Origin of the sequence: Hydrogenophaga sp. A37 (genome assembly GCF_002001205.1) — a bacterium.
Taxonomy (GTDB): Bacteria; Pseudomonadota; Gammaproteobacteria; order Burkholderiales; family Burkholderiaceae_C; genus Hydrogenophaga.
The window spans coordinates 1-57,671 of record NZ_MUNZ01000067.1 but is presented as its reverse complement, the minus strand read 5'-3'; the positions used below and the strand labels follow the sequence as shown (position 1 = coordinate 57,671).

Sequence of the window (57,671 nt, the reverse complement as noted above, 5' to 3'; positions counted from 1 at the left end):
CGGCGGAAAAGCTCGCCATTGACACCGCGAACCCGAACGATTCGACCCTGCCCAAGAGCCCGTACGTGGGTGTGCAGTTCGCCGCCATCCCGGAGTTCCAGGCGATCGGCATCGCCGTGGGCCAGCAGATGAGCGCCGCCCTCGCCGGCAAGACCACGGTGGACGCGGCGCTCAAGGCCGGCCAGGTGGCGGCTGAGCGGGAGATGAAGAAGGCGGGCTACTACAAGTAAGCCTGGCCGCGCGAAGGCTGTTCACTCCCTCTCCCGCATGCGGGAGAGGGTTGGGGTGAGGGTCTTCGCGCCACCAGCCCTCACCCCGGCCCTCTCCCGCACGCGGGAGAGGGAGTTTGATTCCCTTGCTTCCGTCGCCTCCAGGGTCTCCCATGAACCGCCTCATCCCCCGACTGCTGCTCACGCCCGCCGTCGCCACGCTCTTCCTCTGGATGATCGTGCCGCTGGTGATGACGATCTACTTCAGCGTCATCCGCTACAACCTGATGCAGCCCGACCAGACCGGCTTCATCGGTCTGGAGAACTTCGAGTACTTCGTCACCGACCCGTCCTTCGGCACAGCGGTGCTCAACACCTTGCTGCTGCTCGGCAGCGTGATCCTGATCACCGTGATCCTTGGCATCGCCATTGCGTTGCTGATCAACGAGCCCTTTGCCGGCCGCGGCCTGGTGCGCGTGCTGCTCATCTCCCCCTTCTTCGTCATGCCCACGGTCAACGCGCTGATGTGGAAGAACATGATGATGAACCCCATCTACGGCGTGCTGGCCCAGGTCTGGGCCTTCTTTGGCGCCACCCCGGTGGACTGGCTGACCGACCACCCGCTGTTCTCCATCATCGTGATGGTCTCCTGGCAGTGGCTGCCCTTTGCCACGCTGATCTTCATGACCGCGCTGCAGAGCATGAACCGCGAGCAGCTCGAAGCCGCGCGCATGGACGGCGCCACCTACGGCCAGCAACTGCGCTACCTCTACATCCCGCACCTCGGCCGCTCGGTGGCGGTGGTGGTGATGATCGAAATGATCTTTTTGCTCAGCGTGTTCGCCGAGATCTACACCACCACCGGTGGCGGCCCGGGTGACGCCAGCACCAACGTGGCCTTCCTGATCTTCAAGCAGGCGCTGCTGAACTTTGACGCGGGCGTGGCCTCGGCCGGTGCGCTGTTCGCCGTGCTGCTGGCCAACATCGCCGCGATTTTCCTGATCCGCATGGTCGGAAAAAACCTGGACAAGTGAGATCAACCCATGGCACGCCAATCCACTTTCACCCCCGCGTACGCGGTGCGCACCGTCGCCGCCTGGGCCGTGGCCCTGCTGCTGTTCTTCCCGCTCGGCTGGCTGCTGCTGACCGCGTTCAAGACCGAACTGCAGGCCATCGCCATCCCGCCGGAGCTGTTCTTCACGCCCACGCTGGAGAACTTCCACGAGGTGCAGGAACGCAGCGACTACCTGCACTACGCCTGGAACTCAGTGGTCACCAGCGTGGTGTCCACCCTGCTCGGCCTGGCCATCGCCGCGCCCGCGGCCTACGCCATGGCCTTCTTCAAGGGCCGACACGACAAGGACATCCTGATGTGGATGCTGTCGACCAAGATGATGCCGGCCGTGGGTGCGCTGGTGCCCATCTACGTGCTGGCGCAGAAGAGCCACCTGCTCGACACGCAGCTCGCGCTGATCATCGTGTTCACGCTGTCCAACCTGCCCATCATGGTGTGGATGCTGTATTCGGCCTTCAAGGAAATTCCCAACGAAATTCTGGAAGCCGCGCGCATGGACGGCGCCACGCTGTGGCAGGAGGCCACCAAGGTGCTGCTGCCGCTGTCGCTCGGCGGCTTCGCCTCCACCGGTCTGCTGTGCCTGGTGCTCTCGTGGAACGAAGCCTTCTGGAGCCTGAACCTCAGCTCGGCCCAGGCCGGCACGCTCGCCACGCTGATCGCCAGCTACTCCAGCCCCGAAGGCCTGTTCTGGGCCAAGCTCTCTGCCGCCTCGCTGATGGCCATCGCGCCCATCGTGATCTTCGGCTGGTTCAGTCAAAAGCAGTTGGTCCAAGGCTTGACCTTCGGCGCAGTCAAGTAACCCTCCTTCGAGAAACACACCATGGCTTACCTGCAACTCAAAGGCATCGAAAAATTCTTCGGTGAACACCGTGCCATCAAGGGCATCGATCTGGACATCCAGCCGGGCGAGTTCGTCGTCTTCGTCGGGCCTTCGGGCTGTGGCAAGTCCACGTTGCTGCGGCTGATTGCCGGGCTGGAGCACATCGACGGGGGCACGCTCAGCCTGGAGGGCCGCGACATCACGCACCTGCCGTCGAGCAAGCGCGACCTCGCCATGGTGTTCCAGAGCTACGCGCTGTACCCGCACATGAGCGTGTTCGAAAACATGTGCTTCGCGCTCAAGCTCGCCAAGGTGGACCCGAAGATCATCGAAGACAAGGTGCAGAACGCCGCGCGCATCCTGAACCTCACGCCTTACCTGCAGCGCACGCCCAAGGAGCTGTCGGGCGGCCAGCGCCAGCGCGTCGCCATCGGCCGCGCCATCGTGCGCGCGCCCAAGGTGTTCCTGTTCGACGAACCGCTCTCCAATCTCGACGCGGCGCTGCGCGGCCAGACCCGCGTGGAGATCGCCAAGTTGCACCGAGACCTCGGCGCCACCACCATCTACGTGACGCACGACCAGGTGGAGGCCATGACCCTGGCCGACCGCGTGGTGGTGCTGCGCGACGGCCTGATCGAACAGGTGGGCACACCGCTGGAGTTGTACGACCAACCAGCCAACCAATTCGTGGCGCAGTTCATCGGCACGCCGCAGATGAACGTGTCACCGTTGCAGCAGATGCCCGCGCTGATCCAGCAGCAGGCACCCGCCGGCGCGGTGGGCGGCTCCATCGGCCTGCGCCCGGAAAACGTGGCGGTGCGCGCCGCCGAGCAGGGCGCCGTGCGCGGGCAGGTGGAACTGGTGGAGGCGCTGGGCGCCGAAACCCTGATTTACCTGAGCACCGGCGATGGCGCGCAACTCGTGGCGCGCCAGAGTGAACGCACCGCCCTGAGCGCGGGCGACCAGGTCACGCTCGACATCGACACGCGCCAGGCCCACTGGTTCGACAACAGCGGTCGCGTGGTCAGCCACGCCGCCTGAGCCCATGGCTTCCACACACCCTTTGAGCGGCCAGGTGGCCGCCGTCACGGGCGCGGCATCGGGCATCGGCTTCGCCAGCGCCCAGGCCCTGGCCGCGGCCGGCGCGCGGGTCGTTCTGATCGACCGCGACGCCCCTGCGTTGGCGAAAGCCTGTGAAGCGCTGGGCGATGCCGCCCTGCCGTTGGTGCTGGACCTGCTGGACCCCGCACAATGCGCGGCCATGCCCGAGCGTGTCCTCGACCTCGGCGGGCGGCTCGACGTGTTCCACGCCAACGCCGGGCTCTACGTGGGCGGCGACCTGGTGGACGCCAGCGACGACGCCATCGACCGCATGCTCCACCTGAACATCAACGTGGTCATGAAGAACGTGCGCGGCGTGCTGCCGCACATGATCGCGCGCGGCTCGGGCGACATCATCGTCACCAGCTCGCTGGCCGCCCATTTCCCCACGCCGTGGGAACCGGTCTACGCCTCCAGCAAGTGGGCCATCAACTGCTTCGTGCAGACCGTGCGCCGCCAGGTGTTCAAGCACGGCATCCGTGTGGGCGCCATCTCGCCCGGGCCGGTGATCACCTCGCTGCTGGCCGACTGGCCCGCCGAGAAGCTGGCCGAAGCCAAGGCCAGCGGCAGCCTGATCGAGGCCTCGGAAGTGGCCGAGGTCGTGCTGTTCATGCTGACCCGCCCCCGTGGCATGACGATCCGCGACGTGGTGATGATGCCCACGAATTTCGATCTCTGATCCCGTCTTTCATCACACACCATGAACACCATCCTGCACCTGGGCCTGGGCTCGTTCCACCGCGCGCACCAGGCCGTCTATGTGCACCAGTTGCGCGAACTCGGCGACACCCGCTGGGCCATTGCCGGCGGCAACCTGCGCCCCGACATGCAGGACACCATCGCCGCGCTGCAAGCGCAAGGCGGTGCCTACACGCTGGAAACCGTGACGCCACAAGGCGAGCGCCGCTACACGCGCATCACGTCCATCCAGCGCGTCCTTTCTTACCAGGACGACCTGGCCCCGCTGGTGGCCGTGGCCGCCGACCCGGCCACCCGCATCATCAGCTTCACCGTCACCGAAGCCGGTTACTACCTCGATGCCCAGAACCGCCTGGACTGGGCCAGCTTCCCCGACCTGCGCGCCGATCTGGCCGCGGTGCAAAGCGGCCGGGCCGGCCACACGATCTACGGCGGCCTCGTCACTCTGCTGCGCGCGCGCATGGGCGCCAACGCCGGCCCGGTGACGCTGATGAACTGCGACAACCTGCGCCACAACGGCGACCGCTCACGCGGCGGACTGCTGCAGTTCATCGAGGCGCTCGGCGACACCGCCCTGCTCACCTGGATGAACGTCTACACGAGCAGCCCCAACGCCATGGTGGACCGCATCACGCCCCGCCCCACGCCCGATGTCGCCGAACGCGTCAAAGCCGCCACCGGCCAGGACGACCCCGCCGCCCTCATGGGCGAGAGCTTCATCCAGTGGGTGATCGAAGACCACTTCATCAACGGCCGCCCCGAGTGGGAAAAAGTCGGCGTGGAGATGGTGCAGTCGGTGCAGGCCCATGAGGAGGCCAAGATCCGCCTGCTCAACGCCACCCACAGCTGCATCGCCTGGGCCGGCACGCTGGCGGGCTTCCAGTACATCCACGAAGGCACGCACGACGCCGCCATCCGGAAGATGGCCCACGACTACGTGACCGACGACGCGATCCCCGTCTTGCTGCCCTGCCCGATCGATCTTGAAAGCTACCGCGACGTGGTGCTCGACCGCTTCGGCAACCCCGCCATTGCCGACACCAACCAGCGCGTGGCCATGGACGGTTTCGCCAAGATCCCCGGCATGATCGCGCCCACCATCCGCGACAAGCTGGCGCGCGGCGGGACGATTGACAGCGTCGCCATGCTGCCCGCGCTGTTCCTCGCTTACCTGCAGCGCTGGCACGCCGGCCAGCTGCCCTACACCTACCAGGACCAGGCCATGGACCCTGCCGCGGCCCACGCCATCTGCGAGGCCGCCGATCCGGTGGCCGCCTTCGCGGCCGACACCACGCTCTGGGGCGAACTCGCCAGCGACCCGCGGCTGGTGAACGCCCTGCGCAACGCCCATGGCCGTGTGCAGGCCTTTGTGAAGGCCCATGGCGCTTGACGCTGGGCACCGTCGGTGCCAAGGTTGCGCAACCCGCCCGTCGCTCCACCCACCATGCACGCCAAGCTCAACACCGCCCCACGCCAGCTCAAACCCGAGCTGGAGCGCGACTTCAGCCGCTCGCCCGATCTGGGCTACGAGTCGCCGGCCGACGTGGGCTTCGTGCGCTGTCTGGAACACGGCTACCCCACCCCGCTGGCGCGCTGGCATTGCCACGACGAGTACGAGCTGCACCTGATCACCGCCACCAGCGGCAAGGTGTTCGTGGGCGACTGGATCGGCCCCTTCCAGCCCGGGCACCTGGTGCTCACCGGCCCGCGCCTGCCCCACAACTGGGTCACCATGGACCTGCCCGAAGGCGGCGTGGCGCAGCGCGATCTGGTGATCCAGTTTTCGCACGAGCCGCTGGTGCGCGCCAGCGACACGATTCCCGAACTGGCCGAGGTGTTGCCGCTGCTGGAGCGCGCCAAACACGGCATCGAGTTCTTCGGCCTGTCCGATGCCGCCGACGCCCACTGGCACAAGGTCAAGGGCGCCCGAGGCCTCAAGCGCTTCACCGCCTTCTGCGACTTCATGAGCGACCTCGCCGCCTGCACCGACTACCGGCTGCTCTCGGCCGTGCAGCTGCAGAGCACCGACGACGACGCCTCGCTCGACCAGATCGACGCCCTGGTCAGCCGCATCACCGAGCACCTGGCCGACGAACACTCGGCCGCGGCGCTCGCCGCCGAGCTGGGCATGAGCGAGAGCAAATTCAGCCGCTTCTTCCGCAAGGCCACCGGCAACACCTTCACCGATTTCGTCAACCGCGTGCGCATCAGCCGCGCCAGCCAGCTGCTGATGGACAGCGACCAGCAGGTGACGCACATCTGCTACGAGGTGGGCTTCAACAACGTCGCCAACTTCAACCGCCGCTTCCTTGAAATCAAGGGTATGACGCCCACCGAATTCCGCAGGCAGAGCCTCACCCGCTTCAAGGGATCAGCCTGAGCGGTCTGCCCCGCTCGACTACGGCGAACAGGTCTGGCCTTGGGCACGGTCCAGATACGGCATCAGGGTCGGCCCCAACGAGGTCAGGATCTGCACCGGCAGGCCGGAGGTGAAGCGGAACTTCGAGGCGTCCGGCCCCACCACATAGGCGGTGACGCTGCCGAAATAGCGCGGTCCCAGGTGGAACACAAAGGTGGCGGTGCGGTTGAGCGCCAGCGTGGCGCGCCCGCGCACCACCACGCGGTTGTCGCCGGTGCCTGTCTTGCCGCCCGGTGACAGGTCTTCACCGCCCTGGGTCTTGAAACTGCCGGACAGGCGGCGCGCGGTGCCGCGCTCCACCACCTCGGACAAGGCCTTGCGCAGCGCCCGCGCGACCTCCGGACCCATGACACGCTCCCCCTGAACCGCTGTGGGGCCCAGCGCTGTGGACCAGGGCGTGCCGTCGGCGAGGTGCACGCCGTTGATGAGCCGGCTGGGCAGGCGCACGCCGTCGTTGATGATGATGCCCATGAGTTCGGCCAGCGCCGCAGGGCGGTCGCCCGAGCTCCCCAGCGCCGTCGCCAGCGAGGGCACGAGGTGGCCGAAGGGGTAGCCCAGCCGGACCCAGCGGCTGTGGATGTCGAGAAAAGCCTCGACCTCCAGCAGGGTGTGGATGCGGTCGTCCTGCGCGCTCTTGACGCGGGTGCGGAACAGCCAGCCGTAGACGGCCTGCCGCTCGCTCTGGCTGGCGCCAATGGCCTCGGCCAGGGTCGCTTTCGGGTGCTGCAGGCGGTAGGCGACCAGCCAGAGTTCGAGCGGGTGCACCCCGGCCACATACCCCCGGTCGGGCAGGTCGAGCGCGCCGGGTGCGAAGCGGCTGTGCAACCGCTCCACACGCGGCGCGTCGGGCGCCTTCTCGCCCAGGCGCTCGCGCAGGAAAGCCCCCAGCGCGTCGGCGCCGGCATCAGGTTCGAGGTAGCGGAACACCGCGGCCAGCCGTTCGGGTGTGGGACGCAGCCCGTCGAGCAGCAGCTCACGCAGTTCCGCGGGCTGGCGCAGGTCGGTCTTGCGCCAGAACCGGCGCAGGAAGGTTTGGCCCTCGCGGTCGGCAAAGCGGGCCAGGTAGGCGCCACGGCGGGGGTCCTTGTCGTCTTCGAGCAGGCGCGCGGAGCTGCCGGGCACCTGGTACATGGTGTGGCGAACGACTTCGCGCATCACGCGCACGAACGGCAGGTTGATCGAAGCCTGCATGGCCTCGCGCACGGTCGGCGTCCGCTGGTTGTCGTCGGCGTTGAAGTTGCTGAAGGTGTGCAGCCCTCCGCCGGTGAAGAAGCGCTCGCCCGGGGCGGCGGAGAAGCGGCGTTCCAGGGCCGCGTCGAGCATGGCCTCCAGGCTGCGGTCCGGGCTGCTGCTCAGGTGCTGCACGGCCCAGTGGGTGAGCGTGTCCTGCCGGTCGAAGGTGATGGTCCGCAGGGTCTTGGGGTCCTGCGGCGCCAGACGCGCGTGCAGCTCGGCGACCAGTTCCAGGTAGGTGGCCAGCACGCGCAGCTTGGCGGTGGAGCCGAGCTCGAGCTTGCTGCCTTCGTTGATGTCCAGCGGCTGGGCGGTGGTGTCGGTCTGCACGCGCACCAGGTTGCCATCGGGCGTGCGTTCCAGCAGGGTGAAGCTGTAGCGCACCGCGCCCAGCGAGGCGGGTTGCAGCAGGCGCTCGCCCATGAGGCCCTGCGTGCGCGCGAACGCGGGGTCGCCGAGGCGCCCGAGGTAGCGGCTGACGGCGTCCTGAAGGCCGCCATGCAGGGTGGTGTCGACACGGGCATCGAGCCGGTCGAGGCTGTAAAGCGAGGTGCCGAGCCACCCGGCCAGGCGGCCACGCGCGGCCGCGGTGCCTTTGCCCAGGTTGGCAGGCTGCTTTGGCGGCTGGTGGACCATGTCGCGAAACACCAGCCGCTGTCGCAGCGCCGCGTCGCGCAAAGCCGCATCAATGAAGCCCTCGGCGGCGAGCAGGCGCAGGTAGGCGTCGGTCGTCTGGTTGAGGTCTTCACGGCCCTGCGCGAGGTACCAGGATGGGCGCCGGTGGGCCACCATCAGGGCGACAACCTGGCGCAGCACCTGGGCCCGTTCGGTGGAGTCGGCGGTCAGGTCTGCACCGGGCGTCAGCAGCGCGCGGGCGCGTTCGAACTCGGTCCCGAACCACACCCACAGGCCGTCCCCCAGCCCGTGCACCTCGCCATGGCGTGGCGCGGCCGCGAGCGGCACGGTGTTCAGGTAGTCCAGCAAGATCTGGCGGCGCACCGGCAGCGTGTCGGCGCCCTGGCGGTAGGCCCGCACCGAGGCCGAGACCATCTGGCGCAGCTTCTCGCGGGCGCTGTGCGTGATGCCGTCGGGGGAGTGACGGTATTTTTCGATCTGTGTGGCCAGGGTGCTGCCGCCGGGCGTGTCGAGATCCGGGTCGATGCGGCTGCCGAGCTGGCCCAGCACGGCCCGGGTGAAGCGCACCCAGTCGACCGCGGGGTTCATCTGCGGCCGGTCGGCGTCGAGCAGCTCGCGGTTCTCGATGAACAGCAAGGCCAGCGTGACCAGCGGCGGCACCTGCTCGAAGCGTTCGAAGGCCCGGTGGGGGTAGCGGAAGGTGTAGACCGGCACCCGGCGGCAGTCGAGCACGTCCAACCCGGCCTGGCTTTTTTCGGCGTAGGGGGCGTACAGCCCGCGCTCCAGGTGGGCCAGCAGCTCGGGGCTCTGGCGCACCTGCTCGGTGATGGCAAAACCGCGAGGTTCCAGACGGTCCACGAAACCCGGAATGCCGGTGTAGCCGAGGCGCTGGTCGAACGGGCCGTGCGCCGGAAAGCGCACACGGTCACTGGGCCCCGTCTGGGTCAGAAACTTCAGCTCTGCGGCGTAACCGGTCAGGGCCCGAGCCTGCAGCCGGGAGGTGTGTGCCTCGCGCACCATCAGCCAGACGACTGCCACGAAAAGCAGGGCCAGCACCACCAGACCGCCCGCCACCCAGCGCTGGCGCAGGGGCCATCCACGCCCCGGCTCGGGGATGGGGGGACTGGAGACCGGTTGATTGCTTTCCGTGGAGGATTCTTCTGACATGGAGGGATCCCTGTGCTGCATTGCAGCATGTGTGCCATTAGAAGCGAAACCGGCTGACCCCAAACCCTGTTGGCACATTCGGTTACGCCCCATTCACATGCAGCGCACCTGTCAACCGGATAATTCGCGTCCATGTCCTTGCGTCTATCGCGCCGCCTGCTCGTCAGCCTGGTGTTTGTTGCCCCCGCCCCGCTGCTGCTGATCGCACCAGCGGTTCATGCGTCCACGTTCGAACTGCCGCCCATCGACAGGATCGTCCACTACCAGCCCAAGCTGCCGCTGCAGGTGTTCACGGCCGACCACGTGGAGATTGCGCAGTTCGGTGCCGAGCGGCGCGAGTATGTGCCGCTCACACGCACTCCCAAACTGCTGCAGGACGCGGTGCTGGCGATTGAGGACACCCGTTTTCGCGAGCACTCGGGCGTGGACCCCAAGGGCATGGCCCGCGCCGCGCTGGCACTGATCACCGGCGGAAGCAAGCAGGGCGCCAGCACCATCACGCAGCAGTTGGTGCGCACCATGCTGCTCACGCGCGAACTGTCGGTGGAGCGCAAGGCCAAGGAAATCCTGCTGGCCTTCAAGGTGGAAGATGCACTCTCGAAAGACCGCATCCTTGAGATCTACCTCAACGAAATCTTTCTGGGCCAGCGTGCCTACGGGTTCGCCGCCGCAGCGCAGACCTATTTCGGTAAACCGATGGACAAGCTCTCGATTGCCGAGACAGCCATGCTTGCCGGCCTGCCGAAAAACCCCTACTACGCCAACCCGGTGGCCAACTTCGAGCGGGCCACCCAGCGCCAGCGCGTGGTGCTGCAGCGCATGCACGTGGTCGGCGTGATCAACGACGCCCAACTGGCCGCCGCCCGGGCCGAAAAGATCACCCTGCGCACGCCGGGGCGGGCCAGCGTGGACGCGGCCCACGTGGCCGAGATGGCGCGCCAGGCCGTGGTGGACCGCTTTGGCACCGAGGCCTACTCCAGCGGCATCAAGGTCTACACCTCGCTGCGCGCGGCCGAACAGCGCGCCGCCCACGCGGCGGTGCAACGCGGCGTGCTCGCACAAGACCGCCGCAACCCATGGCGCGGGCCGGAGGCACAGGAAGACCTGCCCAACGGCGACGGGCCGGAGGCCGAACGTGCCGCCGCTGAAATACTGAAAGACCACCGCGACGACGACACCTTGCGTTCGGCCGTGGTGCTCTCGGCCAGCGCCAAGGCCGTCGATGCCCAGTTGGCCACCGGCGAGCGCGTGCGCATCACGGGCGAAGGTCTGCGCTGGGCGCAGGCGGGGCTGGGCCCCAAAGCCAAGGCAGCGCTCAAGGTGCAGCGTGGCGCCGTGCTGCGACTCGTGAAGAACGACAAGACCTGGGCCATCTCGCAGTGGCCCGAAGCCGAGGCCGCGCTGGTGGCACTCGATGCGCGCAGCGGGCGCGTGCGCGCGCTGGTGGGTGGTTTTGACTTCACCCGCCAACCCTTCAACCACGTCACCCAGAGCTGGCGCCAGCCCGGCTCGGCCTTCAAACCACTGCTCTACTCAGCAGCGCTGGAAGAGCGCGTGATGCCCGCCACGCTGGTGGATGAGTCGCCCTTCACAGCGCCCAACGGCTGGAGCCCTGGCAACGCGAACGGCCAGAGCGGCGGCCCCATCACCGTGAGAGAGGCGCTGGCGCGGTCGAGCAACCTGGTGAGCGTGCGCGTCTTGCAACACACAGGCACCCAGCGCACCCGCGAGTGGGCCGCACGCTTCGGACTCGACGCTGCCAAACAACCCGACAACCTCACCATGGCGCTGGGCACGGGGCAGGTCACGCCCATGCAGATGGCCCGCGCCTATGCCACGCTGGCCAACGGCGGCTGGGGCGTGGAGCCGCTGCTGGTGGAACGCATCACGGACGCCCAGGGCAAGGTGCTGTTCGAGGCACCGCCGCCGCCCCAGTTGACCGAAGACAACCGCGCCATCCCCGCACGCAACGCTTACGTGATGGGCAGCCTGCTGAACGACGTGACGCGCGTGGGCACCGCCGCGCGCGCGCAGGCGCGGCTCAAGCGCGCCGACATCTACGGCAAGACCGGCACCACCAACGACGTGGTCGACGCCTGGTTCACCGGCTACCACCCCAGCGTGGCGGCCGTGGTCTGGCTCGGTCACGACAAGCCGCGCAGCTTGGGCGACCACGAATCGGGCGGCCGCCTGGCGCTGCCGATCTGGTCCGACTACATGGCCACCGCGCTCAAAGGTGTGCCGATCACCCCGCAGGGCGAACCGCCGCCAGGCCTGGTGCGTGTGAACGACGACTGGCTTTACAGCGAGTGGGCCAACGGCGGCGCCGTGACCGCGATCACCGACAACGGCGCCACCGAATACGCCGGCCCGCCCACGCTGATCGACGCCATCCGCGATTTTTTCAAGCCATGAAACGGAACACCCCCGCAGCGCTTCGCGCTACCCCCTGAAGGGGGCGGCACTGGCCGTCCGGCAAAGCCGGCCCGACGGTGCCCTGGGCTGAGCTGCTTCATGCGTCGCGGTTCGCGCTCCGGTGCCATGGAAGACCGGCACTGACGGGCTCTTTCAGCGATCCATAAAAAAAACCGGCCATCAAGGCCGGCTTTTTTTCGCGTCGAAAGCTCAGCCGGCGCAGATGCGGGCCTTGGCCTCGGCGTATTCGCGCTTGAAGCGCGCCACCATGTCGGCCGCCGGCATCACCTCGCGGATCGCGCCGATGCCCTGGCCGCAACCCCAGATGTCTTTCCAGGCCTTGGCCGCGTTGGCGCCTTCGCCGGTGGAAAAGTTCATCTTGCTCGGGTCGCTCTCGGGCAGGTGGTCCGGGTCCATGCCGGCGTTCTTGATGCTGCCCTTCAAGTAATTGCCGTGGATACCGGTGTAGAAGTTGCTGTAGACGATGTCGTCCGAGTTGCTCTCGGTGATCATCTGCTTGTAGCCGTCCACCGCGCGTGCCTCTTCGGTCGCGATGAAGGCCGAGCCGATGTAGGCGAAGTCGGCGCCCATGGCCTGCGCGGCCAGGATGGCGCCGCCGGAGGCGATGGAGCCCGAGAGCGCCACCGGGCCGTCGAACCACTCGCGAATTTCCTGCACCATCGCAAACGGGCTCTTCACGCTGGCGTGGCCGCCGGCACCGGCCGCCACGGGAATCAGGCCGTCGGCGCCCTTCTCAATCGCCTTGTGGGCGAACACGTTGTTGATCACGTCGTGCAGCACCACGCCGCCCCAGCTGTGCACGGCCTGGTTCACGTCTTCGCGCGCGCCCAGGCTGGTGATGATGATCGGCACCTTGTACTTGGCGCACAAGCCCATGTCGTGCTCCAGCCGGTCGTTGCTCTTGTGCACGATCTGGTTGATGGCGAAGGGCGCGGCCTTGTTGTCCGGATTCGCAGCGTCGTGCGCGGCCAGCGCCTCGGTGATCTCGGCCAGCCAGTCTTCCAGCTGCGCGGCCGGGCGCGCGTTGAGCGCGGGCATGGCGCCCACCACGCCGGCCTTGCACTGGGCAATGACGAGCTGGGGGTTGCTGATGATGAACAGCGGCGAGCCGATCACCGGGAATTGGATGTTCTTCAGCACCGGGGGCAGGTAGCGTTCGCGGGTCATGTTGTCTCCGTTGAGGGATTCAGAAAGCTGACCGGATTCTGGGTCAGCCGTTCGGCGTTCCCTGTCGCCGCAGCAACAGGGCGCAGGGTGTTCAGAACGCGTCGACCGCCATGGCCGTGACCGCGTCGGCACCTTCGCAGATGCTGTCGCGCACACCCGCGGCACGGCTCAGGATGTGGTCCGCATAGAAGCGCGCGGTGGTGATCTTGGCCTGCATGAAGGCCGCGTCGGTGCCCGCGGCCAGTTGGTCTTCGGCCACCAGCAGCGCACGCGCCAGTTGCCAGCCCGCCACCACATTGCCCGCGAGCATGAGGTAGGGCACGCTGCCGGCGAAGGCCGCGTTGGGATTGCTGCGGGTGTTGGCGGCAATGAACTCGACCACCTCCACAAAAGCCTGGCGCGCGGCCGTGAGGCGCTTGGCCACGGCCAGCGCGTTCGCGCTGCCGCGTGCAAGCAGCTCGGCTTCGGTCTTTTCAATTTGCGCCGCGATGGCCTTGGCGTTGGTGCCACCGTCGCGCGAGGTCTTGCGGCCCACGAGGTCGTTGGCCTGGATCGCGGTCGTGCCTTCGTAGATGGTCAGGATCTTGGCGTCGCGGTAGTACTGCGCGGCGCCGGTTTCTTCGATGAAGCCCATGCCGCCATGCACCTGCACGCCCAGCGAGGTCACTTCCAGGCTCATCTCGGTGCTGTAGCCCTTGACCAGCGGCACCAGGTATTCGTAGAAGGCCGCGTTGTCCTTGCGGGTGTCGGCATCCAGGTGGTGGTGCGCCGCGTCGTAAGCGGCGGCGGCCACGGCGGCCATGGCGCGGCAGCCCTCGGTGCTGGCGCGCATGGTCATGAGCATGCGCTTCACATCGGGGTGGTGGATGATGGGCGCTGCAGCGCTCAGCGAGCCATCGACCGGGCGGCTCTGCACGCGGTCTTTCGCGAAGCCCACGGCCTTCTGGTAGGCGCGCTCGGCGATCGCGATGCCCTGCACGCCCACGGCGTAGCGCGCGGCGTTCATCATGATGAACATGTATTCGAGGCCACGGTTTTCCTGGCCCACCAGATAGCCGTTGGCGCCGCCGTGGTCGCCGTACTGCAGCACAGCAGTGGGCGAGGCCTTGATGCCCATCTTGTGTTCGATGCTCACGCAGTGCACGTCGTTGCGCGCACCGAGCGAGCCGTCCTGGTTCACCATGAATTTCGGCACCACGAAGAGGCTGATGCCCTTCACGCCTTCGGGCGCGCCGGTCACGCGGGCCAGCACCAGGTGGACGATGTTGTCGGCCATGTCGTGCTCACCATAGGTGATGAAGATCTTGGTGCCGAACACCTTGTAGCTGCCATCGGGCTGGGGCTCGGCTCGGCTGCGCACGGCGGCCAGATCGCTGCCGGCCTGCGGCTCGGTCAGGTTCATGGTGCCGGTCCATTCGCCGCTCACCAGTTTTTCCAGGTAGACGGCTTTCAGCTCGTCGCTGCCTGCGGTGATCAGCGCCTCGATGGCGCCGTCGGTCAGCAGCGGGCAGAGCGCAAAGCTCATGTTGGCGCTGTTCAGGATTTCGCCGCAGGCCGCACCGATGGTCTTGGGCAGACCCTGACCGCCGAAGTCCACCGGGTGCTGCAGGCCCTGCCAGCCGCCTTCGGCGTACTGTTTGAAGGCCTCTTTGAAACCGGGCGTGGTGGTGACCGTACCGTCCTTGAAGAACGACGGGTTCTTGTCCCCTTCCCAGTTCAGCGGCGCGATCACACCTTCGTTGAGCTTGGCACACTCCTCCAGCACGGCCTGCGCGGTGTCGAGGCCAGCGTCTTCAAAACCGGGCAGCGCGGACACCTGGTCGATGCGCGCCAGGTGCTCCATGTTGAACAGCATGTCTTTGAGGGGTGCGATGTAGCTCATGTTTTGTCTCCAGGGGACTCACGGGATTCAGATACAACAAGGGCATCGCGAACGATGCCCTTGTCGAGGGTGCGGTGCTTACAGCGCCTTTGTCAGTTCCGGCACGGCGGTGAACAGATCGGCCTCCAGCCCGTAGTCGGCCACCGAGAAGATCGGGGCCTCGGGGTCCTTGTTGATCGCCACGATCACCTTGCTGTCTTTCATGCCGGCCAGGTGCTGGATGGCCCCCGAGATGCCGCAGGCCACGTACAGCTGTGGCGCCACGATCTTGCCGGTCTGGCCCACCTGCCAGTCGTTCGGTGCGTAGCCCGCGTCCACCGCGGCGCGGCTCGCGCCGAGTGCCGCGCCCAGCTTGTCGGCCAGCGGGGTCATGACTTCGTTGAACTTCTCGGCGCTGCCCAGCGCCCGGCCACCGCTGACGATGATCTTGGCGGCGGTGAGTTCGGGGCGGTCGCTCTTGGCGATCTCGCTGCCGAGGAACGTGCTCTTGCCGCTGTCGGCCTGCACGGCCTGGGTTTCCACGGCGGCACTGCCGCCGGTGGCGGCGGCCGGATCAAAGCCCGTGGTGCGCACGGTGATCACCTTGGTGGCGTCCATGCTCTGCACGGTGGCAATCGCGTTGCCGGCGTAGATGGGGCGCTCGAAGGTGTCGGCGGCGATCACCTTGGTGATGTCGCTGATCTGGCCCACGTCGAGCTGGGCGGCCACGCGCGGGGCGATGTTCTTGCCGCTGGCCGTGGCCGGGAACAGGATGTGGCTGTAGTTCGATGCGATGGCCAGCACCTGCGCGGCCATGTTCTCGGCCAGGCCGTGCGCCAGATACTCGGCGTCGGCGTGGATGACTTTGGACACGCCAGCGATCTGGGCAGCTGCGGCGGCGGCCGGTCCGGCGTTGTGGCCGGCGATGAGCACGTGCACCTCACCACCGCACTGGGCGGCGGCGGTGACGGTGTTGAGCGTGGCGCCCTTGACGGTGGCGTTGTCGTGTTCGGCAATGACGAGTGCGGTCATGTTCTGTGTTCCTGTGTTCTGGTGGGCTTGGGGCTCAGATGACTTTCGCCTCGTTCTTCAACTTGTCCACCAGGGCAGCCACATCGGCCACCTTGATGCCCGCACCGCGCTTGGGCGGCTCGCTGACCTTGAGCGTCTTCAGGCGCGGGCTCACGTCCACACCGAGGTCTTCGGGCTTGACGATGTCCATCTGCTTCTTCTTGGCCTTCATGATGTTGGGCAGCGTCACGTAACGCGGCTCGTTCAGGCGCAGGTCGGTGGTGACGATGGCCGGCAGGCTGAGGCTCAGGGTTTCCAGGCCGCCGTCGACTTCGCGGGTCACGTTCACTTTGCCGTCCACCACCTCGACCTTGTTGGCGAAGGTGCCTTGCGGCAGACCCGCCAGCGCGGCGAGCATCTGACCGGTCTGGTTGCAGTCGTCGTCGATCGCCTGTTTGCCCAGGATCACCAGGCCGGGCTGTTCCTTGTCCATCAGGGCCTTGAGCAACTTGGCCACGGCCAGGGGTTGCAGCTCTTCGGTGGTCTCGACCAGGATGGCGCGGTCGGCGCCGATGGCCATGGCGGTGCGCAGGGTTTCCTGGCACTGCGTGACGCCGCAGGACACGGCGATCACTTCGGTGACGACACCCTTTTCTTTCAAGCGCACGGCTTCTTCGACCGCGATCTCGTCAAACGGGTTCATGCTCATCTTGACGTTGGCCAGGTCCATGCCGGACTGGTCGGCCTTGACGCGCACCTTGACGTTGTAGTCCACCACGCGTTTGACGGGGACGATGACCTTCATATTCAGTTGCTCCTGATGATGGGGGGGACGAATGAAAAACGGGTGCACCAATTGACGTGCACGTCAATTTGGATTGTATGCCGGGCCTCCGCCGGACAACGATTCCTTCGGGTCCATCGAAGACCTTGAAAAATCGAACGACCGTGCTTTTTCTAATTATAGATGCAAGCCTTGGGATCATCCGATATCCCTCTCCCGCCGTCTGCCGTCGGAACGACAAAGCAAGGGATTTCCCTATTTCCAAACCGGTCGGTCGGCTAATTCGGGTAAGTCTGTAGGGTGGAACCACAGGTATTCACCTATAGTGAAACCAAGCGTTGTGCTTATATTTTGTAACCATATTCATCCCTCCCGGAGACTCTGCATGACATTCCGCCTCGCCGCTTCGGCAGCCCTTACGGCCACCCTGCTCATGGGTTCACCAGCATCGGCCCAGACCGTGTTCTCCGCCTCCAGCTGGGTGCCCCCGACCCACACGCTGAGCATGGCTCAAAAGGAGTGGTGCGATGCGCTGGAGAAGGAAAGCGCGGGCCGCATGAAATGCAACATCCTGCCCAAGGCCGTTTCGGCGCCACCAGGAACCTTTGACGCGGTGCGCGACGGTCTGGCCGACATTTCATTCACAGTGGACGGCTACACGCCCGGCCGCTTCGTGAACACCAAGGTGGCCGAATTTCCCTTCCTGGGCGACGATTCGCGAGCCACTTCGATCGCGTACCAACGCGTCTACACCAAACACTTTGCACCGCTGGGCGAACACCGTGGGGTGAAGGTGCTGGGCGTCTTCACGCACGGCCCGGGCGTGATCTTCAACACCAAAAAACCGGTGCTGTCCTCGGCCGACGCGGCCTCGCTCAAGTGGCGCATCGGTGGCGGCAACATCAACGACCTGACCAAGCTCATGGGTTGGAACACCACGCTCAAACCCGCCTCGGAGTCGTTTGAAATGTTGTCCACCGGCGTGATGGATGGCACCCTCTTTCCCGACGAGTCCATCGCTTCGTTCAAGCTCAGCATGATCAAGCACGCCACCACCTTCCCTGGTGGCCTGTACAACACCAGCTTCGTTTTCATGATGAACCCGGCCAAATACGACGCCCTCTCGGCCCAGGACAAGGCGGTGGTGGACAAGCTCTCCGGCGAGTACGTGGCCAGCCGCTTCGGCGCCGGCTGGGACAAGGTGGACGATGCCTCCCGCGACGGCGCGCAGAAGGCCCAGGGCGTGCAGCGCGTGACCGCGCCGGAGGCCTTCATCAACGAAGTGAAAGCCAAACAGTCACAGCTGGAAGACCAGTGGGCCGCCGCAGCCGAGGCCAAGGGCCTGAAGAACCCCAAGGGTGTGCTGGCCGAGTTCCGCGCCGAGATCGCCAAAGCGAAGTAAGCCCGGCGGCCCAACGCGCCATCTGATCGCCGGCGAGGCAGTGGTTCATACTGCCTCGCCGGTTTCGTTTTTCTGTACCTACTTTCCATGCTCAAGAACCTAGAAAAGCTGTTGCGCTGGTCCACCGGATTCATGGCGGCGGTGGCGCTGTTCACCATCATGTGGCTCACGCTCATCGACGTGACGGGCCGGAAGTTCTTTGACCATTCGCTGCCCGGCGGCCTCGAACTCACCGAAATCCTCATGGTGATCGTGATCTTCGGTGCACTGCCACTGGTTTCATTGGGTGGTGAGCACGTGGTGTTCGATTCGCTTGATCACCTGATTCCCCGCTGGCTCAAGCGCATCCAGAACCGCGCCATCGAAGCGGTCAATGCGCTCACTTTTGGTGGCCTGGCCTGGCTCATGTCGCAGCGCGCGGAGCGCTTTGCCGAGTACGGCGACACCACGGTCTACCTCCAGTTCTCCATCGCGCCCGTGGCCTGGCTCATGGCAGCGCTGCTCGTCTTGACCGCACTGGTGCACCTGGTGTTCGTTTTCGTACCGCCACCCGAGCAGGACGACAGCATGGCAGGAGCCGCGACATGACCGAAGCCGCTTTGGGCTTTGCTGCCGTTTTCCTGCTCGCACTGTTGAGGGTGCCACTGGCCGTGTCGATGTCATTGGTGGGCGTTGCAGGTTTGGGTTTGCTGCGCGGTTGGCCAGCGGCGTTTGCCAGCACCAGCCAAGTCATCTTCGAGACCGGCTTTCAGTACGTGCTCTCGGTCATTCCGCTCTTCGTGCTGATGGGCAACTTTGTGGCTCGCGCCGGCATGGCCAAGGAACTGTTCTCGGCGGCCAACGCCTTTGTGGGCAACAAGCGCGGCGGCCTGGCCATGGCCAGCGTGATCGCCTCGGGCGGCTTCGGTGCCATCTGCGGATCGTCCATCGCCACCGCGGCCACCATGACCCGGGTGGCGTTCCCGGAAATGCGGGCGCATGGCTACAAGGACTCGTTGGCGGCCGGTGCCATCGGCGCCGGCGGCACCCTGGGCATCATGATTCCACCGTCCACCATCATGGTAATTTACGGGATCATCACCGAGACGGACATCGGCAAACTGTTCGTGGCCGGCATTCTGCCCGGCATCGTGGCCATCATCTGCCTTTGCATGGCCGTGGTGTTCATCACCTGGCGCGACCCGGCGGCCGGGCCACCGGCCGAGCGCGCCAGCTGGGTGCAGCGCTGGGCAGCCATCCGCGGCGTTTGGGGCGTTGTGGTGCTGTTTGCCCTTGTGATCGGCGGCATCTATGGCGGCGTGTTCACCGCCACCGAGGGTGCAGGTGTGGGTGCGGCAGGCGCCTTCATGTTTGCGCTGGCGCGAGGCGCGCTCACCCCCCGGGTGCTCATCGACATCCTGGTGGAAAGCGCGCGCACCACGGCCATGCTGTTCACGATCCTGATCGCTGCCATGATCTTCAGCAGCTTCGTGAACTTCACGTCGATGCCCGGCGACTTGCGCGACTTCATCCTGCAGTTCAGCCCCAACCCCATCATGGTGGTGATCATGATGATGGGGATCTACATCGTGCTCGGCCTGGCCATGGAAGAGCTGTCGATGGTGCTGCTGACCATCCCGGTCTTTTTCCCGGTGATCACGGCGTTGGGTTTTGACCCGGTGTGGTTCGGCATCCTGATCGTGACCATCGTGGAGATCGGCATGATCTCGCCCCCCGTGGGCATGAACCTGTTCGTGATCAACAGCCTGTTGCCCGATGTGAAGCTCTCCACCATCTTCCGTGGTGTGTGGCCGTTTGTGACGGCCGATGTGGTTCGACTGGGCATCCTGATCGCCTTTCCAGCCATCTCTCTGTGGCTGCCAGGACTGATGAAGTGATCGGTTGATCAGGTACGGGTTTCTGGCGCCGGGCCGCGCTTCAGGTGCACGATGCGCTGCGGGTACGGGATTTCGATTCCGTTTTGCCGCAGCGATCTGAGGATCGCCATGTTGATGTCTGAGCGCAGGTTGAGCTGACCGTTCTCCGGATCGGCGATCCAGTAACCCAGCGTGAACTCCAGACCGTCAGCGCCGAAGGCCGACAGGGCCGCGTTCGGTGCCGGTTCGCGCATCACGCGAGGCTGAGCGAGTGCGGCGTCGGTGAGCAGGCTGCGCACCAGATCCACGTCGCTGTCATAGGCCACTAAGACCACGGTGGACTGCCAGACCCTGGCGTCGGCCAGCGACAGGTTTTCCACCCGGTTGGTGATCAGGATTTCGTTGGGCACGATGGACTCGCGCCCCGTGGTGGAGCGGATCAGGGTGTAGCGCGCCTTGATGTCGCTGATGCGGCCCTCGAAGTTGTCCACCTTCACGTTGTCGCCAATGCGCATGCTGCGCTCAGCGAGGATCACGAAACCACTCACGTAATTGGCCGCCAGTTTCTGCAGGCCAAAGCCGATGCCCACACCGATCGCGCCACCGAGCACCGACAGCGCCGTCAGGTCGATGCCCACTGAGGTCAGTGCAATGATCAACCCCAGGAACATCAGCATGGCGCGCAGCGCGTTGCTCACCGCCTTGCGCAGCGACAGGTCGCCGCCCACCGCCGAACGCAGCAAGCGGCTCTCGATGGCCGCGGACACCCACAGACTGAGGATGAGCACAGCACCGGCCGTCAACGCGCCTTCGATCAAGGTGCGCAGGCTGAGCTGCGAGCCACCGATCTTCCAGTTGATCTGGTCCAGCTCATTGAGCACCACCGGCAGAAGGCCACTGACCCACAGCACCATGGCGCCCCACGCAAACCAGGAGATCGTGCGCTCCAGGGGTTTGATCCAAGTGGCCGCAGGATAGGCCACCTGCAACACCTTCACCCCCACACGGATCACCACCAGCGACACCAGCACCGGGATGGCCACCCTGAACACCGCGAGTGGCAACAGCTGCTGAGTCAGCAGGCTGCGCGCGCTGAATGCCAGCGTGAGCAGCAACAGCGGAAACATCACGCCATCGACCAGGCGGTGACCAAACAGCACCGAGCTCTTTTCGTCCTTCATGCCCAGGGCCCGGCGCAGCACGGCAGCGAGCCCCCAGGCCAGCAGCACGCAAGCGGCCAGCGCGGCCAGCTCGGTACCCACCGTGGGTTCGGTGAAGCCGGCCAGCCAGCCCTGGAGGTCGTCGATGGGGGGCGGGGTGTTTGTGAGCGAAACAGAGGATGTCATGGCAATGCGTGCGACGACGCGCCGCGGGCAATCAACAGGGGGTTACCAATTCGGTGTGCGCTTGTCCATGAAGGCTTGCACACCTTCTTGCGCCACATCGTGCACCATGTTGCAGGCCATGGTCTGGCCTGCCAGCTGATAGGCCGACTCGATGCCGGTTTCCAGCTGTCGGTAGAACAGGGTCTTGCCCATGGCAATGGCTTCGCGCGGCTTGGAGAGAATGCGGTCCACGAGCGCAGCGACTTCGGCGTCCAGCGCATCAGCGGCGACCACCCGGTTCACCAGCCCACGTGCCTTGGCCTCCTCCGCCGTGATGAAGTCGCCGGTGAGCAGCATTTCCATCGCCTGCTTGGGCCACATGTTGCGCGACAGCGCCACACTGGGCGTGGCACAAAACAAGCCCACGTCAATGCCATTGACGCCGAACGTCGCCTCCTGCGCGGCCACCGCCAGATCGCACTGCGCCACCAGCTGGCACCCGGCCGCCGTCGCGAGGCCGTGCACGCGCGCGATCACCGGCACCTCCATCTTGCGCACGCCCATCATCAATTTCGAGCAGGTCGCGAACAGCGCCTGGTAATAGGCGAGCTCGGGCCGCGCCTTCATCTCCTTGAGGTCGTGCCCGGCGCAGAAGGCGCGCCCATTCGCACCCACCACCAACACCCGGGCAACCGGATCGACGGCGACCTCGTCCAGCGCACGCTGAAAGGCCGTCATCATGGCCTCGGACAACACGTTGAAGCTGCGCGGCGCGTTCAGTGTGAGGGTGTGCACGCCGCGTTGATCGCGGGTGTGAATCAGGATGTCGCTGGAACCGTCTGTGTTCATGGAGGCATGGTCTTTTCTGCCGAAACGCGGCGTGGAATCGTCAGGCGGGCGCGGGGTACGAACTGCTCACGAGCAGGTCTTCGGCCACATCGCGCCAGGAAAATCCGGGCTCGGGTTCCGCCACCTTCTCCACCACGATCTCCGCGTGGCAATAAAGGTTGTTGACCGGCTGGTCCAGCAGGTAGCCCTGGCTGCCACGGGCGAACCGGCCAATGATCGGCGTGGACAACCCGCTGTCGAGCACCTTGAACCCGAGGCGCGGATGGAACAGCTGCTCCAGTCCCCGGCTGTTGAACTGGAAGAAATGCCAGGGCGTCTCGTGCTCGGAAAACGAAAAATGCGTCTCGATGTAGGCCTTGCCACCGACGCGCAACACCTTGGCGATCTCCTCGGCCACCAGCCAGGGACAGGTCAGGTGCTCGAACACCGCGCACGACAAGACAAAGTCGAACTGCCGGCCCGACAGATAAGAGGCCAGCTTGTGGGCATCCCCCACCACATCGACGTTGGGACCGTCCATGAAATCGAAGCCGGTGTAGTTCACATCGGGAAGGTAGTCCTTCCACAGCGCGCGGCTGACGACCAGGCGCGAACCGATCTCCAGCACCTCCAGCCCCGGGCGGTTGATGTGCTCCTTGATCCAGGGCCACACCACGCTGTGTCCGCAGAACTCAGGCGCCCGCTCGGCCGCTTCCGTCAGAAAGGCATCGTCCAGATCGGAGCTCTGGCCACAGAGCTGCAACGAGCGCGCGCGCTCTTCGGCTGCCTTCAAGGCATCGCGCAACCGTGCCATCTCCGTCTGCCCCGTCAGCTCGCGCGCATGGCTTTGTTCCAGGCGAATGCGCAGGTCGTGCAGTTCGGCGGCGAGGCCCCTCAAGCCCGGCAGGCGTTTCAATACTTGCTTCAGCATCACAGATTCATACCCCTGCCAGCACCCGCAGGTGCGCCTCCACACTGCGCGCCAGCGCGCTCAAGTCATAGCCGCCTTCCAGGCAACTCACGATGCGCCCTTGGGCATGGCGTTGCGCCACTTCCTTGATGCGCTCGGTGATCCAGGCGTAGTCGTTTTCCACCAGCCCCATCTGGCCCATGTCGTCTTCGCGGTGGGCGTCGAAACCGGCGCTGATGAAGATCATCTGCGGCTTGTGCGCTTCCAGCCTGGGTAGCCACATCATGTCGACCAGCTCGCGAACCTCCATGCCCTTGGTGTAGGCCGGCACCGGCAGGTTCACGAGGTTGGCCGCCGTCGAGTGCTCCCACGGCGGGTAGAACGGGTGCTGGTAGAAGCTGCACATGAGGATGCGTTCGTCGCCAGCCACGATGTCTTCCGTGCCATTGCCGTGGTGCACATCGAAGTCGATGATCGCGACCCGCTTCAGTCCGTGGCGCTCCAGCGCGTATTTGGCGGCGACGGCCACGTTGTTGACAAAACAGAACCCCATGGCCTGATGGCGAGTGGCGTGATGACCGGGCGGTCGCACGGCGCAGAAAGCGTTGACCATCTCACCCGCCATCACGGCGTCGGTGGCGTCGATGGCGGCGCCGGCCGCCATCAGAATCGCGTCCCAGGAGTGGATGTTGATGGACGTGTCGGGATCGATCTGCGCGTGCGTGGGGCCGCCGGCGGCAATTTCGTCACGAAGTCCGTCGCTCAGACCCCGAAGCGCCGCGAGATGCATGCGACCATGTGCCAGCTCCAGATCGGTCAGCGAAGCGGCTGTGGCCTCGCGCCGTTCCAACGCGGTGTCGAGCCCGGTGATCAACAACCGGTCCTCGATGGCGTCGAGCCGGGCGGGGCATTCAGGGTGCCCATCGCCCATCTCGTGCCTCCAGCAATCCTTGTGGGTGAAGTAACCTGTTGCCTGACTCATCAGATTTTTACGTTAAGGTTCACGGCATGCACGCCGACTCGAAAATCCAACAGCTTTTGACCCAGCTTAACACGGTCATTGTGGGCAAAAGGCCCCAGGTTTCCGACTGCGTGGCCTGCCTTTTGGCCGGTGGTCACCTGCTCATCGAAGACGTGCCCGGCGTCGGCAAGACCACGCTCGCGCACGCCCTTTCACGCTCCTTCGGCCTGCAGTTTTCACGCGTTCAATTCACCGCCGACCTGATGCCCAGCGACCTGGTCGGTGTGTCGATCTACGAGCGTGGTCGCGAGGCCTTCGTGTTCCACCCCGGCCCGGTGTTTGCACAGGTGCTGCTGGCCGACGAGATCAACCGCGCCAGCCCCAAAACGCAAAGTGCCCTGCTCGAGGCGATGGAAGAAAAGCAGGTCACGGTCGAGGGCGAAACGCGCGCCCTGCCCGACCCGTTTTTCGTGATCGCCACCCAGAACCCGCACGACCAGCTCGGCACCTATGCCCTGCCCGAATCGCAGCTCGACCGGTTCCACATGCGCCTCTCGATCGGCTACCCAGACCGGGCCGCCGAACGCGAGCTGCTGCGCGGCGCCGACCGGCGCGACATGATCGAACACATGGCGCCCGTGCTCACCCCCGCCGATCTGGCCCGGCTGCAGGCCACGGTGCAGGCGGTGCACACCGCCGACCCGGTGCTGGAATATCTGCAGGACCTCGTGGCCGCGACCCGCTCGGGCCGCTGGTTCGCACAAGGCTTGTCACCGCGCGCCGCGCTGGCGGTGGTGCGCTCGGCCAAGGCACAGGCCTTCCTGTCGGGCCGCGACTACGTGGCGCCAGACGACATCGCCGCCATCCTGCCGCAGACCGTGGGACACCGCATGGTCCCGGTGAGCGACGCCGGGCGGGGCTCGGTTGAACAGGTCCGCGCCATGCTGGAAGCGACGCCGCTTCCATGACGTGGATCACCCCCGCCGCGCTGCGCGCGACCCCCTCCAGGGGGCGATGCGAAGTGGCCCGGCCAAGCCGGTTCCACCGCATCCTGGGTCGGGGCATCTCGCGCCGGAGACGGGACGCGCGGCTGCCGACTTCCCTGCAATGAACACCGCCATCCTGCAACCTGCCGGTAGCCCGTGGCGCCATCCATTGCGCGCGACGCGCAGCCGCCTGCAGCGCTGGTTTCACGAGCGCATGCCGCGCTCGGACACGCTGGTCCTGACCCAGCGCAACGTCTATATCCTACCCACACGGGCGGGCCTGATGATGGCGTTCACGCTGCTCCTGCTGCTGGTCGCCAGCATCAACTACCAGCTCAACCTCGGCTACCTGCTGACCTTTCTGCTGGCAGGAAGCGCGGTGGTGGGCATGCACCTCTGCCATGGCAACCTGCGCGGGCTGACGATGCACCTGACACAGCCCCTGCCGGTGCACGCCGGCCAGGCCGCCGCACTCGACATCCGCCTCACCAGCGAGCGCAAGGGTGCGCGCCATGGCATCGGGCTCGGGGTCACCTATCCCGATCATCCCGGCGACGCCCATCTCACCTGGACCGACGTGCCGGCACAAGGCAGCACGCAACTGCAAGTGGCCTGGGCTGCGCCACGCCGCGGCCTGCACACCCTGCCGGCGCTCACCGCGGTCACGCTCTTTCCGCTCGGTGCCTTTCGGGTCTGGACGGTCTGGCGCCCGGCCGCCCAGGTGCTGGTGTACCCGGCCCCGGAGGTGCACCCGCCACCATTGCCCGCTGGTGAGCCACAGCCCGGGCACGCCAGCAGCGCTCGCCAGCAGTCCACCGGCGAGTTCGATGGCGTGCGTGCCTACCGCCGCGGCGATCCGCAAAAGACCGTGGTCTGGAAGAAAGCCGCACAGGCCTTTGCGGCCGGCCGGGACGATCTCGTCAGCCGCGACACCTTGTCCAGCCAACGCCAGCAGCTCTGGCTGGACCACGCCCACTGCGGCGCCACCGATCTGGAGGCCCGTCTGTCCCGCCTCACCGCCTGGGTTCTGATGGCCGACCGTCTGGGGCTCGACTACGGTTTGCGCGTCCCAGGGCGCGATGTGGCGCCCGACCAGGGGCCGACGCAACGATCACGCTGTCTTGAGGCACTTGCGCTGTGTTGAACTCACCCGGAAATGACAGGGAAAGGGGTCTCGCCGCCGGGCCGCCCCAAGGCGAGACCACCCCCCTGGGGGGCAGCGACCCGCACAGCGGTGGAGCGCGGGGGCCAGGTCCCGCCGCCGGGCCGCGAACCGTGCAGCGGTGGCGAGTGGGTGCCATGTCCTTGCCCCGGGACACGCGAGACACGCTGTTCCTGCTCGCCGTCATCGCCTGGGTGGTGTTCATGCAGATCGGCCACATTCCCTGGTGGTGCTCGGCACTGACGGCCGTGGTACTGGTCTGGCGCGGCGCGTTGACGCTGCGCGGGCAGCCGCTGCCGGGCTGGCGCTGGCGTGTCGGCCTGCTCGCCATGACGCTGGTGGCGACCTGGCTCACGCACCGCACCCTGCTCGGACGCGACGCCGGCGTGACGCTGATCGTGGTGTTGCTGGCGCTCAAGACGCTGGAGCTGCGCGCGCGGCGCGACGCCTTCGTGGTGTTCTTCCTCGGGTTCTTCACCCTGCTCACCCACTTTTTCTACTCCCAGTCGCTGCTCACGGCGGCCGGCATCCTGATCGCGCTGCTGGGCCTGCTCACCGCGCTGGTCAACGCCCACATGCCCGTGGGCCGACCTCCGCTGGCGCAGGCCGCGCGCATCGCCGCGGGCATGGCCGCGCTGGGCGCGCCCATCATGCTGGTGGCCTTCATGCTGTTCCCCCGCCTGTCACCGCTCTGGGGCGTGCCCAGTGACGGCATGGAAGGCCGCAGCGGCCTCTCCGGCAAGATGCGCGTGGGCCAGATCGCCGAGCTGGTGCTCGACGACCGGCTCGCGTTTCGCGTGCGCTTCGACAGCACGGCACCGCCTCAGCGGGACCTGTATTTCAGGGGTCCCGTGCTCACCGATTTCGACGGGGTGGAGTGGAAACCGCTGCGCTCGGCCTTCCCGCCCCACATGGAACTGCAGGCCGATCTGGTGGTGACAGGCGAACCCATCCGTTACGAAGTGACCATGGAACCCCACCCACAGCCCTGGGTGTTCCTGCTGGAAGCGGCGGACAAGCCGCCCGAACTGCCCGGCATGCGCGCCTTCATGACGCCCGAGCTGCAATGGTTCACACGGCGCCCCATGATGGAGATGGTGCGCTACCGGGCCGAGGCCTATACCCAGTTCCGCCACGGGCCGCTGGAACCCCCCCTGGCCTTGCAAGACCAGACCGCCCTGCCCGCCGGCTTCAACCCGCGCACACTCGAACTCGCGCAGCAACTGCGCCGCGAACACGGCGCCGGCCCAGCATCGACGCCCGCCCTGATCCGGGCCACGATGGAGCGACTGCGCACCGGCGGCTACACCTACACGCTGGACCCCGGCGTCTACGGGCAACACACGGCCGATGAATTCTGGTTCGACCGACGTGAGGGTTTCTGCGAACACATCGCGTCCAGCTTCGTGATCCTGATGCGCGCGCTCGACATCCCCGCGCGCATCGTCACGGGCTACCAGGGCGGCGAGCTAAACGAGATCGATGACTACTGGACCGTGCGTCAGCGCGACGCTCACGCCTGGGCCGAGGTCTGGTTGCGCGGCCAGGGCTGGGTGCGGGTCGACCCAACCTCGGCGGTGGCACCGGGCCGCACCGGTTCGCTGGAACGTCTGCGCGCGCCGCAAGGCGCCTTCGCCTCCGCCATCGGCGCCATCGACCCGGGCACGGCCCAGCGCATGCGCGAGGTCTGGGAAGCTATCAACAACGGCTGGAACCAGTGGGTGCTCGACTACACGCAGGGCAAGCAGCTGGACCTGCTGAAGAACATCGGCTTTGAGTCGCCCAGCTGGATCGACCTGGCTTATGTGCTGATCGGGGTGGTGGTGCTGGTGAGTCTGGTCGGCGCCGGCTGGACCCTCTGGGAGCGCCAGCAGCACGACCCCTGGTTGCGCCTGCTCGCACGCAGCCGGCAGCGGCTGCAAGGCCTGGGGCTCGACGACAGCGCTCACCTCACCCCCCGCGAGCTGGCTCGGTGGGCGCGGGAACGTCTGGGCGACACCGAGTTTGCGCACACGCTGGGGGCCTGGCTGCTGCGGCTCGAAGCCCAGCGCTACGCCCCGCACAGCCCCGACACCCTCGCCACCTTGCAGGCCGAGTTCCGCCAGATGACATGGCCCAAGAAAGACACGCGATGATCAACCTTCATGCACTGACACGGCGAGCCACCGGTGCGCTGGTCTGCGCCGTGGCGCTGCTGAGCCCATCCGCCCAAGCCGCGTCCAGCGCCGACAGCGCGGCGCCCACCCCGATCACGGTGATGAGCTACGAAACGTCGCCCGCCGCCATGGCCTTCGCCGACGATCTCGCGCAACGACGCGGGCTGGACGCGGCCTGGGTGCGGCAACAGATCGGCGCCGCACAGCGCTTGCCCAGCGTGATCCGCCTGATGGCACCGGCCCCACGCGGCGCCTACAAAAACTGGGCGGCCTACCGCGCCCGCTTCATCGAACCCATCCGCGTCCGGGCCGGACAGCGCTTCTGGGAAGCCAACCGCGAGGCCCTGGCCCGCGCCGAACTCGAGTACGGCGTGCCCGCGAGCCTGATCGTCGGCGTGATCGGTGTCGAATCCATCTATGGCCGGTACACCGGCAACTTCCGGGTGATCGACGCGCTGTCCACCCTGGCCTTCGACTTCCCCGCCGAACACCCCCGCGCCGAAGCCCGCACCGAATTTTTCCGGGCTGAGCTGGAGCAGTTCCTGAGTCTCACCCAGCGCACCGGCATGGACCCGTTGACCGTGCGGGGCAGCTACGCTGGCGCCATGGGCTGGCCCCAGTTCATGCCCAGCAGCTGGTCCCAGTTTGCGATCGACTTCGACGGCGACAGCAAGGTCGATCTGGTCAACAGCCCCGCCGATGCGATCGGCTCGGTGGCCAACTACTTCAAGGCCTTCGGCTGGCAGACCGGTCAGCCGACCCACTACCCCGTTGGGTTCGATGAAAGCCGGCTCGACAAAGACGGCCTGCTCGCCCCCGACATCCTGCCGAGCTTCGGTGTCGAGAGCTTCACAGCCATGGGCGCCTTGCTCGAGGGCCCAGCCCTGCAACACCCGGGCAAACTGGCCCTGATCGAATTACAGAACGGCGACCCCGCCAACGGTGGCGCCCCGGCCACCTATCTCGCGGGCACCGACAACTTCTATGTGGTCACCCGCTACAACTGGAGCAGCTACTACGCGCTCGCGGTGATCGAATTGGGGCAAACCGTGCAGGCCTTAGTGGAACGCCAGTAGCGCCAGGAAATGTCAGCCATTCCACGGCTCCTGAGCACCACCTGAGGCATGCAACGGTGCACACCAGGGCACCGCCGGGCCGGCTTCGCCGGACGGCCAGTGCCGCCCCCTTGAGGGGGTAGCGCGAAGCGCTGCGGGGGTGTTCCAAGTCAAGCCCAAGGCCCGATGCGGATGTCCACGTCCATGCTTTCTTCACCACCGCCCCGGCGCAGCCCCTTGATCGGCAAACAGGCGGTGTAGTCGGTGGCGGCGGCGAGACGGATGTGGCGTTTGTCGGTGGTGCAGCGGTGGGTCACGTCCAGGCTGATCCAGCGGCGTGTGGCCGGGTCCAGGCACACGTCGGCCCAGGCGTGGCTGGCGAGGTCGGGCTCGTTGGCAGCGAAGAAATACCCGCTCACGTAGCGCGCTGGCAGGCCGATGCTGCGGCACACGGCCACCATCACATGGGCCTGGTCCTGGCACACGCCGAGTTCCCAATCAAAGGCTTCGAGCGCGGTGGTCTCCACGCCCGTGCTGCCTGGGCGGTACTGCACTTTGTCGGCCACGGCGCTGGCCAGGGCCACGAGGTCGGCCACGCTGGGCAGCTCACCGCGCGCGCGCGCCGCCATCAACGAGGGCACGGCCTGCATGGCCCACAGCGCCATGCGTGGGTGGGGCTCGGCCAGCGGCGTGGAGCGCAGGTAGAACGAGGGGTGGGGCAGCGTCGGCGGGTCGGTGAACTCGGCCACGCCGTGGGTCACCACCGTGCCCATGGCCGAGATGCTGTTCTCGCGCAGGTTTGTCTCGGGTCGGGCCACGAGGCTGAAGCTGTGCACGCGATTGCCTTCGGCGTCGGGCTGGGCGTACAACACGCCCGGGGTGCGGATCTCCCAGTACTCCACGGTCTGGCAAGCGCTGCTGACGGGCCACAGATGCAAGGTCTGCACCGTGTAAAGCAGCGGCTGGCTGTAGCGGTACAGGGTGTTGTGGTGGATGACGAGTTGCATGCGAAAGTCCAGGGATGGGGCCTGGGAAATGTCCCTCGGCCAGCCCAGTGAGCCGCATGGTACCTGCCCGCCGCTGGGGCGGCGGGCAAGCGAAAACGTCAATGCACCGTGGGAACGAGGAAGTCCTGGCTGATGCGGCCGCCCAGCTCATTCACCCGATCAAGGAACTGCGTGAGGAAGGCGTGCAGGCCAGTGGACAGGATCTCGTCGATGCGCGCGAACTGCAGGTCGGCCTTGAGCTTGCCGGCCCGGCGCAGCGTTTCACCCGATGCGTCGTTGGCCACCACGGCCAGGTTGTTGACGACCTCGTTCATGCTGGCCGCCAGGCTGCGGGGCATGTCGGGGCGCAGGATCAGCAGCTCGGCCACGCGCTCGGGTGTGATCACGTCGCGGTAAACCTTGCGGTAAACCTCGAAGCCGGAGACCGAGCGCAGGATCGCGCTCCAGTGGTAGAAGTCGTACTCCTGATCTTGCTCGCTGGCGGCACCGAAGAAGTCGCTCTGCACCGCGTGGAACTTCACGTCCAGCAGGCGCGCCGTGTTGTCGGCCCGCTCCAGGAACGAGCCCATGCGGTAGAAGTGGAAGGCCTCGTCCTGCAGCATGGTGCCCACGGCCACGCCACGCGAGAGGTGCGAGCGGTGCTTGACCCATTCGAAAAACGCACCAGGGTCGCGCTCGAAGTCTTTGGTCTTGAGGTAACCGGCCAGCTTCAACCAGGTGCTGTTCTGGGTTTCCCACAACTCGGTGGTCAGCGCGCCGCGCACGGCGCGGGCGTTTTCACGGGCGGCGCGCAGGCAAGAGCCGATGCTCGAGGGGTTGGACTCGTCGCGCACCATGAAGTCCATGACGTTGCGTGGCGTGATGTCCTTGCCGTATTTGGCGGTGTAGGTGGGCATGAGCTCGCTGATGACCAGCAAGCCCTCCCAGCCCACCTGGGCCACGGCGGCCGACTGCGGCAACAGGGACGTCTGGTAGTTGATGTCGAGCATGCGCGCGGTGTTTTCGGCACGCTCGGTGTAACGGGACATCCAGAACAGGTGGTCGGCGGTGCGTGAAAGCATGATCAGTCTTCCAGTATCCAAGTGTCTTTTGTACCGCCGCCCTGTGACGAGTTGACGACGAGCGAGCCTTCTTTCAGCGCCACGCGCGTGAGGCCGCCGGGCACCATCTGCACCTCCTTGCCGCTGAGCACGAAAGGACGCAGGTCGATGTGGCGCGGCGCGATGCCGCTCTCGACATAGGTCGGGCAGGTCGAGAGCGAGAGCGTGGGCTGGGCGATGTAGCCCTCGGGCTTGGCCCTGACCACAGCGCGGAATTCGTCCACCTCGGCCTTGGTGGCGGCCGGACCCACCAGCATGCCGTAGCCGCCGGCGCCGTGCACCTCTTTCACCACCAGCTCGGCCATGTTGTCGAGCATGTATTTCAGGTCGTCCGGATTGCGCCCCATGAAGGTTGGCACGTTGTTCAGGATCGGCTTCTGGCCGAGGTAGAACTCGATCATCTTGGGCACGTAAGGGTAGATCGACTTGTCGTCCGCCACGCCGGTGCCCACCGCATTGCAGATGGTCACGTTGCCGCTGCGGTACACACCCAGCAGGCCCGCGCAGCCCAGTGTTGAGGTGGGGCGGAACACCAGCGGATCGAGGAAGTCGTCGTCCACGCGGCGGTAGATCACGTCCACGCGCTTGGGGCCGCGCGTGGTGCGCATGTAGACGAAGTTGTCCTTGACGAACAGGTCCTGCCCCTCGACCAGTTCGATGCCCATCTGCTGCGCGAGGAAGGCGTGTTCGAAGTAGGCGCTGTTGTACATGCCGGGCGTGAGCACCACCACCGTGGGCTCGGCCGTGGTGGCCGGGCTGCTGGCGCGCAGCGTTTCGAGCAGCAGGTCGGGGTAGTGGGCGACCGGAGCCACGCGGTTCTGGCCGAACAGGTCGGGGAAGAGCCGCATCATCATCTTGCGGTCTTCCAGCATGTAGCTCACGCCGCTGGGCACGCGCAGGTTGTCTTCGAGCACGTAGTACTCGCCCTCACCCTGGGCGTTGGGGGCGCGCACGATGTCCACGCCCGAGATGTGCGAGTAGATCTGGTTGGGCACGTCCACGCCCATCATCTCGGGGCGGAACTGCGCGTTCTGGAAAATCTGGTCGGCCGGGATGAGGCCAGCCTTGATGATTTCCTGGTCGTGGTAAACGTCGTGGATGAAGCGGTTGAGCGCGGTCACACGCTGCACCAGGCCCTCTTCCATGCTCTTCCACTCGTGCGCCGGAATGATGCGCGGGATCAGGTCGAAGGGAATCAGGCGCTCGGTGCCCGAGCCGTCTTCGTCCTTGGCACCGTACACCGCGAAGGTGATGCCGACGCGCCGGAAGATCATCTCGGCCTCTTCACGGCGGGCCGCCATCACCTCCTCGGGTTGCTGCGCCAACCAGCGGGCATAGTTCTGATAGTGGGCCCGAACCTCGGCGGGCGAGGCGTTCATTTCGTCAAACATCGGTCGGCTCATGGGCTTTTTTCTCCTGATGACAGCATAGCAAGGAGTGGGCCAGCGGTGTGAGAGTGTCCCCAAAGCAGTGCGCCCGTTCGTGGGACGACAGCGTGCTCAATCCACCGGCACGGGGGGCAAAGCATCGGTTCCCGTGTCCAGATCCCCAGGTGCAGCGGGCTTTGCTCCGGCAGACGCATCAAAATGGTGCCAATAGCGCCTCATTGCCTGCCGATGGCAGTGCACCGTTTGGGACGCCTCGCTGCGCCACAGGGCCGCACCGCATTGGGGCGATTCGACCCAGGTGAGTTGCCGCTCCCGGTAGCGGTCCAGCACCAACGGTGCCGGGTGGCCAAACCGGTTGCGGTAGCCCGACTGGATCATCACCTGTCGGGGACGCAAGGTGTTGAGCAGCACCGGGCTGCTCGAGCTGGCGCTGCCGTGGTGCGGCGAGAGCATCAGGCTGGCGCGCAGCTCGGGCCGCGCCATGGCCATGCGGGTCTCGCCCTCGGCGTCCAGGTCGCCACTGAGCCAGGCAGCCTCTTTCGCATGGCTCACCCGCAGCACGCAGGACATGGCGTTGGTCGAGCGCAGCCCTTGACCGTCGGGGCCGTACAGCGCTGGTGCCGGGTGCAGCACCTCGAAGTCCACGCCGTCCCAGGCCCAGCGCTGCCCTGCGACACAGCGTTCACCCTCGCCAAACGACGACAACCAACGCGCTGCGGGCCAGGCCGCGCGCACGGCCGCCGAGCCGCCCGAATGATCGCTGTCGCGGTGGCTCACCACCACCGTGTCGGGCACCTCGCCCAGCGCGCGCAACAGGGGCACCACCACGCGCTGGCCAGCGTCGCTGTCGGGGCTGTAGCGCGGCCCGGTGTCGTAGAGCAGGCTGTGGTTCGCGGTTCGCACCAGAACAGCGCCGCCCTGCCCCACGTCGATGGCCATCACGTCGAATTCACCGGCGGCCGGTCGCAGGGGCTGCCAGGTCATCACCGGCCACAGCAGCAGCACGCCCGCCAGTCGCACCGCCCAGGGCAGGCGCAACACCAGCAACACGCCACCCAACACCCCGGCCACCGCCAGCGACCCGGGCGGGATGGCGCGAAACACCGCCGCCCACGGCCATTCCGCCAACCACGCCAACCAGATGCCCAGGCCCTGCACCGCCAGCGCCGCCGCATCCCACAGCGGTGCCAACAACACGCCCAACAGCGCCAGCGGCGTGACCACCAGCGTCACCCAGGGGATGGCAACCAGGTTGGCCACCAGCCCGACCAGCGAGACCTGGCCAAACAGCAACAAGGACAAAGGCGTGAGCGCGACGGTGATGGTGGCCTGCTCACGCAACATGCCCAGCGCCGATCCACCCCAGCGCCGCCAGCGGGGCACCGCGTCCAGCGGATCCACCTGCTCCACCCGGCTGCCCGACGCAAACAGGATGCCCACGGCCACGAAGCTCAGCCAGAACCCAGGCTGCATCAACGCCCAGGGGTCGAGCAACAGCACCACCGCCATCACCAGCGTCCACACCGCAGCCCAGGGCCACTGCCTTGCCGACAGCCGCAGCGCGACCACCACCGCGAGCATCAGCACCGTGCGCTGCGCCGGAACACCCCAGCCTGAAAACAGCGCGTAGGCTCCCGCGAGCGCCAAGCCGCCCCAAGCCGCCGCCACCGGGGCCGGCAGCGCCAGCAAGGCACGCGGCCACACCCGACCCACCCGCCGCCAGAAGCGCCCCAGCAGCGCGGTCGCCAGCCAGGCGAACAGGGTGACATGCAGGCCTGAAATGCTCATCAGGTGGGCCACGCCGGTGCTGCGGAACACCGCCCAGTCACTGTGTTCGATGGCGCTCTGATCGCCCACCACCAGCGCCGCCAACACGCCGGCGCTGCGTGGATCGTCGACCCGTTGGCGGATGCGCTCGCTCACCGCCTGCCTCGCGGACTCCACGGGGTGCCACCCGCTGGCACCCAGGAACACCGGCCGCGGATCACGGGGTCCGTTGCGCACATAGCCAGTGGCGCCGATGCCGTTCTCCCAAAGCCAGCGCTCCCGATCAAAGCCATGGGGATTGCTGTTGCCGTGCGGACGCCGCAGGCGCACGGTGAGGCGCCAGCGATCGCCCGCATGCCAGTCCGGCCCGGCGCCCACCGATCCCCGGCTGTACCAGCCCAGTTGCAGCAACGACGGGAGACGCACGGCCTGACCCTCATGGACCGCCGACTCCATGGCGAATTCGAAGCGCACGCCCTCGGCGTTGCGCTGCGGCAGCGAGGCCACGCGCCCTGTGAGCTGGATGTCGATGCCTTCCAGCGCGGGCGGCAGTGCCTGGTCGGCAAAATGCGCGGCCCGCACGCCCGTCAGCCCCACACCGGCCAAGGCGCTCGCACACAGTGCCAAAGCGATGGCAAGCGAACCGTTTCCGCGACGGCCACAGACGAGCGCCAAACCACCCAGCACGGCGGACACCAGCAGCCAGAGCGCATAGACCCGCATGGGCCACAACGCCGCCTGCTGCAGCTGCAGCGCGACCCCCAGCACCCAGCCAGGCAAGATGGCCAGAGCGATCCAGGCCATGTTCAGACCCGGCAAGGTGGCGTGCAGGCCGCCACCCGTTCATACTTCGATGGCGCGGGACTTGCTAGCCCACGCCTGAGCCCTGCGGGCTGCCATGTCGCCTGCAACACCATTTTTTTTGCCTCCCTGTTGAAAGTGATCCCAGCATGGCCATCCACGTCGCCCTGAGCCACATCACCCATTATCGATACGACCGCCTGGTCAAACTCGGCCCACAGGTGGTCCGTCTTCGCCCGGCGCCGCACAGCCGCACGAAGGTGCTGTCGTACTCGCAGAAGATCGAACCGGCCGGCCATTTCATCAACTGGCAGCAGGACCCGTTTGCCAACTACCAGGCCCGCCTGGTCTTCCCCGAGCCCACCACCGAGTTCAAGGTCACCATCGACCTGGTGGTCGAGATGGCGGTGCACAACCCGTTCGACTTCTTTCTGGAACCACGCGCCGAGGACTACCCGTTCACCTACGACGCGTTGCAAAAGCAGGAGCTCGCACCGTACCTGGCCACCGCGCCGCTGACCGACGAACTCAAGGCCTACCTCGCCCAGGTGGACCTGAAGAAACGCCGCACCATCGACTTCCTGGTCGACGTGAACCAGATGCTGCAACGCGACATCTCGTACACCATCCGCATGGAGCCGGGCGTGCAGACGCCCGAACAGACGCTCAAGCTCAAGAGCGGCTCCTGTCGCGATACCGGCTGGCTGCTGGTGCAGATGCTGCGCCATCTGGGCTTGGCCGCACGCTTCGTCTCGGGCTACCTGATCCAGCTCGCACCCGACGTGAAAAGCATCGACGGCCCAAGCGGCCCCGAGAAAGACTTCACCGACCTGCACGCCTGGTGCGAGGTCTTCCTGCCCGGCGCCGGCTGGATCGGCCTCGACCCCACCTCGGGCCTGCTGGCCGGGGAAGGCCACATTCCCCTGGCCTGCACGCCGCAGCCATCGAGCGCCGCGCCGGTGGAAGGCGCCATGGACAAATGCGAGGTCACCTTCGAACACCACATGGGTGTGACGCGCGTCTACGAATCGCCGCGTGTGACCAAGCCCTACACCGAAGAGCAATGGGCCAGCGTGGTGGCACTGGGCAAAAAGGTCGATGCCGATCTGGACCAGCACGACGTGCGCCTCACCATGGGCGGTGAGCCCACCTACGTGGCCGTCACCGACCGCGACGCCGCCGAGTGGAACACCGACGCGCTCGGCCCCACCAAACGTGGCTACGCCACCGAGCTGCTGGGCCGCCTGCGAGAGCAGTACGGCCACGGCGGCTTCGTGCACATGGGTCAGGGCAAGTGGTACCCCGGCGAGCAGTTGCCGCGCTGGGCGCTCTCGATCTTCTGGCGCGCCGATGGCGAGCCCTGCTGGCACAACCCCGCCCTGCTGGCCGACGAACGCGACACCGCCAAGTACGACGCCGAAGACGCACGCCGTTTCACGCAAGCGCTGGCACGCAATCTCGGCCTCTCGACGCAATACATCACCCCCGGCCATGAGGACACCTGGTACTTCCTCTGGCGCGAACGCCGCCTGCCGGTGAACGTGGACCCGTTCGACGCCAAGCTCGACGACGAGCTGGAGCGCGCGCGCCTGCGCCGCGTCTTCACGCAAGGGCTGGACGCCACGGTGGGCTATGTGCTGCCGCTGCAGGCCGACGGCGCCGGGCCGCTCTCCAACAACGGCAAGAGCAGTTACCACCGCGTCTCGGGAACGACGTGGTCCACCGGCCCCTGGTTCTTCCGCGACGAGCGCATGTACCTCGTGCCCGGCGATTCGCCCATGGGCTACCGCCTGCCGCTCGATTCGCTGCCTTGGGTCTCGGCCGCCGACTACCCGTACCACATCGAGCAAGACCCGCACACCGCGCGCGATCCGCTGCCGCAGGGCGCCGTGCTCAAGCACCAGGTCTCACCGCACACCGTGGGGGGCGGTTTTGCCGAAGGCGGCATGGTGTCCATGCAGGGCACGGACTTCGATGCCAGCGGCGCATCTGCCGATGGCCAAGGTGCCGGCCCTGGAGCCACCCCTGCGCAGGCGTTGTCGTCCCAATTCCCACAGCGCAATCAGTCGGCCGCCTGGCTCACCCGCACCGCGCTGGTGGTGGAGTCGCGCGACCCGCACCGCGCCAACGGCCCCAAGGCCGAAAAGATGGGTGGCGGCAAGACGCAGCACCTCTATGTGTTCATGCCGCCCATGCAGCGGCTGGAAGACTATCTCGATCTGCTCTCCGCGGTCGAAGCCACGGCCGAGCAGCTGGGCGTGACCATCGTGCTTGAAGGCTACCCGCCGCCGCGCGACCCACGCCTGAAGATGCTGCAGGTCACACCCGACCCGGGCGTGATCGAAGTGAACATCCACCCCAGCAGCAGCTGGGACGAGTTGGTCGAGCGCACCGAGTTTCTCTACGAGGCCGCGCACCAGACGCGCCTGTGCGCCGAGAAGTTCATGACCGACGGCCGCCACACCGGCACCGGCGGCGGCAACCACTTCGTGCTCGGCGGCGCCACGCCAGCCGATTCGCCCTTCCTGCGACGCCCCGAGCTGCTGGGCAGCCTGGTCGCGTATTGGCACAACCACCCGTCGCTCTCCTACCTGTTCAGCGGCATGTTCATCGGCCCGACCAGCCAGGCCCCGCGCGTGGACGAGGCGCGCAACGACCAGCTGTATGAGCTGGAGATCGCGCTGCAAGAAATCGAAAAGAACCGCCAGAGCTACGGGCAGAACATGCCGCCGTGGCTGGTGGACCGCACGCTGCGCAACATCCTGATCGACGCCACTGGCAACACACACCGCAGCGAGTTCTGCATCGACAAGCTCTTCTCGCCCGACTCACCCACGGGCCGCCTGGGCCTGCTGGAACTGCGCGCATTTGAAATGCCACCGCACGCCCGCATGAGCATCGCCCAGCAGTTGCTGTTGCGGGCCATGGTCTCGCGCTTCTGGCAGAAGCCCTGGAGCGGCAAGCTCACGCGCTGGGGCACCGAGCTGCACGACCGCTTCGTGCTGCCGACCTTCATCCGCATGGACTTCGAAGACGTGCTCGCCGACCTGGCCGAGTTCGGCTACCCGCTGGACATGGCCTGGTTCGAGCCGCACTTCGAGTTCCGCTTCCCGCTGGTGGGCCAGGTGGCCGCGCGTGGCATTGAGCTCACGCTGCGCAGCGCGCTGGAACCCTGGCACGTGATGGGCGAAGAAGGTGCGCCCGGTGGCACGGTGCGCTATGTCGATTCGTCGCTGGAGCGCATCGAGGTGCGCGTGAGCGGCTACAACGACAGTCGCTACGTGATCACCTGCAACGGCCGCGCCGTGCCCATGCAGAGCACCGGCACCGTGGGCGAATTCGTCTCTGGTGTGCGCTACAAGGCCTGGAGCCCGCCGTCTGCGCTGCACCCGTCGATTCCCTCGCACGCGCCGCTCACCTTCGACATCGTGGACACCTGGATGCAGCGTTCGCTCGGTGGCTGCCAGTACCACGTGGCCCACCCCGGCGGCCGCAACTACGACACCTTCCCGATCAACGCCTACGAGGCCGAAAGCCGGCGCATGTCGCGCTTCTTCCAGATGGGGCACACCTCAGGGAAGATGGACGTGGCTCCGGCGGTCACGAGCAAAGAGTTCCCCTTTACGCTGGACTTGCGGCATTGAGTTCCTCCGCGCCGCCCATGCGAAGGGGCGGCGCCGGAGGCGCCGCATGCATTGCGCGCCTCCAGAAAACACAAGCACGTGAAGGACACCACAGGTCAAGGCCATGAAGCTGCCCCGGCGGCACCACCCGGCGTGCCCACGCGGGCATACTCCAAACCCGTGACCCCAGAAGAATCCCGAGACTCCCTTTTTGACGACCTTGGCCCCGAGTCCCCCCGGGACTGGGCCTTGTCGTTGTCCGTGGCTGCCGATAAGGGGCACCGCGACGAGTTGCGCCAGCCAGGTACCGACGAGCTGGCGCCCACCTGGGCCAGCTTTTTCGACCACGTCGGGACCGACGGCCTCGCCGACCTGAACCGCCGCAACGACAACCTGCAGCGACAGATCCGCGACAACGGCGTCACCTACAACGTCTACGCCGACGCCGCCACCGGCCAGCAGCGCCCCTGGGCGCTGGACCTGTTCCCCATGATCGTGAGCCCGAAAGACTGGGCACAGATCGAGGCCGGCGTGCTGCAGCGCACGCGCCTGCTCAACGCCATGATGGCCGACCTGTACGGCCCACGCGAGTTGCTCAAGCGCGCCCTGCTGCCGGCCGCCCTGGTGCAGGGCCACCCGGGCTACCTGCGCGCCATGCAAGGGGTCAAACCGGTGGGCGGCACCTGGCTGCACATCGTGGCATTCGATCTGGCCCACGGGCCGGACGGTCGCTGGTGGGTGGTGGGCCAGCGCACACAGGCGCCCTCGGGCCTGGGCTACCTGCTGGAAAACCGCATTGCCATTGCGCGCCAGTTCCCCAAGGCCTTTGCCGGCATGAAGGTGCAGCGCCTGGCCGCGAGCTACCGCGCACTCATGGACGGCATCAAGGCCATGGCGCCCGAGGGCGAGAACGCGCGCATCGCGCTGCTCACGCCCGGGCCGTACAACGAAACCTATTTCGAACACGCTTACCTCGCGCGCTACCTCGGTCTCACGCTGGTCGAGGGCAACGACCTCACCGTGCGCGACCAGCGCCTCTACCTCAAGACACTCAGCGGCCTCGAGCCGGTGCACGCTTTGATCAAGCGGCTCGACGACGAGTGGCTCGATCCGCTGGAGCTGCGATCCGACTCGCGCCTGGGCGTGCCCGGTCTGCTGCAGGTGCTGCGCGCGGGCAACCTGCTGCTGGCCAACGCACCGGGCTCGGCCCCGCTCGAATCGAGCGCCGTGCTGGGCTTCATGCCCGCCATCAGCCGCCACCTGCTGGGTGAAGAGCTGAGCCTGCCCTCGCTCGCCACCTGGTGGTGCGGCGAAGACGCGGCCCTGCGCGAGGTGCTGCCGCTGCTCAAGGACAGCGTGATCAAGCCCACCTACCCGCACTCGGGCCGCGACACCGCCATGGGCCAGAGCCTGAAAGCGCGCGAGCTTGATGAATGGGCGGGCCGCATGTTGCGGCACCCCGACGACTACACCGTGCAGGCCTGGCTGCCGCTGGCGCAAACCCCCACCTGGATCGGTGAACGACTCGGCGGTTCGCCCGGTCGCATCAAGAACGACGGCACCCCTTCGGCGGGCCAGGCGGAGCCTGGGGTGGGGGCCATTGCACCGCGCTCGTCCATGCTGCGCGTGTTCGCCCTCGCCGACGGCCCCCAAAGCTGGCGCATGCTGCCCGGCGGTCTGGTGCGCCTGGCGCCGCGCGGCCAGCTGATGGCCTCCATGCAACGCGGCGGAAGCAGCGCCGACTGCTGGGTGCAGACCGAGGGCGTGGTGGACCACACCAGCCTGCTGCAAAGCGCGCCCAGCACCATGGCGTTGGCACAGCACAAACGCCCGGTCACCAGCCGCGCTGCGGAAAACCTGTTCTGGCTCGGGCGCTACACCGAGCGCGCGGAAAACAGCATCCGCCTCGCGCAGATCGTGCTCAACCACCTGGGTGGGGAAGAGCCCAACTCCAAGCCGCTCATGGCCTGGCTGTCGGCCACCGCCCACGAGAACTCGCTGGTGTTGCCCGACGTGCCCGCCGCCGAACAATCGGCCCGCGTGTTCGCGCGCTCGCTCATGGCCGGCCTCTCGCCCGAGCCCGGCACGCCCCTGGCCGGGCAGTCGTTCAGCGTGGGCTTCAACCTGCGCGCGCTGAAAGCCTCGGCCGCGCAGGTGCGCGAGCGCCTGTCGCAAGAGCACTGGAATCTGATCGAGCGCACCGAAGCCGGCTTCGCCCGCGACTGCGCCGAGATGGCCGCCGACGCCGAGTACGCCAACACCGAGGCCCTGGCCGCGCTGCAGAACGCGAGCGAGCTGCTCGCCGCCATCACTGGCGCGCAGACCGACCGCATGGTGCGCGACAGCGGCTGGCGCCTGCTCTCGGTGGGCCGCCACATCGAACGCCTGATCACGCTCTCGCGCGCGCTCATGCTCGGACTCGAACACGGGTGCGTGCACGACCAGGCCGGCTTCGAAGCCGTGGTGGCCCTGTTCGACAGCACCATCACCTTTCACGCCCAGTACCAGCAGCGCCGCGACATGGTGGCCCTGATCGACCTGCTGGTGATGGACCGCGACAACCCGCGCTCACTGGCGTGGGTGGTGCAGACCCTGCGCTCCCGCCTGGCCAAACTCTCGCAAAGCGCCACACCGCAAGACGCCGTGCTCGCCCAAGGCCTGCCCGACCCCGACACCTGGGTGCTGGCCGACCTGAGCAACTGGCAGCGCCATCCCGAAGGCAAGCGCCACTGGGGCGATCTGGAAGCGCTGCTCGAAGATTGCGAAGACGCGGCTGGTGAACTTTCTGAAGAAATCACGCGCCTGCACTTCAGTCACGCCGACAGCAAGAACCAGACCTTGAGCGCCTAGGATGAAGCTCCCCCCCATCGCTTGCTCGCTGCGCGTAACCGCTCAGCCCCTCAAGGGGCAACACCTGCGGCCCGGCAAAGCCGGTTCCGCGGTGTTCCCGGCCGGCGTGCCTGGTACGCCTGCGTCTCTCGCTTTGGCTGAATGACAATCTGACATGCTGCTTCGCATTGTTCACACCACCACCTACCGCTACCGCGGCAGTGTGGACATGGCGCAGCACATGGTGCACCTCTCGCCGGTGGACACGCCGACGCAGGCTGTGCAGGCCCACGCGCTGCGCGTCAAGCCCGAGCCTGCGGCGCGCAGCCAGACCACCGATGTCTTCGGCAACCAGCGCACTTTTTTCTCGTTGCAGGCCCCCCATGAAACGCTGGTGGTGGAGGCCGACAGCCTGGTCGAAACCCACGAGCCCGGGCCCCTGCCCGACGACGCCGAGTGGACGGCGCTGAGTTGGGAGCGCGCGCGCAACCACTTCCGCTACCGCGCCGGCGCGCCCTACGATCCGGCGAGCGAGTTCCTCTTTGCCTCGCCCTATGTGCCGCGCGACGACACCTTCATCGCTTTCGCCCGCCCGGCCTTCAAACCGGGCCTGCCGCTGCTCGAGGCTGTGCAGGCGCTGATGGAGCGCATCCACACCGAGATGGAATACAAGACCGCCAGCACCGAGGTGAACACACCGCCGCTGCAGGCGCTGAAACAGGGCAAGGGCGTGTGCCAGGACTTCGCCCACATCATGCTCGGCTGCCTGCGCAGCCTGGGCCTGCCCGCGCGCTACGTGAGCGGCTACCTGCTCACCCAGCCGCCGCCCGGCAAGCCGCGCCTGATCGGCGCGGACGCATCACACGCCTGGGTCTCGGTCTACGCGCCGCTGCCCGCGAGCACCGACGTGGCCGAGGGCGAATCCGCTGCGCCCGAAGGCCTGTGGTTCGACTTCGATCCCACCAACAACCGCAGCGGCCTGGGCAGCCCGGGCGAGGAGTACGTGACCCTCGCCACCGGGCGCGACTTCTCCGATGTCTCGCCCATGCGGGGCGTCATCCAGGGCGGTGCGCGCCACGTGCTGCACGTCGGCGTCACGGTCGCACCGCCCGCCGAATTCGACGCCCTGCAGGGCGCCTGAACATCGCTGCCGGGGCGTTCAGCCCCGGTCAAACACCGGGTCCACCGGCACCTGCAGCGCCGTCGCCAGCTGGTTGGTCTTGGCCGCGAGCGCGACGATGCACATCAGCTCCGCGTGCTGCTCGCGCGTCATGCCCTTGGCCGTGGCCGCCGCCGTGTGCGAGTGCACGCAGTAGCTGCAGCCGTTGATGATGGACGCGGTGATGTAAACCATCTCCTTGGTCAGCGGGTCCAGCGTCGACGGCGTGGCCATCACGCGCTTGACCTCGGCCCAGGTCTGCTCCAGCAGCGCGGCGTCGAACGCCAGGTAGCGCCACATGTTGTTGATGAAGTCGGTCTGGCGCGTGGCGCGAATGTCGTCGAACACGGCCTTGACGCGCGGATCGGCTTCGGGGTTTTGGGGCGGTGTGGTGGTGGACATGGCGTTCGGGATTGAGGCGTGCCTCAATCCTCCTTGATGATGGAATCAGACAAATACTGTTGAAGCGCCTTGAGGGCGGGGACGATGTCGCGAAGAGCCTCGGTGCCAGTCTTGATGCGCGCCGCCCCGCCTTTGAAGTCGAAGCTGCCATATTCGACGTCACACGGGAAGGTGCGTTTTCCGAAGTCCAGCTGTTCAAGCTCGGCCACGGTCATGGTTTCGACGGGCACCTTTCCGCTCATCGCGAAGCAGTGGAGATCACGAGGAGTTACCCCATCCTTGCGGGGCCAATCCACCATAAAAAAGGTAATTCCCGTCGGTCGGGTATCTCGAACTGGCTGCAGTCTCAACTCCAGTCCCGGATAGGCCTTTGGCCGTACGATCAGATGTTCGGGCCAGTTCAGAGGCGGGGCTGGCGCCTTGTAGTTTGGGTTTGGGCATTTCTGCGGATCAAAATGCTCTCTGCACTGTTGCCCCAGCCTGCGGTTGCCCAGCTTTGCACCTACCCGCAAAACCCGCCACTCGGGCGGTATCTGGGTCGGGTGCAGACCGGTGAACTTGGGCGCGTTGGGAACGATCTTCTCGCCGGTCCAATAGAACTCCGCCTCAAAACCCACCGCCCCGCACTCGCCCTCGTCGGTGATGTTCATGTGCGGCACGTTGAAGGCAAACCGCGAAGTGTCGATTTCGCCGCCGCCCATGATCGGGATGCGGGTCTTGTTCTCCATCGAGTCCACGCAGGCTTGCAGACGCGCCTGGTAGTCGGCAAGCCGCTTGTCGATGTTTTGGCTGGCGGGCTTGCAGCCAGTCAGCCATGCCATCAAGGCGATCAGGGCCATCCACTTGGAAATCTTCCTGTACCTGCCCGACAAGCCCTGTGCTGTTGTGTTGTTCACGCTGCTCCCTGAAACGCAATGCTGGTTGGCATGAAGCACCTTCAGCGCGGCTTGCGCGGCGCGGCGCGTTGGTCCACCTTGGGCTTGCGCTCGGGGCTGATGAGGCCCTGCTCACGCAGCGCCTTTTTGCGCTCGGCACGGTCGGCGTCGGACTTCAGCCCGGCGCTCATCCAGCGGCCGAACAGCTCGGGCGTTTCGAGCGTGATGCGGCCGATGTGCTGGTGGCGGAAGTCTGAGATGACGAGTTCGGCCGCTTTCTGCAGGTTGATCTTGCCGCCGCCCGCGAGCGCGCCGCGCTGCCGGCCGATGGCCTCCAGCAGCTCGTCTTCGGGCGCCTGGGCATAGGCCTCGGGCGTGCGGCCCAGCTTGTAGCGGGCTTCGAGCAGCGCGGGGTAGTCGGCCTTGAGCAAGGCCAGCAGCTCATAGGCCACTTCCTGTTCGTCGTAGGCGTTCTTGCCCACCGCGCCGCTGGCGGCCAGGTTGAAGCCGCTCTCGGGCACAAAGATGCGCGGCCAGAGCATGCCGGGTGTGTCGTAGAGGTAGAAGTCGTCGGCCAGAGCGATGCGCGACTCGGTGCGGGTCACGCCGGCTTCGTCGCCGGTCTTGGCCGCGCGTTTGCCTTTGAGCGTGTTGATCAGCGTGGACTTGCCCACGTTGGGAATGCCGCAGATCAGCACGCGCATGGGCTTGACCATGCCGCCGCGCCGGGGCGCGAGCGCGAAGCAGGCCTCGATGAGCGCGCGGGCCGGTGCGGTGTCGCTGGCGTCGAGCGCGATGGCGCGCGTGTTCGGCTGCGCGTTGTAGTGGGCGAGCCAGAGCGCGGTGCGTGTGGGGTCGGCCATGTCCTGCTTGTTGAGCACCTTGAGCGTGGGCCGCCCGCTGGTGAGCTCGGCCATGAGCGGATTGGCGCTGCTGCCGGGCAGGCGCGCGTCGAGCATCTCGATCACCACGTCGATCTCTTTCACGCGCTCGCCGATGGCTTTGCGCGTGAGGTGCATGTGCCCGGGAAACCACTGGATGCTCATTGTTCGTTCTTTCGGTCGGAGCGGGGATTGTGCGCTGGGGAAAAGCCTCTATCGACGGGGCGGAACAGCGTGCCAGAATGGCCCGATCTTTCCACAACGTCCCCAAAGGAGACCCATGAGCATCACCGTGAAGATCGATCTGGGCTACGAGTTCACCGTCAAGGCCAAGGCCAACGAGGTGTTCGAGCTGCTGTCCGACGTGCCGGCTTCGGTCGCCCATTTTCCCAAAGTCGAACAGCTCACCGACATGGGTGGCGGTGTGTACCAGTGGGAGATGGAGAAAGTCGGCACGGCACAGGTCAACATCCAGACCATCTACGCCAGCAAATACATCAGCGATGCGGCCAAAGGCACGGTGAAGTGGACGCCGGTCAAGGGCGTGGGCAACGCGCTGGTGGGTGGCAGTTGGACCACCGTGGACAACAAGAAGTCCACCAGCGTGGCGCTGGCCATCCAGGGCGAGATCGAGGTGCCGCTGCCCGGCCTGATGAAGATGGTGGTGGCCCCCATCGTCGAGGGCGAGTTTGAAAAGCTGGTCGAAAAGTACATCGACAACCTGATCAAACGCTTCGGCGGCGAGGTGTGATTCGCCGCCCGCGTGAGGCGCCTGAGCGCCTCTGCGCGCTGCATGAGTTGTCCCCGCGTTCACTGGACAACCCTGTGAATAACCCACCGCAAGCCATGTACGGCGCTCGCAAGTGCTTGTGGCGCTAGGCACTTCTTCAATTTGCCTGCGAAACAGGCAATGGCACCACGGCGGTTATTCACTTGTCCCGTTAAACCTTGGACAAGCTTGTGCATAAGTCCAGGCAAGCCTTGTAAAAGCAGGCCAAGTGCTTGTTTTAATTGAATATTCTTTAGATCGCCTGTTCAACAGGCAGTGCACGCATGGCCTTCCACTACCCGGAGCAGGCATCACTCGGTTAGATTTGTGCACATGCGAACTTCGCCCGAACCCGACACGTTTCAACTGCATCTGCCACACAAGGGAGAGACCCTGACCGTGCCGGCCGAAACCACACTGCTGCGCGCGCTGCTGGACGCTGGCGTGCCTTGGCCGGCCTCGTGCCGCAACGGCACCTGCCGCGCGTGCATCGGCCAGTTGGTGAGCGGAACGGTGCGCTACAGCGTGGCGTGGCCGGGGCTGCTGCCCGAAGAAAAGGCGAAGGGCTGTGTGCTGCCCTGCGTGGCGAGCCCGACCAGCGACGTGGTGCTCGCGCCGCCGATCGATTGAGGCCGCTTCAGCCGCGCAAGTTCTGCGCGAAGAAAGCCATGGTGCGCTCCCACGACAGCTTGGCCGCGGCCGCGTCGAAACGCGGCGTGGTGTCGTTGTTGAAGCCGTGCTGGGTGCCGGCGTACTGGTGCGCGGTGTACTTGGCACCGGCCGCCTTGAGCGCGGCCTCATAGGCAGGCCAGGCGGCGTTGATGCGCTCATCGACCGCGGCGAAGTGGATCAACAGCGGCGCCTTGACCTTGGCCGCGTCCTCGACCGGCGGGAGGTTGCCGTAATACGGCACGGCCGCGGCCAGATCGGGCAGCTGTGTGGCCAGCATGTGGGCGATGCCGCCGCCATAACAAAAGCCCACCACGCCCACGCGCCCGCTGCTGTCGGGCCGTGCCTTGAGCACCCCCGCCGCGGCGATGAAGTCCTGCCGCGTCTTGGCCTGATCGAGTTGCCCGAACATGGTGCGCGCCTTGTCTTCGTCGCCCGGGTAGCCGCCCAGCGGCGTGAGGGCGTCGGGGGCGAAGGCGAGGTAGCCGTCCACCGCCAGGCGGCGCGCGATGTCCTCGATGTGCGGGTTCAGGCCTCGGTTTTCGTGCACCACCAGCACGGCGGGCAGCTTGCCGCTGGCGTTGGCCGGTTTGGCCACGTAGGCCTTGACGGTTCCGTACCCGTTGGGTGACGCAAAGTCCACGCGCTCGGTGCGGATGCGCGGATCGCCTTGCGGCACCACCTGGGCGATGGCGAAATCCGGGCTGAGCGCGGCGAGGATGCCGGCCGCCGTCAGTCCACCCACCGCGAACCGGGCGGCCTGATCAAGAAAGCCACGGCGGTCGATGTCGCCATGCACATAGGCGTCGAACAGGATCAGCAATTCCTGATCAAAGTCCGCTGCCGTCAATCGGGGTGTCCTGGCCATGGGCGTCTCCTTTGAAAAAGACACCCAGCTTATCGGCCTGTGGCGGAGGCCGGAGTACACCCACGCGCAGCGCGGGTTTCCAGCGTGACAGGGTTCAGGCCAGCGCGGCGCTGGGCGTCTGGGCCCGTCCCAGGCGGTGTTCCGACACGTATTCCTGGCGGTAGATCTCGAAGGGCATGGTGTCGGCGTCTTCAATGGCACGCTGATCGACCAGCGACTTCGCCGCCGTGGCCTCGTAGCGGGCCTGTTGCTTGGACGACCAGGGCAGCGCCAGCAACTGGCGGTGGATCTCGCCCGACTGCTCGCGCGCAAAGGCCACGAAAGAATCGCCATGGCGCTCCTGCACCGCTCGCAACACGCGCGCCGAAGGCAAGGTGTCGGGCGCTTGCAGCGAGGCGCGCGCCTGTGCGACGGCTTGCACGTGTTCGTCGCCACCGTGCAGCGCGTCCAGCCGCTCGGCCAAGGGCACCAGCCGGTCAATGATCTCCAGGCCCCATTGCTGCAGCGGCACGCTCTGTCCGTTGCGCTGCAGGTTCAGACCTGGCTCGCGGCCACGGGCCGCCGTGAGGTGCTGGTTGTGCGCGAGTTCGTGGATCTCGTCGGGGGTGTCGGGCGGGCTGTCACTCAACAGGCAGTGCAGCAAGAACACGTCGAGGAAGCGCAATGTGGGTGCGCCGATGCCAATGGGCTCGAACGGGTTGAGGTCCATGAGACGGACCTCGATGTACTCCACGCCACGCTCGCGCAGCGCGTGCAACGGGCGCTCGCCCTGGTAGATCACGCGTTTGGGGCGGATGGTGCCGTAGAACTCGTTTTCGATCTGCAGCAGCGTGGTGGCGAGCTGGTTGTAGTCGCCGCCCGGGTTGCGGATGCCCACGGTCTCGTAGGCGGGCCAGGGGCGGGTCAGCGCATCGTGCAGCGAAGCCGCGTAGCCCTCCAGTCCGTTGTAGCTCACGGCCAGCGTGGACTGCGCATCGCTCTGGTAACCCAGGCGACCCATGCGCAGCGAGGTGCCGTGCGGCATGTGCAACGAGCCATTGGTGCCCAGCGGTTGCAGCTCGTGCTGGCGGCCTTCGACGAAGCTGGAGCACACGGCGGGTGAAGCGCCGAACAGCGTGAGCAGCAGAAACGCGTGGCGGCGGAAGTTGCGGATCAGGGCGAAGTAGCCGTCGTTGTCGACACCCGGCAGCGACCAGTTGTAGTGGATGCCCGAGATGGTCTGCATGCGGCGGCCGTAGCGGTGGCCCAGGCCCATGCGGTAAACGCTCTTGGCACGGCCCACGTTGGACGAACCGTAGCGCCCGAGCGGGATGGTTTCGTCGGTCGGCAGGCCACACGGCATGCTGGAGGCCCACATCATTTCCTCGCCCGCCGCCTTGAGGCTGCGCACCGTGAACTGGTGCACCTCGGCCAGCTCATCAAGGCAAGCCTGCACGCTGCCGTGCACGCCGGTGATCAGCTCCAGCTGCGACTCAGAGTAGTCGGTGGTGATGTGAGGGTGGGTCAGCGCACTGCCCAGCGCCGCAGGGTGCGGCGTGAGCGCGAGTTTGCCGTCCGGCTGCGAGCGCAGGCTTTCTTTTTCGAGGCCGCGCTTCATGCCTCGCAGGCGCTCGTTGCCCAGGGCATGCAGCCGGTGTTTCAGAGAGGTCATAAGGGTCTTGTTCGGGTCCGGGGCCGGAAGTTAACACGGCTGTGCGATTCCTGCTGGCGGCGTGGCGATGGGGTTTTCTGGCAGGAAACGGCGCGCCACGGGCGCCACCGGGCGCACCGGCGTGGCCAGTCCGGCGGCGTTGGACGCCAGCCAGGCTTCGATCTGCTGTGGCTCGGTGCAGGTGCGAAGCGCGTCAAACGCCACCTGCGCCTCGGGATAACGCTTGCGCAGATAGTTGAGCCACTGCTTCAGGCGCCCGGCACGGTGGCGCCGCTCCACCCGACCACTCACCTGCTGCCAATACACCGACAGCAAGGGTGTGATGTCGCTCCACGGCACGCTGCCCTGCCCTTTGATCGCCAGCGCCAGGCCCGGGTCGGTCACCATGCCACGGCCGATCATGAGCGCGTCGCAACCCGTCACCTCGCGGCAGCGCTCGGCGTCGGCCACGCTCCATATCTCGCCGTTGGCGATCACCCGCATGGGCCCCGACGGCAGCGCACCGCGCACCTCGGCGATGCGGTCCCAATAGGCCGGCGGGCGGTAGCCATGGGCCTTGGTGCGCGCGTGGATCACCAGCTCGTCGGCGCCGGCCTGGGCAATCGCCTGCGCGCAGTCTTCCGCCCGGTGGTCGTCGTTGAAGCCCAGCCGCATCTTGGCCGACACCGGCACCTGGGCCGGCACGGCGCGGCGCACGGCCTCGACGATGCGGCCGATCAGCTCGGGTTCGTCCAGCAGCACCGCACCACCCCGGCTCTGGTTCACCGTCTTGGCCGGGCAACCGAAGTTCAGGTCCACGCCAAACGGGCTGATCGCGGCCAGGCGCTCGGCGTTGTCGGCCAGGCAGGCCGGGTCAGAGCCCAGCAGCTGGGGCCGCACCGGCACGCCAGCCCGGGTGCGCCCGCCATTCTGCAGCTCGGGCACCACGCGGAAAAAGGCGCGCTCGGGCAGCACGGTGTTGGTGACCCGAATGAACTCGCTCACGCAGCGATCAATGCCGCCGGTGCGCGTGAGCACATCGCGCAGCGTCGCGTCGAGCAGGCCTTCCATCGGCGCGAGCATGAGGTTCAGGGGGGTTTGCATGGTTCTCCGGCGCGGGAGAACAGGCTCCGGCCAGCACCGGGATTGTAGGGAGCTCACACGTGAACGACGGCCTTGCCCGGAACATGGGCCTCCCGCTACCATGCCCTGTTGTGCCTTTGTCGCCCCGGAGTTGCCCCATGTTTTTACCAACGCTGACGCGTGTCCATCGAACCCTTTGGGTCGGCCTGTTGTTGAGCGCTTCGCTGGCATCGGCCCAGACCACCAAGACGCCGGTCGACGCGACCCGCATGGGCTCGTTCAAACAGGTTCAGGGCGAGATTCAGTTGGGCCATGAACCAGGCCGCACAACGCCGGCGCCTGGCGACGCGCTGCGCCAGGGCGACCGCGTGCGCACAGGCCAGACAGGGGGCGCCAGCATCGTGCTCAAGGACGGCACGGTGCTGACCATGGGGCCGAACACGACCGTCGATCTCAGCCAGTTCCAATTTGATTCGACCACGCAGAGCGGCAACTTCGTGCTGGATCTGCTGCAAGGGTCTGTGCGCGTCGTCACAGGACTGCTGGCCAAGGCCAACCCCGAGCGCTTCAAGGTGCGCACACCGACGTCGGTGGTGGGTGTGCGGGGCACCGATTTCATCGTCGAAGCGGCGTCGCCAGAGCCCCTCTCTTACTACCTGCGTCACCACTGGAATGACCATAGTAGACTGCGCCGATGACGCCACGTAGCAACGCCAGCGTGCGGTTCGACACACTCGGTCGCGAATGATTCCGATGGCTCCAGCCCCCCACCGATCCCTCCTTTTGGCGCTCTCGGCCTGCCTGTGCGCAGCAGCCTGCGCCCCGGCCAGCCGCGTGCTGCTCCTGCCTCAGGACGGGGTGAAGAGCGCGGTGAACGTCAGCACCGCCACCGCGAGCGTCGAGCTGTCCTCTCCCTACGCGGTCGCCGAGATCGGACGCAAGGGCAACGTCGAGCAACTCACCTCCAGCGAAGCCGAGGTGCGCGAGCGCTACCCGACACTGCTTTCGCTGCAACCTCCCGCGCCGCAGCGCTACACGCTGAACTTCCAGCCGGGCACATCGGACCTCACGCCGGAGTCGATGGCCGGGCTCGACGCGATCCTGGCCGCCGCCCGGGCACGCAGTGGTGGCGAAATCGTGATCGTGGGCCACACCGACCGGCAAGGCGCGGCCGACGACAACGACGCGCTGTCGCTGCGACGCGCCGACGCCATCCGCGACGTGCTGGTTGCGCGCGGCTTCAAGGCCGACCTCATTGACGCGGTAGGCCGCGGCGAGCGCGAACCGGTGGTGCCCACCGACGACGACGTGCCCGAACCCCGCAACCGGCGGGCCGACATCATCGTCCGCTGAGCACGGACATGGGCGAACACAGCCTCACCGCGTCCTTGCGGGCTTTGTTGCAGTCGCGTCGCACCGCTGCGCTGGGCTCCCTCGACGCTTCGGGCGACGTCTTCGTGTCGATGGTGCCGTTCGCCATCGACACCGAAGCGCACGAACTGATCCTTCACGTGAGCGCGCTGGCCGCCCACACCGGCAACATGCAGCGCACACCGCGCGTGTCACTGCTGGTGTGCGCGCCAGAAGTGGCCGATGAGCCGGTGCACGCCCTGCCGCGCGTGACCCTGGACGCGCTCGCCCGCACGGCCGTGCCCGACACCGACGAAGCATTGGAGGCGCGGCGGACCTACCTGCAAAGGTTTCCCGAGGCCGAGCCCATGACCGCGCTGGGCGATTTCCGCTTCGTGCGCCTGCAACTGCTCGGGGCGCGTCAGGTGGCCGGCTTCGGTGCTGCGCGCAGCCTGCCGGCCGACGAAATCCGTCGGGCGCTGGCGTCAACAACCCCGTGAATGCCCTTCTGAACCTCGTGCACGCCGACGAGAGCTTGCTGGTCTTCGACAAGCCCGCTGGCCTGCTCGCCGTGCCCGGTCGCGGGCCGGACAAACAAGACTGCCTGAGCACCCGCGCCCAGGCGGCCTACCCCGATGCGCTGGTGGTGCACCGGCTCGACATGGCGACCTCAGGGCTGGTGCTCATGGCGCGTGGCATCGAAGCACAACGGCGCCTGAGCCTGGCGTTCGAGAAGCGCCGGGTGCACAAGCGCTACCTCGCCGTGGTCGCGGGCCAACTGCTCAACCCGCAGCCCGACAACGGCTGGAACACCATCGACCTGCCCCTGATCCTGGACTGGATGGCACGGCCGCGCAGCATCGTTGATCACGCCATCGGCAAGCCCAGCCTCACGCGCTGGCGCCACGCTTCGGGCGGCACGCCCATCGCGGGCACCACCCGCCTGGAGCTGGAGCCCGTCACCGGCCGCTCGCACCAGCTGCGCGTGCACCTGCAGGCCATCGGCTTCCCCATCGTGGGCGACCCGCTGTACGCGAGCCCGGCCCAGGAGGCCATGGCCGGGCGGCTGCTGTTGCACGCGCAAGCCATCGAGATTCCGCACCCTGCCACTGGCGACATGCGGGCTTTCGAGGCGCCTTGCCCGTTCTGAAGCCCGGCCCTGGCAAACTGGCGCCATGCACGATCTGATCATCCTCACCGGCGCGTCGCGCGGCCTGGGTCTGGCCATGGCCCGTCAGCTGATTGCACCCGGCCGCCCGCTGCTTTGCCTGTCGCGCAAGACCAGTCCCGAGCTCGCCGAACTGGCCCACGCACAGCGCGCGACCGTGATGCAGTGGAGCCTGGACCTGTTGGACGGTGCGGGCGCTGCGGCGAGGCTGGCGCAATGGCTGTCGCAGCTCGATGCCCCGAGCCTGGCCAGCGCCACGCTGATCAACAACGCCGGCATGATCCCGCGCATCGGCCCGCTGCAAGACTGCCCGCCCGAGGAGCTGACGGCCGCGCTGCGGGTCGGGCTGGAAGCGCCCATGCTGCTGACCGGCGCGTTCCTGCGCGCCACCGCCGCCTGGGTCGATGGCGGGTGGCGCGGCCACCGCAAGGTGCTCAACATTTCGTCCGGCCTCGGGCGCCGCGCCATGGCGGCCCAGGCGCCGTACTGCGCCGCCAAGGCCGGCCTGGACCACTTCACCCGCTGCAGCGCGCTGGACGAAGCCGGTCGCCCGCACGGTGCCAAGCTGGTGTCGCTCGCGCCCGGCGTGATCGACACCGACATGCAGGTGCAACTGCGCGCGGGCGACCCCGAGGCGTTCCCCGACCTGCAGCGTTTTGTGCAACTGAAACAGCAGGGGCAACTCAGCAGCCCCGACGAAGCCGCCGCCCGCGTGCTGGCCTTTCTGAACCACCCCCACTTCGGCCAGGAGCCGGTGGCCGATGTGCGCGGCTGACCTGCGCCGACGCAGCCTGCTGGGCGTCGGCGCGCTCGGCATGGTCACGCGCTGGGCCAGCGCCGCCGACGACGTTGATTTCTGGCGCCAACTGCGCGCGGGCGGCTGCATAGTGCTCATGCGCCACGCCACCACCGAGCCAGGCACCGGCGACCCACCCGAATTCCGCCTGGGCGACTGTCGCACGCAGCGCAACCTGAGCGAAGAAGGCCGGGCGCAGGCGCGCCGGGTCGGGCAGGCCTTTGCGGCGCAAGGCATGGCCCCACCCATGGTGCGCTCCAGCGCCTGGTGCCGCTGCACCGAAACCGCCCAGCTGGCCTTCGGTGCGCACAGCGTGTGGCCGGCCATCAACTCCTTTTTCCAGGGCGACGTCGGTCCGGCGCAGACGCGCGAGGTGCTGCAGGCCCTGGCCGCCCACCGCGCGCCCGGCAACCTGGTGCTGGTCACGCACCAGGTCAACATCTCGGCGCTGACCGGCGAATACCCGGCCATGGGCGAGCTGTTTCTGACCCGGCCACCGGCCAGCGATGGGCGGCTCAAGGTCCTCGCCCGCCAGCGCCCCTGACACCTTGGCGCGGGCCGGCGTGGCTGGCACAAGGCCCGTGTAAGCCAGCCACGCTTACCATGAGGCGTTGATCGTTCGATCAGCGGTCCCACCGACCTGCACGCCCATTCCACACACACAGGAGATGAACATGAGCCGAGAAGTTGTTGTCGTCAGCGCCGCCCGCACCGCCATTGGCACCTATGGCGGCAGCCTCAAGGACACGCCGCCCACCGAGCTGGCGGCCCTGGTCGTCAAGGAAACGCTGGCCCGTGCCGGCGTGGACGGCAAGGACGTCGGCCATGTGGTGTTCGGCCACGTGGTCAACACCGAACCCAAAGACATGTACCTCTCCCGCGTCGCCGCGGTCAACGGCGGCTGCGCCGAAGGCACGCCCGCGTTCAACGTCAACCGCCTGTGCGGCTCGGGCCTGCAGGCCATCATTTCGGCCAGCCAGGCGATCCTGCTCGGTGACTGCGACATCGCCATCGGCGGCGGCGCGGAAAACATGAGCCGCGGCCCCTACGCCAGCCTCTCGGCCCGCTGGGGCGCGCGCATGGGCGACAGCAAGATGGTCGACATGGTGGTCGGCGCGCTGCACGACCCCTTCCACACCATCCACATGGGCGTGACCGCCGAAAACGTCGCCACCAAATACGGCATCACGCGCGACATGCAAGACGCGCTGGCCGTCGAAAGCCACAACCGCGCGCAACGCGCCACCGAAGCCGGCTATTTCAAGGACCAGATCGTGCCGGTCATGCAGAAGAGCAAGAAGGGCGAAGTGGCCTACGCCACCGACGAGCACTTCCGCCCCAACTGCAAGCTCGAAGACATGGCCAAACTCAAGCCGGTGTTCGTGAAGGAAAATGGCACCGTGACCGCCGGCAACGCCTCGGGCATCAACGACGCCGCCGCGGCCGTGGTGCTGATGGAGGCGGGTGTGGCCAAGGCCCGTGGAGCCAAGCCGCTGGCCCGCCTGGTCGGCTATGCCCACACCGGCGTGGACCCCAAGATCATGGGCATCGGCCCGGTGTCGGCCTCGCGCCTGGCGCTGCAGAAAGCCGGCCTCACCGTCAACGACATGGACGTGATCGAGGCCAACGAGGCCTTCGCCGCGCAGGCCTGTGCCGTGACAAAAGAACTCGGCCTGGATCCTGCCAAGGTCAATCCCAACGGCTCGGGCATTTCGCTCGGCCACCCGATCGGCGCCACCGGTGCGCTGATCACGGTGAAGGCGCTGTACGAGCTGGAGCGCATCAACGGCCGCTACGCGCTGGTGACGATGTGCATCGGCGGCGGCCAGGGCATCGCCGCGGTATTCGAAAGGGTGTGAACACCCTCACTCCGCGCCGCTTCGCGTCTTGACTGGGGCGCTGGTGCCGTCAACACTGGCGCTCTTTGTCTTTCTATTTGCAGTCGCACCCCATGACACGTGAACACACCACCGGTGCCACCTGGGCGCCCATGTTGGCCGAGCTGGAGCGCGGCCTGCTGCAGCGCGACGTGGCGGCCCGGGCGCTGCTGCTGGCGGCGCTCGCGGGTGAGCACGTGCTGCTGCTCGGCCCGCCGGGCACGGCCAAGAGCGAGCTCGCTCGGCGGCTGCAGCGCTTGCTGCCCGGTGCACACTATTTCGAGCGCCTGCTCACGCGTTTCACCGTGCCCGAGGAACTGTTTGGCCCGCTCTCGCTGCGCGCGCTGGAAAACGACCGCTACGAGCGCCTGACCGAGGGCTACCTGCCGAGCGCCGAGGTGGCGTTTCTCGACGAGGTGTTCAAGGCCAATTCCGCCATCCTCAACACCCTGCTCGGCCTGCTGCACGAGCGCCAGTTCGACAACGGCAGCCAGCGTGTGCCGGTGCCGCTGGTGTGTCTGGTCGGCGCGAGCAACGAGCAGCCACAGGACGACAGCCTGCTCGCGTTTTATGACCGCTTCCTGCTGCGCGTGCCGGTGCAGCCGGTGGACGACGAGCACTTTGCGGCGCTGCTGCAGGCAGACGCCTTCGACGCCCGCCCGGTGCCCGCCGAGGCCCTGATCGACCTGGAACAGATCGAGGCGCTTCGCCAGCGTGCGGCAACGCTGCCGCTGGGCGAAGGCGCCCTGGCTCTGCTGCTGCAGGCTCGGCAGCACGCTGCCGCGTCGGGCCAGACGGTCTCCGACCGCCGCTGGCGACAGCTCGTGGCGCTGCTGCAATGGCAGGCCGCCAGCTGCGACGCCCCGGCCGTGGGCGAATGGGACCTGTGGGTGCTGCCGTATGTGCTGGCGGCCGACCCAGCCCACGTGCCCGGCTGGACCCGGTTCTTTCTCGACGCGGTGGCGCACACCGCACCGCAGCCCATCGACGGCCTGGAGCGTGCCGTGATGGCCTTCGAACATCAGCTCGACACCGAACGCCGCGCCCCGCACGACGCGCAAGACGACAGCGCGGGCAAGCTGGCGCTGGCACGCGCCATCACCCGGCCCGGCGAAGAGAGCGAGATGGTGCGCATCACCAGCGAGCGCGCCCAGCGTCGCTACAGCCCGGTGCACATCGAGGCGCGCGTGGCGCAATGCGATGCGCTGCTGGAGCAGCTGGTGGCGCTGCACAACGAGCGGCTGAACGAAGCCCTCGCGGTGCTGGGCAAGGCCCGCGCGCACGCCTGGCTGCCGCCGTCCTGGCTGCTGCAGATCGAGGCGGTGCACGCCGAGCGCTGTGGCCAGCTCGCCGTGCTCTGCGCGCAGCACCAGTCCACGCGCCACGGTTTTGCGGCGCTGCCGGTGGACGATGCGCTGACCGACCTCCCCACACCGGTGAACTGGGAAGCCCCGTGACAGCATTGACCGACTCGGCCAGAACGGGCGGGTCGGCCGGCCACGCGCCGTCGCCGGGTGTGCGCCGCCCTGCGGTCGGTCCACCGAACAGCGGCCCCGTTGAAGCACTGGCGCCACCGGATGCGCCCTACCAACATCTCGGCGAACTCCCGCGCGAACTCTGGCGCTGGGCGGTGGTGTGCAGCAGCGGCGAGGCACCGCGCCGCCTGCCCGAACTGGTGCGGTGGGTCCAGGCCCTGCTGGACGGCGCGCTGCCCGACCCGGCGCACGATTTCGGCGACGCCGCCGCCACGCAGGCGCTGCGCCCGCTGCTCGCCGAGCTCGACCTGCTGACCCTCACCCGCCAAAGCCCGCCGCTCACCCAACAGGTGATGCAAAGCCTGCTCTGGCACCTGGACAGCCTGATCGACCGCCCGGCGGACCAACCCCGGGCGCAGGCCATTGCGCGCATGGCCGCCGGCTTCCGCGAGACCTGGGACGTGCAGCGTCAGGGCTGGGACGAGGTGCTGGCCCTGCTGCAATCGCTGGGCGATCTGGCGCACCTGCGCTGGGACGACCTGGCCGGCCAGCTGCACCGCCGTGAGTGGCAGGAAGCGCGCCGCATCGGCGAACTGCTGCAGCGCCTGCCCACGCTCGCCACCTTCATCGACAGCGTCGGCCGCCGCGAGACCGACCACCGGCAGCCACCCGCGGTCAGCGCGCGCCCTGAACCGGCGCCGCAAGCCCCCGCAGCGCGGCACCCCGCCGACGAAGAAGAGCGCCGGCCCGAGCCGACCGCCATCGACGGCGTGCGCCGCTCGCGCCAGCTCGCGCGCATGACCGGCAGTGAGAGCCTGAACCTCACCCACCCCACGCTGCGCCGCCTGTGGCGCGCGCGGTGTGCCGAGGCCCAGCTGCTGAGCTATGACGACCG

General features: G+C 67.0%; 47 protein-coding genes and 1 pseudogene (1 of these 48 running past the window's edge). 29 read left to right on the top strand and 19 right to left on the bottom strand.

What is annotated here, in order from left to right:
• The 7 genes from B0E41_RS04610 to B0E41_RS04580 all read left to right on the top strand — a co-directional run.
• Positions 1 to 230: the final stretch of a sugar ABC transporter substrate-binding protein gene (locus B0E41_RS04610; RefSeq protein WP_216350728.1), read on the top strand. Its footprint begins 1,027 nt before the window's first position; the window shows 230 of its 1,257 coding nt (coding positions 1,028-1,257); its start codon lies off the left edge, out of view; its stop codon occupies positions 228 to 230.
• A gap of 152 nt (positions 231 to 382) precedes the next feature.
• Positions 383 to 1,243 carry a sugar ABC transporter permease gene (locus B0E41_RS04605; RefSeq protein WP_077329327.1) on the top strand — a complete coding sequence of 287 codons (861 nt, stop codon included), beginning with the start codon at positions 383 to 385 and terminating at the stop codon, positions 1,241 to 1,243.
• A gap of 9 nt (positions 1,244 to 1,252) precedes the next feature.
• On the top strand, positions 1,253 to 2,083 hold the full coding sequence (locus B0E41_RS04600; protein WP_077329325.1) for a carbohydrate ABC transporter permease: 831 nt from the start codon (positions 1,253 to 1,255) through the stop codon (positions 2,081 to 2,083).
• A 21-nt stretch (positions 2,084 to 2,104) separates the two neighbouring features.
• A complete protein-coding gene (locus B0E41_RS04595; protein ID WP_077329323.1) occupies positions 2,105 to 3,145 on the top strand; it encodes an ABC transporter ATP-binding protein in 1,041 nt (346 codons plus the stop codon).
• Between the two features lie 4 nt (positions 3,146 to 3,149).
• Positions 3,150 to 3,884, top strand: coding sequence for an SDR family oxidoreductase (locus tag B0E41_RS04590; RefSeq protein ID WP_077329320.1), 735 nt, complete (start codon positions 3,150 to 3,152; stop codon positions 3,882 to 3,884).
• A 21-nt stretch (positions 3,885 to 3,905) separates the two neighbouring features.
• Positions 3,906 to 5,294, top strand: coding sequence for a D-arabinitol 4-dehydrogenase (gene dalD / locus B0E41_RS04585; RefSeq protein WP_077329318.1), 1,389 nt, complete (start codon positions 3,906 to 3,908; stop codon positions 5,292 to 5,294).
• A 54-nt stretch (positions 5,295 to 5,348) separates the two neighbouring features.
• Entirely contained in the window at positions 5,349 to 6,284 is a 936-nt protein-coding gene (locus B0E41_RS04580; RefSeq protein WP_077329316.1) for an AraC family transcriptional regulator, read from the top strand.
• Positions 6,285 to 6,302: 18 nt separating this feature from the next.
• Here B0E41_RS04580 and B0E41_RS04575 read toward each other — a convergent pair whose 3' ends face one another.
• A complete protein-coding gene (locus tag B0E41_RS04575) occupies positions 6,303 to 9,359 on the bottom strand; it encodes a transglycosylase domain-containing protein (RefSeq protein WP_077329314.1) in 3,057 nt (1,018 codons plus the stop codon).
• 132 nt (positions 9,360 to 9,491) lie between these two features.
• On the opposite strand from B0E41_RS04575, the gene B0E41_RS04570 reads away from it, so the two are divergent.
• A complete protein-coding gene (locus B0E41_RS04570; RefSeq protein ID WP_077329312.1) occupies positions 9,492 to 11,774 on the top strand; it encodes a PBP1A family penicillin-binding protein in 2,283 nt (760 codons plus the stop codon).
• Between the two features lie 210 nt (positions 11,775 to 11,984).
• Here the strand turns inward: B0E41_RS04570 and B0E41_RS04565 are convergent, their stop codons facing one another.
• The 4 genes from B0E41_RS04565 to B0E41_RS04550 form a co-directional block, all read right to left on the bottom strand.
• Positions 11,985 to 12,962, bottom strand: a complete 978-nt coding sequence (locus tag B0E41_RS04565) for a nitronate monooxygenase family protein (protein WP_077329310.1) — start codon at positions 12,960 to 12,962, stop codon at positions 11,985 to 11,987.
• A 91-nt stretch (positions 12,963 to 13,053) separates the two neighbouring features.
• Positions 13,054 to 14,844 carry an acyl-CoA dehydrogenase gene (locus tag B0E41_RS04560; RefSeq protein ID WP_077329308.1) on the bottom strand — a complete coding sequence of 597 codons (1,791 nt, stop codon included), beginning with the start codon at positions 14,842 to 14,844 and terminating at the stop codon, positions 13,054 to 13,056.
• Between the two features lie 78 nt (positions 14,845 to 14,922).
• Positions 14,923 to 15,855 carry an electron transfer flavoprotein subunit alpha/FixB family protein gene (locus tag B0E41_RS04555; RefSeq protein WP_077329306.1) on the bottom strand — a complete coding sequence of 311 codons (933 nt, stop codon included), beginning with the start codon at positions 15,853 to 15,855 and terminating at the stop codon, positions 14,923 to 14,925.
• Positions 15,856 to 15,889: 34 nt separating this feature from the next.
• Complete coding sequence (locus B0E41_RS04550; protein ID WP_077329304.1) at positions 15,890 to 16,639, bottom strand: electron transfer flavoprotein subunit beta/FixA family protein; 750 nt, start codon at positions 16,637 to 16,639, stop codon at positions 15,890 to 15,892.
• A gap of 364 nt (positions 16,640 to 17,003) precedes the next feature.
• Between B0E41_RS04550 and B0E41_RS04545 the strand changes: the two genes are divergently transcribed.
• From B0E41_RS04545 to B0E41_RS04535, 3 genes are all read left to right on the top strand, one after another.
• Positions 17,004 to 18,020 (top strand): TRAP transporter substrate-binding protein, encoded by a 1,017-nt coding sequence (locus B0E41_RS04545; protein WP_077329302.1) that lies wholly within the window; start codon positions 17,004 to 17,006, stop codon positions 18,018 to 18,020.
• 87 nt (positions 18,021 to 18,107) lie between these two features.
• A complete protein-coding gene (locus B0E41_RS04540) occupies positions 18,108 to 18,608 on the top strand; it encodes a TRAP transporter small permease (RefSeq protein ID WP_077329300.1) in 501 nt (166 codons plus the stop codon).
• Positions 18,605 to 19,897, top strand: a complete 1,293-nt coding sequence (locus B0E41_RS04535; protein ID WP_077329298.1) for a TRAP transporter large permease — start codon at positions 18,605 to 18,607, stop codon at positions 19,895 to 19,897. Before B0E41_RS04540 ends, B0E41_RS04535 begins: the two co-directional genes overlap by 4 nt.
• An 8-nt stretch (positions 19,898 to 19,905) precedes the next feature.
• On the opposite strand, the gene B0E41_RS04530 is transcribed toward B0E41_RS04535, so the two are convergent.
• The 4 genes from B0E41_RS04530 to B0E41_RS04515 are packed head-to-tail and all read right to left on the bottom strand — an operon-like array spanning position 19,906 to position 23,921.
• A complete protein-coding gene (locus B0E41_RS04530; protein ID WP_077329296.1) occupies positions 19,906 to 21,222 on the bottom strand; it encodes a mechanosensitive ion channel domain-containing protein in 1,317 nt (438 codons plus the stop codon).
• A gap of 42 nt (positions 21,223 to 21,264) precedes the next feature.
• Complete coding sequence (locus B0E41_RS04525; RefSeq protein WP_077329294.1) at positions 21,265 to 22,050, bottom strand: enoyl-CoA hydratase; 786 nt, start codon at positions 22,048 to 22,050, stop codon at positions 21,265 to 21,267.
• A 40-nt stretch (positions 22,051 to 22,090) separates the two neighbouring features.
• Positions 22,091 to 22,960, bottom strand: coding sequence for a class I SAM-dependent methyltransferase (locus tag B0E41_RS04520; protein ID WP_077329292.1), 870 nt, complete (start codon positions 22,958 to 22,960; stop codon positions 22,091 to 22,093).
• A 7-nt stretch (positions 22,961 to 22,967) separates the two neighbouring features.
• Complete coding sequence (locus tag B0E41_RS04515) at positions 22,968 to 23,921, bottom strand: histone deacetylase family protein (RefSeq protein WP_077329290.1); 954 nt, start codon at positions 23,919 to 23,921, stop codon at positions 22,968 to 22,970.
• A gap of 26 nt (positions 23,922 to 23,947) precedes the next feature.
• Here B0E41_RS04515 and B0E41_RS04510 point away from each other — a divergent pair, with 26 nt between their 5' ends.
• The 4 genes from B0E41_RS04510 to mltB all read left to right on the top strand — a co-directional run bounded on the left by B0E41_RS04510 (position 23,948) and on the right by mltB (position 29,280).
• Positions 23,948 to 24,868, top strand: coding sequence for a MoxR family ATPase (locus B0E41_RS04510; RefSeq protein ID WP_077329288.1), 921 nt, complete (start codon positions 23,948 to 23,950; stop codon positions 24,866 to 24,868).
• A 139-nt stretch (positions 24,869 to 25,007) separates the two neighbouring features.
• Complete coding sequence (locus B0E41_RS04505; protein WP_077329286.1) at positions 25,008 to 26,030, top strand: DUF58 domain-containing protein; 1,023 nt, start codon at positions 25,008 to 25,010, stop codon at positions 26,028 to 26,030.
• A gap of 155 nt (positions 26,031 to 26,185) precedes the next feature.
• A complete protein-coding gene (locus B0E41_RS04500; protein WP_077329284.1) occupies positions 26,186 to 28,183 on the top strand; it encodes a DUF3488 and transglutaminase-like domain-containing protein in 1,998 nt (665 codons plus the stop codon).
• The gene (gene mltB, locus B0E41_RS04495) at positions 28,180 to 29,280 is read left to right on the top strand and encodes a lytic murein transglycosylase B (protein WP_077329282.1); all 1,101 of its coding nucleotides are present in this window, start codon (positions 28,180 to 28,182) and stop codon (positions 29,278 to 29,280) included. The genes B0E41_RS04500 and mltB overlap by 4 nt, the downstream gene beginning before the upstream one ends.
• A 149-nt stretch (positions 29,281 to 29,429) precedes the next feature.
• Here the strand turns inward: mltB and B0E41_RS04490 are convergent, their stop codons facing one another.
• The 4 genes from B0E41_RS04490 to B0E41_RS04475 all read right to left on the bottom strand — a co-directional run bounded on the left by B0E41_RS04490 (position 29,430) and on the right by B0E41_RS04475 (position 35,325).
• Positions 29,430 to 30,266: a transglutaminase family protein gene (locus B0E41_RS04490; RefSeq protein ID WP_077329280.1), complete on the bottom strand. Its 837-nt coding sequence runs from the start codon at positions 30,264 to 30,266 to the stop codon at positions 29,430 to 29,432.
• 98 nt (positions 30,267 to 30,364) lie between these two features.
• Positions 30,365 to 31,327, bottom strand: coding sequence for an alpha-E domain-containing protein (locus B0E41_RS04485; RefSeq protein ID WP_077329278.1), 963 nt, complete (start codon positions 31,325 to 31,327; stop codon positions 30,365 to 30,367).
• 2 nt (positions 31,328 to 31,329) lie between these two features.
• Positions 31,330 to 32,769, bottom strand: coding sequence for a circularly permuted type 2 ATP-grasp protein (locus tag B0E41_RS04480; RefSeq protein ID WP_077329276.1), 1,440 nt, complete (start codon positions 32,767 to 32,769; stop codon positions 31,330 to 31,332).
• A 96-nt stretch (positions 32,770 to 32,865) separates the two neighbouring features.
• Complete coding sequence (locus B0E41_RS04475) at positions 32,866 to 35,325, bottom strand: DNA internalization-related competence protein ComEC/Rec2 (RefSeq protein WP_077329340.1); 2,460 nt, start codon at positions 35,323 to 35,325, stop codon at positions 32,866 to 32,868.
• A gap of 146 nt (positions 35,326 to 35,471) precedes the next feature.
• Between B0E41_RS04475 and B0E41_RS04470 the strand changes: the two genes are divergently transcribed.
• From B0E41_RS04470 to B0E41_RS04460, 3 genes are all read left to right on the top strand, one after another.
• Positions 35,472 to 38,966 (top strand): transglutaminase family protein, encoded by a 3,495-nt coding sequence (locus tag B0E41_RS04470; RefSeq protein ID WP_077329274.1) that lies wholly within the window; start codon positions 35,472 to 35,474, stop codon positions 38,964 to 38,966.
• A gap of 234 nt (positions 38,967 to 39,200) precedes the next feature.
• Positions 39,201 to 41,795, top strand: a complete 2,595-nt coding sequence (locus B0E41_RS04465; protein WP_253194614.1) for a circularly permuted type 2 ATP-grasp protein — start codon at positions 39,201 to 39,203, stop codon at positions 41,793 to 41,795.
• A 154-nt stretch (positions 41,796 to 41,949) separates the two neighbouring features.
• Positions 41,950 to 42,915 carry a transglutaminase family protein gene (locus tag B0E41_RS04460; protein WP_077329272.1) on the top strand — a complete coding sequence of 322 codons (966 nt, stop codon included), beginning with the start codon at positions 41,950 to 41,952 and terminating at the stop codon, positions 42,913 to 42,915.
• Between the two features lie 18 nt (positions 42,916 to 42,933).
• On the opposite strand, the gene B0E41_RS04455 is transcribed toward B0E41_RS04460, so the two are convergent.
• From B0E41_RS04455 to ylqF, 3 genes are all read right to left on the bottom strand, one after another.
• Complete coding sequence (locus B0E41_RS04455; RefSeq protein WP_077329269.1) at positions 42,934 to 43,335, bottom strand: carboxymuconolactone decarboxylase family protein; 402 nt, start codon at positions 43,333 to 43,335, stop codon at positions 42,934 to 42,936.
• 23 nt (positions 43,336 to 43,358) lie between these two features.
• The gene (locus tag B0E41_RS04450; RefSeq protein ID WP_143433655.1) at positions 43,359 to 44,174 is read right to left on the bottom strand and encodes a hypothetical protein; all 816 of its coding nucleotides are present in this window, start codon (positions 44,172 to 44,174) and stop codon (positions 43,359 to 43,361) included.
• Positions 44,175 to 44,272: 98 nt separating this feature from the next.
• Positions 44,273 to 45,256, bottom strand: a complete 984-nt coding sequence (gene ylqF, locus B0E41_RS04445; protein ID WP_077329263.1) for a ribosome biogenesis GTPase YlqF — start codon at positions 45,254 to 45,256, stop codon at positions 44,273 to 44,275.
• 115 nt (positions 45,257 to 45,371) lie between these two features.
• On the opposite strand from ylqF, the gene B0E41_RS04440 reads away from it, so the two are divergent.
• A complete protein-coding gene (locus B0E41_RS04440; protein ID WP_077329260.1) occupies positions 45,372 to 45,842 on the top strand; it encodes a hypothetical protein in 471 nt (156 codons plus the stop codon).
• 351 nt (positions 45,843 to 46,193) lie between these two features.
• Positions 46,194 to 46,490: a 2Fe-2S iron-sulfur cluster binding domain-containing protein gene (locus tag B0E41_RS04435; RefSeq protein WP_077329258.1), complete on the top strand. Its 297-nt coding sequence runs from the start codon at positions 46,194 to 46,196 to the stop codon at positions 46,488 to 46,490.
• Positions 46,491 to 46,497: 7 nt separating this feature from the next.
• On the opposite strand, the gene B0E41_RS04430 is transcribed toward B0E41_RS04435, so the two are convergent.
• From B0E41_RS04430 to B0E41_RS04420, 3 genes are all read right to left on the bottom strand, one after another.
• Positions 46,498 to 47,397, bottom strand: a complete 900-nt coding sequence (locus tag B0E41_RS04430; protein WP_077329256.1) for a dienelactone hydrolase family protein — start codon at positions 47,395 to 47,397, stop codon at positions 46,498 to 46,500.
• 94 nt (positions 47,398 to 47,491) lie between these two features.
• Positions 47,492 to 49,048, bottom strand: a complete 1,557-nt coding sequence (gshA, locus tag B0E41_RS04425) for a glutamate--cysteine ligase (protein WP_077329254.1) — start codon at positions 49,046 to 49,048, stop codon at positions 47,492 to 47,494.
• 30 nt (positions 49,049 to 49,078) lie between these two features.
• Positions 49,079 to 50,131 carry a tRNA-dihydrouridine synthase gene (locus B0E41_RS04420; RefSeq protein WP_253194610.1) on the bottom strand — a complete coding sequence of 351 codons (1,053 nt, stop codon included), beginning with the start codon at positions 50,129 to 50,131 and terminating at the stop codon, positions 49,079 to 49,081.
• Positions 50,132 to 50,268: 137 nt separating this feature from the next.
• Between B0E41_RS04420 and B0E41_RS04415 the strand changes: the two genes are divergently transcribed.
• The 9 genes and pseudogenes from B0E41_RS04415 to B0E41_RS04375 form a co-directional block, all read left to right on the top strand.
• Positions 50,269 to 50,808, top strand: a complete 540-nt coding sequence (locus B0E41_RS04415; RefSeq protein ID WP_077329252.1) for a FecR family protein — start codon at positions 50,269 to 50,271, stop codon at positions 50,806 to 50,808.
• 136 nt (positions 50,809 to 50,944) lie between these two features.
• Positions 50,945 to 51,463, top strand: a complete 519-nt coding sequence (locus tag B0E41_RS04410; protein ID WP_171984662.1) for an OmpA family protein — start codon at positions 50,945 to 50,947, stop codon at positions 51,461 to 51,463.
• A gap of 8 nt (positions 51,464 to 51,471) precedes the next feature.
• Positions 51,472 to 51,960 (top strand): pyridoxamine 5'-phosphate oxidase family protein, encoded by a 489-nt coding sequence (locus B0E41_RS04405; RefSeq protein ID WP_077329248.1) that lies wholly within the window; start codon positions 51,472 to 51,474, stop codon positions 51,958 to 51,960.
• Positions 51,957 to 52,610, top strand: a complete 654-nt coding sequence (locus B0E41_RS04400; protein WP_077329246.1) for an RluA family pseudouridine synthase — start codon at positions 51,957 to 51,959, stop codon at positions 52,608 to 52,610. Before B0E41_RS04405 ends, B0E41_RS04400 begins: the two co-directional genes overlap by 4 nt.
• Positions 52,611 to 52,635: 25 nt before the next feature.
• Entirely contained in the window at positions 52,636 to 53,403 is a 768-nt protein-coding gene (locus tag B0E41_RS04395) for an SDR family NAD(P)-dependent oxidoreductase (RefSeq protein WP_077329244.1), read from the top strand.
• Positions 53,390 to 53,968, top strand: a complete 579-nt coding sequence (locus B0E41_RS04390; protein WP_077329242.1) for a histidine phosphatase family protein — start codon at positions 53,390 to 53,392, stop codon at positions 53,966 to 53,968. Before B0E41_RS04395 ends, B0E41_RS04390 begins: the two co-directional genes overlap by 14 nt.
• A 130-nt stretch (positions 53,969 to 54,098) precedes the next feature.
• Positions 54,099 to 55,283 carry a beta-ketothiolase BktB gene (gene bktB, locus B0E41_RS04385; protein WP_077329240.1) on the top strand — a complete coding sequence of 395 codons (1,185 nt, stop codon included), beginning with the start codon at positions 54,099 to 54,101 and terminating at the stop codon, positions 55,281 to 55,283.
• A 92-nt stretch (positions 55,284 to 55,375) separates the two neighbouring features.
• Positions 55,376 to 56,758: an AAA family ATPase gene (locus tag B0E41_RS04380; RefSeq protein WP_077329238.1), complete on the top strand. Its 1,383-nt coding sequence runs from the start codon at positions 55,376 to 55,378 to the stop codon at positions 56,756 to 56,758.
• Positions 56,755 to 57,671: pseudogene (locus B0E41_RS04375) on the top strand (hypothetical protein); the annotation flags it as partial. The gene B0E41_RS04380 and the pseudogene B0E41_RS04375, both read left to right, overlap by 4 nt.

Coding starts and splice junctions, on each gene's coding strand:
- B0E41_RS04605 (WP_077329327.1), top strand. CDS start 383: ATGAACCGCCTCATCCCCCGACTGCTGCTCACGCCCGCCGTCGCCACG.
- B0E41_RS04600 (WP_077329325.1), top strand. CDS start 1,253: ATGGCACGCCAATCCACTTTCACCCCCGCGTACGCGGTGCGCACCGTC.
- B0E41_RS04595 (WP_077329323.1), top strand. CDS start 2,105: ATGGCTTACCTGCAACTCAAAGGCATCGAAAAATTCTTCGGTGAACAC.
- B0E41_RS04590 (WP_077329320.1), top strand. CDS start 3,150: ATGGCTTCCACACACCCTTTGAGCGGCCAGGTGGCCGCCGTCACGGGC.
- dalD (WP_077329318.1), top strand. CDS start 3,906: ATGAACACCATCCTGCACCTGGGCCTGGGCTCGTTCCACCGCGCGCAC.
- B0E41_RS04580 (WP_077329316.1), top strand. CDS start 5,349: ATGCACGCCAAGCTCAACACCGCCCCACGCCAGCTCAAACCCGAGCTG.
- B0E41_RS04575 (WP_077329314.1), bottom strand. CDS start 9,359: ATGTCAGAAGAATCCTCCACGGAAAGCAATCAACCGGTCTCCAGTCCC.
- B0E41_RS04570 (WP_077329312.1), top strand. CDS start 9,492: ATGTCCTTGCGTCTATCGCGCCGCCTGCTCGTCAGCCTGGTGTTTGTT.
- B0E41_RS04565 (WP_077329310.1), bottom strand. CDS start 12,962: ATGACCCGCGAACGCTACCTGCCCCCGGTGCTGAAGAACATCCAATTC.
- B0E41_RS04560 (WP_077329308.1), bottom strand. CDS start 14,844: ATGAGCTACATCGCACCCCTCAAAGACATGCTGTTCAACATGGAGCAC.
- B0E41_RS04555 (WP_077329306.1), bottom strand. CDS start 15,855: ATGACCGCACTCGTCATTGCCGAACACGACAACGCCACCGTCAAGGGC.
- B0E41_RS04550 (WP_077329304.1), bottom strand. CDS start 16,639: ATGAAGGTCATCGTCCCCGTCAAACGCGTGGTGGACTACAACGTCAAG.
- B0E41_RS04545 (WP_077329302.1), top strand. CDS start 17,004: ATGACATTCCGCCTCGCCGCTTCGGCAGCCCTTACGGCCACCCTGCTC.
- B0E41_RS04540 (WP_077329300.1), top strand. CDS start 18,108: ATGCTCAAGAACCTAGAAAAGCTGTTGCGCTGGTCCACCGGATTCATG.
- B0E41_RS04535 (WP_077329298.1), top strand. CDS start 18,605: ATGACCGAAGCCGCTTTGGGCTTTGCTGCCGTTTTCCTGCTCGCACTG.
- B0E41_RS04530 (WP_077329296.1), bottom strand. CDS start 21,222: ATGACATCCTCTGTTTCGCTCACAAACACCCCGCCCCCCATCGACGAC.
- B0E41_RS04525 (WP_077329294.1), bottom strand. CDS start 22,050: ATGAACACAGACGGTTCCAGCGACATCCTGATTCACACCCGCGATCAA.
- B0E41_RS04520 (WP_077329292.1), bottom strand. CDS start 22,960: ATGCTGAAGCAAGTATTGAAACGCCTGCCGGGCTTGAGGGGCCTCGCC.
- B0E41_RS04515 (WP_077329290.1), bottom strand. CDS start 23,921: ATGAGTCAGGCAACAGGTTACTTCACCCACAAGGATTGCTGGAGGCAC.
- B0E41_RS04510 (WP_077329288.1), top strand. CDS start 23,948: ATGCACGCCGACTCGAAAATCCAACAGCTTTTGACCCAGCTTAACACG.
- B0E41_RS04505 (WP_077329286.1), top strand. CDS start 25,008: ATGAACACCGCCATCCTGCAACCTGCCGGTAGCCCGTGGCGCCATCCA.
- B0E41_RS04500 (WP_077329284.1), top strand. CDS start 26,186: ATGTCCTTGCCCCGGGACACGCGAGACACGCTGTTCCTGCTCGCCGTC.
- mltB (WP_077329282.1), top strand. CDS start 28,180: ATGATCAACCTTCATGCACTGACACGGCGAGCCACCGGTGCGCTGGTC.
- B0E41_RS04490 (WP_077329280.1), bottom strand. CDS start 30,266: ATGCAACTCGTCATCCACCACAACACCCTGTACCGCTACAGCCAGCCG.
- B0E41_RS04485 (WP_077329278.1), bottom strand. CDS start 31,327: ATGCTTTCACGCACCGCCGACCACCTGTTCTGGATGTCCCGTTACACC.
- B0E41_RS04480 (WP_077329276.1), bottom strand. CDS start 32,769: ATGAGCCGACCGATGTTTGACGAAATGAACGCCTCGCCCGCCGAGGTT.
- B0E41_RS04475 (WP_077329340.1), bottom strand. CDS start 35,325: ATGGCCTGGATCGCTCTGGCCATCTTGCCTGGCTGGGTGCTGGGGGTC.
- B0E41_RS04470 (WP_077329274.1), top strand. CDS start 35,472: ATGGCCATCCACGTCGCCCTGAGCCACATCACCCATTATCGATACGAC.
- B0E41_RS04460 (WP_077329272.1), top strand. CDS start 41,950: ATGCTGCTTCGCATTGTTCACACCACCACCTACCGCTACCGCGGCAGT.
- B0E41_RS04455 (WP_077329269.1), bottom strand. CDS start 43,335: ATGTCCACCACCACACCGCCCCAAAACCCCGAAGCCGATCCGCGCGTC.
- B0E41_RS04450 (WP_143433655.1), bottom strand. CDS start 44,174: ATGGCCCTGATCGCCTTGATGGCATGGCTGACTGGCTGCAAGCCCGCC.
- ylqF (WP_077329263.1), bottom strand. CDS start 45,256: ATGAGCATCCAGTGGTTTCCCGGGCACATGCACCTCACGCGCAAAGCC.
- B0E41_RS04440 (WP_077329260.1), top strand. CDS start 45,372: ATGAGCATCACCGTGAAGATCGATCTGGGCTACGAGTTCACCGTCAAG.
- B0E41_RS04435 (WP_077329258.1), top strand. CDS start 46,194: ATGCGAACTTCGCCCGAACCCGACACGTTTCAACTGCATCTGCCACAC.
- B0E41_RS04430 (WP_077329256.1), bottom strand. CDS start 47,397: ATGGCCAGGACACCCCGATTGACGGCAGCGGACTTTGATCAGGAATTG.
- gshA (WP_077329254.1), bottom strand. CDS start 49,048: ATGACCTCTCTGAAACACCGGCTGCATGCCCTGGGCAACGAGCGCCTG.
- B0E41_RS04420 (WP_253194610.1), bottom strand. CDS start 50,131: ATGCAAACCCCCCTGAACCTCATGCTCGCGCCGATGGAAGGCCTGCTC.
- B0E41_RS04415 (WP_077329252.1), top strand. CDS start 50,269: ATGTTTTTACCAACGCTGACGCGTGTCCATCGAACCCTTTGGGTCGGC.
- B0E41_RS04405 (WP_077329248.1), top strand. CDS start 51,472: ATGGGCGAACACAGCCTCACCGCGTCCTTGCGGGCTTTGTTGCAGTCG.
- B0E41_RS04395 (WP_077329244.1), top strand. CDS start 52,636: ATGCACGATCTGATCATCCTCACCGGCGCGTCGCGCGGCCTGGGTCTG.
- B0E41_RS04390 (WP_077329242.1), top strand. CDS start 53,390: ATGTGCGCGGCTGACCTGCGCCGACGCAGCCTGCTGGGCGTCGGCGCG.
- bktB (WP_077329240.1), top strand. CDS start 54,099: ATGAGCCGAGAAGTTGTTGTCGTCAGCGCCGCCCGCACCGCCATTGGC.
- B0E41_RS04380 (WP_077329238.1), top strand. CDS start 55,376: ATGACACGTGAACACACCACCGGTGCCACCTGGGCGCCCATGTTGGCC.